This window comes from Amycolatopsis kentuckyensis, assembly GCF_002155975.1.
Lineage (GTDB): Bacteria > Actinomycetota > Actinomycetes > Mycobacteriales > Pseudonocardiaceae > Amycolatopsis > Amycolatopsis kentuckyensis.
Genome location: NZ_MUMI01000099.1, coordinates 1 through 57,671 on the forward strand (window position 1 = coordinate 1; position 57,671 = coordinate 57,671).

Annotated in this window: 20 protein-coding genes (1 of these 20 running past the window's edge); 2 read left to right on the forward strand and 18 right to left on the reverse strand. The window is 74.0% G+C overall.

Going from position 1 to position 57,671, the window contains the following annotated elements; all coding sequences use genetic code 11:
• Window positions 1–167: 167 nt before the first annotated feature.
• The 3 genes from CCN39_RS11215 to CCN39_RS11225 all read right to left on the reverse strand — a co-directional run bounded on the left by CCN39_RS11215 (window position 168) and on the right by CCN39_RS11225 (window position 2,939).
• A complete protein-coding gene (locus CCN39_RS11215) occupies window positions 168–986 on the reverse strand; it encodes an SAM-dependent methyltransferase (RefSeq protein ID WP_086841030.1) in 819 nt (272 codons plus the stop codon).
• Window positions 987–1,024: 38 nt separating this feature from the next.
• Complete coding sequence (locus CCN39_RS11220) at window positions 1,025–2,206, reverse strand: cytochrome P450 (RefSeq protein ID WP_086841032.1); 1,182 nt, start codon at window positions 2,204–2,206, stop codon at window positions 1,025–1,027.
• Window positions 2,207–2,351: 145 nt separating this feature from the next.
• Window positions 2,352–2,939 (reverse strand): TetR/AcrR family transcriptional regulator, encoded by a 588-nt coding sequence (locus CCN39_RS11225; RefSeq protein WP_086841034.1) that lies wholly within the window; start codon window positions 2,937–2,939, stop codon window positions 2,352–2,354.
• Window positions 2,940–3,031: 92 nt separating this feature from the next.
• Here CCN39_RS11225 and CCN39_RS11230 point away from each other — a divergent pair, with 92 nt between their 5' ends.
• Both CCN39_RS11230 and CCN39_RS11235 read left to right on the forward strand, forming a co-directional pair.
• On the forward strand, window positions 3,032–4,501 hold the full coding sequence (locus CCN39_RS11230) for an MDR family MFS transporter (protein ID WP_208630210.1): 1,470 nt from the start codon (window positions 3,032–3,034) through the stop codon (window positions 4,499–4,501).
• 191 nt (window positions 4,502–4,692) lie between these two features.
• On the forward strand, window positions 4,693–5,904 hold the full coding sequence (locus CCN39_RS11235) for a cytochrome P450 (protein WP_086841036.1): 1,212 nt from the start codon (window positions 4,693–4,695) through the stop codon (window positions 5,902–5,904).
• Window positions 5,905–5,945: 41 nt separating this feature from the next.
• Here the strand turns inward: CCN39_RS11235 and CCN39_RS11240 are convergent, their stop codons facing one another.
• The 15 genes from CCN39_RS11240 to CCN39_RS11310 all read right to left on the reverse strand — a co-directional run.
• On the reverse strand, window positions 5,946–7,169 hold the full coding sequence (locus CCN39_RS11240) for a cytochrome P450 (RefSeq protein WP_086841038.1): 1,224 nt from the start codon (window positions 7,167–7,169) through the stop codon (window positions 5,946–5,948).
• Complete coding sequence (gene rifN, locus CCN39_RS11245) at window positions 7,162–8,106, reverse strand: kanosamine kinase (protein ID WP_086841040.1); 945 nt, start codon at window positions 8,104–8,106, stop codon at window positions 7,162–7,164. The genes CCN39_RS11240 and rifN overlap by 8 nt, the downstream gene beginning before the upstream one ends.
• Before the next feature lie 5 nt (window positions 8,107–8,111).
• Window positions 8,112–8,810, reverse strand: a complete 699-nt coding sequence (locus tag CCN39_RS11250; RefSeq protein WP_086841042.1) for an HAD-IA family hydrolase — start codon at window positions 8,808–8,810, stop codon at window positions 8,112–8,114.
• A 12-nt stretch (window positions 8,811–8,822) separates the two neighbouring features.
• The gene (locus CCN39_RS11255; protein ID WP_086841045.1) at window positions 8,823–9,893 is read right to left on the reverse strand and encodes a Gfo/Idh/MocA family protein; all 1,071 of its coding nucleotides are present in this window, start codon (window positions 9,891–9,893) and stop codon (window positions 8,823–8,825) included.
• Entirely contained in the window at window positions 9,890–11,056 is a 1,167-nt protein-coding gene (rifK, locus tag CCN39_RS11260; protein WP_086841047.1) for a 3-amino-5-hydroxybenzoate synthase, read from the reverse strand. The genes CCN39_RS11255 and rifK overlap by 4 nt, the downstream gene beginning before the upstream one ends.
• Window positions 11,057–11,194: 138 nt before the next feature.
• Window positions 11,195–11,986 carry a shikimate dehydrogenase family protein gene (locus tag CCN39_RS11265; protein ID WP_086841049.1) on the reverse strand — a complete coding sequence of 264 codons (792 nt, stop codon included), beginning with the start codon at window positions 11,984–11,986 and terminating at the stop codon, window positions 11,195–11,197.
• 19 nt (window positions 11,987–12,005) lie between these two features.
• The gene (locus CCN39_RS11270) at window positions 12,006–13,313 is read right to left on the reverse strand and encodes a 3-deoxy-7-phosphoheptulonate synthase (RefSeq protein ID WP_086841051.1); all 1,308 of its coding nucleotides are present in this window, start codon (window positions 13,311–13,313) and stop codon (window positions 12,006–12,008) included.
• Entirely contained in the window at window positions 13,310–14,365 is a 1,056-nt protein-coding gene (locus CCN39_RS11275) for a 3-dehydroquinate synthase family protein (RefSeq protein ID WP_086841053.1), read from the reverse strand. The genes CCN39_RS11270 and CCN39_RS11275 overlap by 4 nt, the downstream gene beginning before the upstream one ends.
• Complete coding sequence (locus CCN39_RS11280; protein ID WP_086841055.1) at window positions 14,362–14,550, reverse strand: hypothetical protein; 189 nt, start codon at window positions 14,548–14,550, stop codon at window positions 14,362–14,364. The genes CCN39_RS11275 and CCN39_RS11280 overlap by 4 nt, the downstream gene beginning before the upstream one ends.
• A 19-nt stretch (window positions 14,551–14,569) precedes the next feature.
• On the reverse strand, window positions 14,570–15,352 hold the full coding sequence (locus CCN39_RS11285; protein WP_086841057.1) for an arylamine N-acetyltransferase: 783 nt from the start codon (window positions 15,350–15,352) through the stop codon (window positions 14,570–14,572).
• Window positions 15,353–15,362: 10 nt separating this feature from the next.
• Window positions 15,363–25,595: a type I polyketide synthase gene (locus CCN39_RS11290; protein WP_086841059.1), complete on the reverse strand. Its 10,233-nt coding sequence runs from the start codon at window positions 25,593–25,595 to the stop codon at window positions 15,363–15,365.
• 48 nt (window positions 25,596–25,643) lie between these two features.
• On the reverse strand, window positions 25,644–30,767 hold the full coding sequence (locus tag CCN39_RS11295) for a type I polyketide synthase (RefSeq protein WP_086841061.1): 5,124 nt from the start codon (window positions 30,765–30,767) through the stop codon (window positions 25,644–25,646).
• 35 nt (window positions 30,768–30,802) lie between these two features.
• The gene (locus CCN39_RS11300) at window positions 30,803–36,085 is read right to left on the reverse strand and encodes a type I polyketide synthase (protein WP_086841063.1); all 5,283 of its coding nucleotides are present in this window, start codon (window positions 36,083–36,085) and stop codon (window positions 30,803–30,805) included.
• 10 nt (window positions 36,086–36,095) lie between these two features.
• Window positions 36,096–51,218, reverse strand: a complete 15,123-nt coding sequence (locus CCN39_RS11305) for a type I polyketide synthase (RefSeq protein WP_086841069.1) — start codon at window positions 51,216–51,218, stop codon at window positions 36,096–36,098.
• A gap of 33 nt (window positions 51,219–51,251) precedes the next feature.
• The coding region annotated (locus CCN39_RS11310; protein WP_143264011.1) for a type I polyketide synthase crosses the window boundary (this coding region is incomplete at its 5' end): on the reverse strand, window positions 51,252–57,671 show 6,420 of its 6,825 nt. 405 nt of the annotated region lie beyond the right edge of the window.

The window sequence follows — 57,671 nt, forward strand, 5'->3', positions numbered from 1 at the left end:
GCCGGCAGCCCGACTGCGCGGAGGGACCCACGCGTGGTCCGACCGTCTCTGCCTGCATTCATTGTCTCGGCTTCTCCTGCCTTGGTGCGGTTTTCTTGTGTGGTGGGGAAAGGACGACGAACGCTAGCAGAGGAAGCCGGGCGCCCACCGGGAAATTCCGGAATCACTCACGCTTTTCGGGCGGTCAGCAGGACGTACCCCACCGCCGGTTCGTCGGCGAACTGGCGGAACCGCGAGAGCGTGGTTTCGAACTGCTGCACGCCGATGTGCCGCAAAGCCTGCTCCCGCAGCGCCTCGAACCGTTCCGCCGCCTTGCCCCACGAGGGCCGGGTGTGGTCGCTGACGTCCTCGACGGCCTCCGGTTCCAGCCCGGCCTCCCGGAGGCGGGCGCGGTATTCGTCGAGTCCGACGAGCTTCAGCGCGCCCATCTTGACCAGGTCCACGCTGGAGGCGTCGGCCGTTTTCCCGCCGCTGCGCAGCATGAAGTCGCCGATGGCGATCCGGCCGCCCGGCCGCAGCACCCGGGCCGCCTGCGCGACCACGTGCCACCGGTCCGGCATGTGGTGCAACGATTCCAGCGCCCAGACGACGTCGAACGACTCGTCCGGGAACGGCAGCTCCATCGCGTCGGCGAGCTCGAACGACAGCCGTCCGGTCAGCCCGGCGGCGGCCGCGCGGGCGTTCGCCCGCTCGATCTGCCCCGCGGCGATGGAGATCCCCACGCCGGTGATGTCGTGCGCCGCGGCCAGCCGGATGGCCGGTTCGCCGATGCCGCAACCGATGTCGAGCAGCCGGTCGCCCGGCTCGATGGTCAGCAGCCCGGCCAGCTTGCCGGTCAGCCGGGCGGTGGCGTCCTCGAGCGTCGTGTCGCCGGCGGGATCGTCCCAGTACCCGTGGTGCAGGTTGTCGCCCCAGAGCTGATCGAGCAGCTCCGCGAAACTGTCGTAGGCCTCGCCGACCTTGAACGGCGCCGGATTCGTCGTCACCTGTGCTCCTCAGCAGAAGTTCTTCGGGCGGGTCGCGCTCAGCCGGGGAACCCGGTCAGCAGCGGGAGTTTGTCGATCCCGGTCATGATCGGGATGGTCTTGAACACCGGCCGGTCCTGCGGATCGGTGCTCAGCCGCGGGAAGCGGTCCAGCAGGGTGTTCAGCGCGACGCGGCCTTCGAGCCGCGCCAGGGGTGCGCCCATGCAGAAGTGGACCCCGCGCCCGAAGGACAGGTGGTTGTTGGGGTCGCGGCCCGGGTCGAAGGTGTCGGGGTCGGGGAACGCGGTCTCGTCCCGGTTGGCCGCCGCGAGCCACACCATCAGCAGCTCGTCGGCGGGGATCCGCTGCCCGCTCAACACCACTTCCTCGTTGGTGAGCCGGGAAACGGCGGCGAACGGCGGGAGCAGCCGCAGGGACTCCTCGATCACCGGCGGCACCAGCGAGCGGTCCGCGCGCACCCGGTCCTGCCACTCCGGGTAGGTGTCCAGGCAGAGCACCGCGTTGCCCAGCAGCATGGTGGTGGTGATGTGCCCGGTGAGCAGCAGCACGAAGCCGAAGTTCACCACTTCGGCGTCGCTGAGGCGTTCCCCGTCGACCTCGGCTTCGACGAGCTTGGAGAGCAGGTCGGCACCGGGGTTCGAGCGGCGCTGCGCGACGTGCTCGGCGATGTAGCGGAGGACTTCCTCGGCGCCGTCCATGACGACCTTCTCGTCGCCGTCGGCCTCGATGAAGATCTCTTCGCGGCCGCGGAACATCATGTCCACCCACTGCTTGAACAGCGGGTGGTCCTCGGCGGGCACCCCGAGCAGTTCGGCGATGACGATGACCGGCAGCGGGTAGGCCAGCTGCTCGACCAGCTCGAACCGGTCGCGCTCGCCGACGTCGGCGAGCAGTTCCTTCGTCAGCTCGGTGATCCTCGGTTCGAGCCCCGCCACCACCTTCGGGGTGAAGACCCGGCTCACGATCTTGCGCAGCTTGGCGTGCGGCACGCCGTCCATGCGCAGCAGGTTGCCCTCGTTGACCCGGTCGTCGATCGGGATCTTGCGCTGGACCGCGGAAGAGAAGGTCGCCGGCTCGTTGAGGATCCGCAGCGCGTCGGCGTGGCCGTGGACGTTCCACACCTTGGTGGCCGGGTCGAAGGTGACCGGTTCGGCCGGCGTTCCCCCGTGCAGCCAGAACAGCGACTGCGGGGCTCCCCAGGTGTCGGCGACAGCGACCATGACGTTCCCTTCGGTGGAACGGATCTTCGGTGGTGGCCGGCGGTCGCGGGACGCGGCCGGCCGGTGACGGCACCCCAGCCTGCCCGCCCACCCGGGGCCGGGACATCCTCAGTCCTGGTGGAATCGGTGCGCCGCACGACGGCCGTCACCCCGCGCCGGCCGGGCGGAGCAGCGGCAGGACGATCGTGTCGAGGATTTCCTCGAGAGCCTCGACGGGCACGGTCTTGAGCGTGGTGAGCAGTTCCAGCTGCAGCAGGGTGAACGGCAGCGCCCGGACCCGGGCGGAGAGCCGGGCGAGGTCGACTTCGCCCCGCGCCGCGGCACGCTCGTACACGACGTCCAGCGCGTGCGGCCGGTCGTGCCCGATGACCCCGCGCAGCGCCGTGGGATCGGTGCCGGTCTCCTCGAAGTACCCGGCCAGGTGGACGCTCATCACGGTGACGAACTCGGCCCGGGTCCGGCTGATCTCCGACATCAGGGCCAGCAGGTCGCCGCGCAGGGAGCCGGTGTCCTCGGGCGCCTGGACGCGGTTGCGCTGCAGGGCGTGCACGATCGTCGCGCGCAGCAGCTCGGACCGGTCGGCCCAGCGGCGGTACAGCACCGGGCGGCTGGTCCCGGCGCGCGCGGCGACGGCGTCCATGGTGAAGCGCGCGTAGCCGCCCTCCTCCAGCTCCTGCCAGGAGGCGTCCAGCAGCGCCTGCTCCAGGACCGCGCCCCGTCGCCGCTCACCCATGCCCGCCTCCTTCAAGAAACACTTGCGCATCTTATTCACACCAGCTTACGATGAGGCAAATAAGAAACACAGACGTATCTTAGGAGGTGTCCGTGTCTTCGTCCAGCGAATCCGATCCCCCCGCGCCGGCCGGTACCGACCGCGTCGATCCCGCGGTGTGGCGGCTGGCGTTCACGATCATCGTCGGTGCGCTGGCGGCGATGTTCGACACCACGATCGTCAGCGTGGCCATCAACGACCTGGCCGCCGAACTGCACGCCCCGCTCGCCACGATCCAGTGGGTGAGCACCGGCTACCTGCTGGCCATGTTCGCCACCATCCCGATCGTCCGGTGGGCCCAGGCCGCGCTCGGCGGGAAGCGGCTGTGGCTCGGCTCGCTCGGGCTCTTCCTGACCGGCTCGGTGCTCTGCGCGGTGGCGTGGGACGCCACCAGCCTCATCGTGTTCCGGGCCGTCCAGGGCGTCAGCGGCGGCCTGATGATGCCGCTGATGATGACCCTGATCATGCAGGCCGCGAAGGGCCGCCACACCGGCCGCGTCATGGCGACCATCTCCCTGCCGATCGCGCTCGGCCCGATTCTCGGGCCGGTGCTGGGCGGCCTCCTGCTGGCCACCGGCGACTGGCGGCTGCTGTTCCTGGTCAACATCCCGTTCTGCGTCGTCGGCCTCTGGCTGGCGTACCGGAACCTGCCCGACGACCGGCCCGCCGGCGACCGCGGCCGCCTCGACGTCGTCGGGCTGCTCCTGCTGTCCCCGGGCGCCGCCGCCGTCGTCTTCGGCCTGTCCCGGACCGGCGGCGCCGGCTTCGGCAGCGCCGAAGTGCTGGTCCCGCTCCTGACCGGGCTCGTGCTGGTCGCCGGCTTCGTCGCCTGGGCCCTGCCGCGGGGCGCCGGGGCGCTGGTGAACGTCCGGCTGTTCGGCCACCGTTCGGTCGCCTCGTCGTCGGTGCTGTACTTCCTGAGCGGCGCGACCCTGTACGGCGCGATGCTGCTGCTCCCGCTGTTCTGGCAGCAGGCCCGGGGCGTGGACGCGCTCGGCGCGGGACTGCTGCTCATCCCGCAGGGCGTCGGCACGCTGCTGTCCCGGTGGGTCGCCGGTCGCTACACCGACAAGATCGGTCCCCGCACGGTCGCGCTCTTCGGGTTCGCCGCCGTGGTCCTGACCACCGTGCCGTTCGCGTTCGTCACCGCCGGCACCCCCGACCTGCTGCTGATGGCCCTGCTGCTGGTGCGCGGCCTCGGCATGGGCGTCGCGACGATCCCGCTCGGCAGCTCCGCCTACATCGGGCTCGACCACGCCGAGATCCCCAACGCCACCATCCTCGTGCTGATCGTCCAGCAGATCGGCGGGTCGCTGGGGATCGCGGTCCTGGCGATGATCCTGCAGCACGCCTCGGCCGGCGTGACGACGCCGGACGCGCTCATCCACGCCTACGGCACCACCTTCTGGTGGTCGATCGGCTTCACCGCGCTGGCGGTGCCGCTGTGCCTGTTCCTCCCGGGCCGTCCCAAGCCCGCGCCCGCGCCCGGCAAGGCGGAAGCCGGCGTGGCCGCCGAAGCCTGAGCCGTCAATCTCCCCCGTTGACAGCTCAGTCGAGAGGCCTCTTCAGTCCGGCCGGCCGGACTGAAGAGGCCCTCGTTTCTTGCGGCGGAAGTCCTATCAGGATGGGGGATCCTCGGCCGGGCGCGCATTCCTATCGTTCTCCGGCGGAGCCGGTTCCGGTGACGCGGCTCCTTCCTCGAGGAGAAGCCCTGATGACCGAACCCGTTGCCTTCCCGCAGAACCGGACGTGCCCCCACCGGCCGGCGCCGGGCTACCGGCTGCTGGCCGACCGGCGTCCGCTTTCGCGGATCACCCTCTACGACGGCCGCGAAGCCTGGGCCGTCACCGGGTACGCGCTGACCCGCGAGCTGCTGGCCGATCCCCGGATTTCCAGCGACCACAGCGATCCCGCGTGGCCGGTGGCCAATGCCGCGGCGGCCGCGGCCCGGAATTTCGGCCCGGACCAGAAGAAGGTCATCGGCCGGCTCACCGCGCTCGTCGGCGTCGACGACCCCGAGCACCGTGCCCGGCGCGAAGTGGCGGAAGCGGGCTTCACGCCCGGGCTGATCGACGCCCTGCGGCCGAAGATCCAGGAAGCCGTCGACCGGCAGCTGGCCGAGCTGGTCGCCCACGGTGCGCCCGCGGACCTGGTCTCGGCGTTCGCCTCGCCCGCGGCTTTGCGGTCGCTGTACGAAGCTCTGGGCATTCCGCGCGAAGACCAGGAGTACTTCAAGCAGAAGACGGGCCAGCTGTTCGGCCCGGCCGCGACCACGGCCTACGACGAGCTCGTGGCGTACGTGGCCAAGCTGGTCGGGCAGCCCTCCGGCGAGAGCCTGCTCGACGCCTACCGCACCGTCGTCACGGACCGCGGCACCCCGGCGGACGCGGTGCCCGCGGAGGTCCTCCAGCTGCTGCTGATCATGCTGGTGAGCGGCCACCACACGACGTCGAGCTCGATCGCGATCGGCGCGAGCGCGCTGCTGCACCACCCCGAGCGGCTCGCCGAGCTGCGCGCCGACCCGTCGCTGCTGCCCGCGGCGGTCGACGAGCTGAGCCGGCTGGTGGCGGTCACCGACGGCATCCAGCGGGTCGCCGCGGCCGACATCGAGGTCGACGGAACCACCATCGCCAAGGGTGACGGCGTCTTCTTCGTGCTGTCCCTGATCAACCGGGACGAGGAGCACTACCGGCAGCCGGAAGTCCTGGACTGGCACCGCCCCGACCCGGGCGACCACCTCGGCTACGGCTCGGGCCCCCACGAGTGCGTGGGCATGGACCTGGCGCGCGCGATCATGGAGATCGCCTTCGGCACGCTGCTGGAGCGCCTGCCGGACCTGCGCCTCGCCGTGCCGGCGGACGAAATCCCGGTCCAGCCCGGGGAATCCTTCACGGGCCTGGTCGAGCTCCCGGTCACCTGGTCGTGAGCGGTGAGGCGGGTTCCGGCCCGCCTCACCGCTCATGACGGCTACCAGGTGACCGGCAGGCTGAACACTCCGGTGATCGTCGAGGTCACCTTGAACGGCACCGCCTCGACGTCGACGGCCAGCTGCAGCGTCGGCATCCGGCGGAACAAGGTGCTGAACACGATCTCCAGCTCCACCCGGGCCAGGTTCTGGCCCAGGCACTGGTGGATCCCGTGGCCGAACGTGATGTGGTGGCGGTCGCCGCGGTGGGCGTCGAACGTGTCCGCGTCGGCGAACCGGGCCTCGTCGCGGTTGCTGGAACCCAGCGCCAGCACCACGCCGTCGCCCGCCTTGATCGTCACGCCGCCGATCTCGATGTCCTCCTTGGCCACCCGGACCATCACGTCGAAGATCGGGTAGTAGCGCAGGATCTCCTCGACCGTCGAGACGATCAGGCCCGGGTCGGCCTGCAGGGCGGCGATGACCTCCGGGCGCTGCAGCAGGCCGATGGTGCCGAGGGCGATCGCGTTGATCGTGGTCTCGTGCCCGCCGATGAGCAGGTTCTGCGCCATGCCGACCAGCAGGTCGTGGGTGTACACCCCGGTCCCCCGGTTGCGGACGATCAGCCGGCCGAGCACGTCGTCGCTCGGCCGCAGCTCCTTCTCCGTGACCAGCTCGTCCAGGAACTTGTTCAGGTCTTCGGCCGCCGCCAGCTGCTGCTGCGGGGTGCTGCCCGGCAGCTGCAGGACCAGGGTGCGGTCCTGGAAGAACTCCCGGCTCTCCAGCGGGACGCCGAGCAGCTCGCAGATCATCCGGGACGGCACCTGCGTCGCCAGGTCGCCGACCAGGTCGGCCGGCGGGCCCGCGGCGAGCATCGCGTCGATCCGCTCGTCCACGATCTGCTGGATGACCGGCCGCAGCGTGTTGATCCGGCGGAGGGTGAACTCGTTGGCCAGCATCTGCCGGGGCGCGGTGTGCTCCGGCAGGTCCAGCGCGAGCAGCGACTTGGCCTGGGCGCTGAACCCCTTGCGCAGCACCTGCTGCACCGGCCGGCGCAGCGGGAAGTTCGGGTGGCTGCGGTCGGCGCTCATCCGTTCGTCGACCAGCAGCGCCCGGACGTCGGCGTGCCTGGTGACCAGCCAGGCCTCCTGCTCGGTCGGCAGCGAGACCTTGATGATCGGGTCCTCGGCGCGCAGCCGGCGGTACTCGGCGGCCGGTTCCGGCGGGGACAGGCGCTCCAGCGGGAAGGCCACCGGGCAGCGGGCGTCGACGGTCGTTTCAGTCATGCGTACTCCATTGTGTGACGTTCTCCCTCTCGCCGGATCCGCCGGCGATCAGGCGGGCGAGTGCCACCGCGCCGCGCAGGGAGGACAGGCCGCCCAGCGCGGCCGGTGCCAGCGGCAGCGGGGACAGACCGGGGCGGGCCAGGGCGTCGAGGTGCCCGGCGACCAGCCCGGTGAGTTCGGGGATCCCGGCCGCGAAGCCGCCGCCGAGCAGCGCGCGTTCCGGGTGGACGAGCTCCTGGACACTCGTCACCGCGGCGGCCAGGGCCCGGGCCGTGGTGTCGATCGCCTCGATCGCCCACGGCTCTTCGCCGCGCACCGCCTCGCGCAGGTCGTCGAACGTGACGTCCGCTCCGCGCAACGATCCCGCGCGGCGGAGGGTCGCCGGCCCGGAGGCGAGCGCCTGGAGGCAGCCGCGGCGGCCGCAGACACACCGCGTGCCCGCCAGTTCGACGAGCACGTGCCCGATCTCGAACGAACCGCGGCCGAGCCCGGGGCACGGCACGCCGTCGAGGACGAGGCCGCCGCCGATGCCGGTGCCGACCCCGAGGTACAGCAGGTTTTCGCAGCCCGACGCCTGTGCTTCGGCGAGCGCGCCGAGGTCGCCGTCGTCCGCCCAGGCGACGGCCGCTCCGGGGAACAGCTCGCGCAGCACCGCCTTCAGGTCCACGCCGGTCCACTCCGGACGGCTGGGCCAGGTGACGACCCGGCCGTCCGGCCCGACCGTGCCCGGCATCGCGACGCCGACCGCCGCCGGTGGCCCGCCGAGCCGGTCGCGCAGCCCGGCCACGTGCGTGGCCAGCTGCGCGAGGTCCGCCTCGGCGCTGTGCCGCGGGCCCCAGCCGAACGACGTCTCCTCGACGCACGCGGTGCCGCTTTCGACGCGGAACGCGACCTTGGTGCCTCCGACGTCGATGCCGAGGTGGTGCCGGTTCTCCACGTCGGTCAGCGGCCGGGCACCGACGGGCAGAGCGCGAGCAGGTCGGCCGGCTGCCGCAGCACCACGTCGGGCCCCGCGGCGAGCAGCTCGCCGATGTCGTCCGGGGGCGCCCACAGCGCCGCGGCCGAAGCGACACCGGCGCCGCGCGCGCTGGCCAGGTCGGTGGGCGCGTCGCCGATCATGATGGCCCGCTCGGGCGGGACGTCCATCAGGTTCAGCGCGTGCCGCACGATGTCGGGGGCCGGCTTGGGCCGGGCGACCTCGTCCGAGCCGATGACGTGCTCGAAGAACGGCAGCAGGCCGAGGTCGTCCAGGAGGGACCGCGCCCGCGGCCCGCTCTTGCCGGTGGCGATGGCCAGCCGCAGGCCGCGCGCCCGCAGCGTCACCAGCAGCTCGGTGACCCCGGGGAAGACCTGGACCTCGCCGGCGAGGCGGTAGCTCTCGCGGACGAAGGGTTCCTCCATCTCCAGCGGCAGGTCCATGATCCGCATGATGTCCGGGAAGTAGCGGCCGAGGTGGCGCCGGTACTCCTCGAAGGGGGCGGGCCCGTCACCGACGACTTCGGCGTAGGCGATGGCGAAGGCCTCGCTCATCACCGCGAAGCTGTCGACGACGACGCCGTCGAGGTCGAAGATGACCGCGTGCCGGACCGGAACCGAGGGATCGGCCCCGGTGTCCGGCCGGTCGACGATCGGGAAAGTCATGGAGCGCCCTCTCTACTGGTACGCCGGGACCGCGCCACGCGCCGAGCCCGCGGAGGCGTAGAAGTTTTCGATCATCGAGACGATCGGCCGCGCTTCGGCGACGGCCCGGCCACGGCTGCCGGGGTCGGCCAGCATCGCGGCGAGGTCGCTCACCTGGCGGGTGTATTCGACGCCGATGCGTTCGAGCGGCACGGGAAGCTGGGTGGTGGTGCCCTCGCGGGTCACCGTCAGCACCGGTTCCGGCTCGCGGTTGGGGCTGAAGCCGAAGGTGCACCGCAGGTCCGCGGTGCCGGCACTGCCCTCGACGTGGATCACCGAGACGTCCCGCGCCTGGTGCGAGGCCCAGCTCGCCCGCAGGGAGACCGAGACGCCGTCGTCGCGGACCAGGAAGCCGCGCGCGGTGTCCTCGACGTCCGCGGCGTCGGCGCCGAGCTGGTCCTGCCGCCACGCGGCACGCCAGGCGCCCGCGTTGACGAAGTCGTCCGACGTCACGCCGATGACCTGGGTGAAGGCGGCCGGGCCGAGCAGGAACGCGAGCGTGTCGAGCAGGTGCCAGCCGAGGTCGTACAGCGCTCCCCCGCCGGCCTTTTCGCGCTGGGTGAACCAGCCGCCCGCGCGCGGCACGCCCCGCGCCCGGATCCAGCCCATCGCGACGTGCCGGATGTCGCCCAGGTCCGGGAGGACGTCCCGCAGCGCCCCGACGTCACCGCGGTAGCGGGCGGCGCTGCCGGCCAGCAGCATGCCGCCGCTGCGTTCGGCCGCCGCGAGGACGTCGATCTCGGCCGAGGTCAGGCACACCGGCTTCTCGAGGAAGACGGAGATCCCGGTGGCGAGCAGCGCGCCCGCCACCTCGGTGTGCAGGTAGTTGGGCACCGCGACGACGGCGAGGTCGACCTCGCGCGCGGTCAGCGCGGAAACCGCGGCGTGCGTGGGGATGCCGGTCGCCTTCGTGAACGCCTGCCGGGACGCCGGGTCGGCGTCCACCGCGGCGACCACCTCGAAGTCCGCGTGCTCGCGCAGCAGGGGCAGCCACAGTTCCCGCCCGGCCCAGCCGAGCCCGACCACCGCGGCCCGCACACTCATGCCCGGGCCACTTCGTCGGCGATGATCTCCGCGGTGGCGTGCAGCGCCGCCTCGTCGGCCAGCAGGACCCGGTGGTGCAGCCAGACGCAGTCCCGGCTGATCGCGTCGGTGTGCGGGCAGCGTTCCGCGATCGCGTCCACGCTCTCGTCGGGGGCGCCGAGCTCCCAGAACGCGTCGGTGCGGTAGATCGCGCGGAACGCCGCGAAGGCGGGCAGGCCGGCTTCGACGAGCCTGTCGACCAGCGCGTTGCGCCGCTCCTCGGTGAGCCCGGGGACGCGGAACATGGCCATGTAGTGGGAATTGCGGTCGGCGCGCACGTCGCCGCCCTGGGGCACGACGCCGTCGATCTCGCCGAGCAGCCGGGACAGCAGCGCCCAGCGCTCGTCGCGCACGGCGATCTGCTCGTCGAGGCGGGCCAGCTGCGCGCGCAGCACGGACGCGGAGAACTCGTTGAGCCGCATGTTGGAGCCGGCGATCTTGTGCAGGTACCGGCGGTCTTCGCGGGGACGGCCGCAGCTGTGCCGGAGGAACGCCGTCTCGTACTTTTCGGTCTCGCCCTCGGGGAAGACCACCGCGCCGCCTTCGCCGGCCGTCATCAGCTTGCCGTTCTGGAAGCTGAAGGTGGCGATGCTGTCCAGCTCGCCGACGCGCTTGCCCTGCCAGCGCGCGCCGTGCGCGTGCGCGGCGTCCTGCAGCAGCGCGACGCCGGTGTCGGCGGAGATCTTCGCCAGCGCGTCCATGTCGGCGATCAGCCCGGCCATGTGCACCGGCATGATCACCTTGGTGCGCGGGGTGACGGCGGCCGCGACCGCCTCCGGGTCGAGGTTGTAGGTGGCCGCGTCGACGTCGACCGGGACGGTGACCGCGCCGAGCCGCTGGGCCGCCTGGGACGAGGAGATGAAGGTGAAGGCGGGCACGATGACCTCGGTGCCCGGGCCGACGCCCATGATCTGCAGGGCGAGTTCCAGTGCGTGGGTGCCGTTCGTGACCGCCAGCGCGTGCGCGGCGCCGTGGTGGGCGGCGAACTCGCGCTCGAAGGAGTTCACCTCGTCCCCGCCCATGCGCCACCACTGACCCTGTTCGAGCGCGCGGACCAGGCCGTTCCGCTCGGCGTCGTCGTACTGCGGCCACGCGGGGAATTCCGGTGCCTTTCGCGCGTTCATGGTTCTCCGAATCTCCGCTGGGGTTCGAATGGCAGAAAAAGCCCGTGCCGTGTCCGGAATGCTGCGAAATATCAGCGTCATCACCAGGCTAGGTCGGCCCCGGCCGGCTCACATCCCCCGGCTTGGTAGTGCCGATCTTCAGCCCAGGCCGAAGAAAGCGCGGTAGGAGTCCAGCTGCCCGCCGAGCATGTGGATTCCATAGTGGACGTCGTGACCGAGAGCGGCCGCTTCGCGGAGAAGGCGCGTTTCGTGGGGTTTCATGATGATGTCGGCGACCACGCAACCCGGGGCCAGCTCGGCCGGCCGGAACGGCAGCGGGTCGTCGGGGCGCAGCCCCAACGGGGTGGCGTTCACGACGATCTCGGCGCCCGCGGTGTCCGGTTCGGCCGAAACCGAGGTCAGGCCGGGCCAGTGCGCGTCCAGCCGTGCTTGCAACGCCGTCAGTTTCGCGGTGTCCGGATCGCACACGGCGAGCCGATCGGCGCCCGCGGCCAGCAGCGCGGCCGCGATCGCGCTGCCCGCACCGCCCGCGCCGACGAGGGCCACCGGCCGGGCCTTCGGGTCGTGACCGGCTTCGACGAGCCCGGTCACGAAGCCGGTGCCGTCGAAGTTCTCGGCGTACCACCGGCCGTCGGCTTCCCGGCGCAAGGCGTTGGCACTGCCGGTGATCTCCACCATCGGGCTGCGCCGGTCGGCGAGCCCGGCCACGGCCACCTTGTGCGGCACGGTGACGAAGATGCCGTCGAGGTTGGCGACGCACTGCAGCCCGGCGACGATCCGCGCGAGGTCCGGCGCCGGCGCGTGCACCGGGACGAGCACCGCGTCGACGTCCAGGTCCGCGAAGAGCGGGTTCATCAGCCCGGGCGACTGGACCTGGGCGACCGGATCGCCCAGCACGACGTACAGGCGGGTGGTGCCGCTGATGGTCATCTCGGCCTTCCCGCTGCGGCTAGCGCAGCATCTTCGCGATCGCGTGGGCGAGTTCGACCGACTGGTCGGCGTTGAGCCGCGGGTCGCAGGCGGTCAGGTAGCGGTCCGGCAGGTCGGCCTCGGCGATCCCCGCGGCCCCGCCGAGGCATTCCGTCACGTCGTCGCCGGTGACCTCGACGTGGATGCCGCCCGGGTGGGTGCCGAGCTGCCGGTGCACGGCGAAGAAGCCGGCGAGCTCGTCGGCGACGTGGCCGAAGTGCCGGGTCTTGTAGCCGTTGCCCGACGTGCGGGTGTTGCCGTGCATCGGGTCGCACTGCCAGATCACCTCGTGCCCGGAGGCGGCGACCTTCTCCACGATCGGCGGGAGGAGCTCGCGGACGTGGGCGTGTCCCATCCGGCTGACCAGCGTCAGCCGGCCCGGCGTGCGGTGCGGGTCGAGCCGCCGCACGTATTCGACGACCTCCTCCGGGGTGCAGCTCGGCCCCAGCTTCAGGCCGATCGGGTTGGCCAGCAGCTCGGCGAACGCGATGTGGGCGCCGTCGAGCTGCCGGGTGCGCTCGCCGATCCACAGGAAGTGCGCCAGCCCGCTGGACAACCGCGGTTCCGGGCCGCCGGAATCCGCCCACAGCACGGCCCGCTCGTAGTCGAGCAGGAGCAGCTCGTGGCTGACGTAGATCTCGGTCGGGCGGACCGGCCGGGCGGCCTCGGCGAACCGCGGTTCACCCCGGTGCGGCGCACCGGCGAGGGCCGGCAGGGGTTCTTCGATGCCCTCGGCGCAGAGCTTGCGGACGAGGTCCATCGCGCTGGCGGAGTGGGCGTAGGCCATCAGCATCCGGTGCGGGTCGGGCGTCCGGGCGGCGGCCGTGCACTCCGGGGAGTTCACGATGTCGCCCCGGTACACCGGCAGGCCCAGCGCATCGACGGTCTGCGACCGCGGCTTGGCGAACTGCCCGGCCATCCGGGCGATCTTGACCACCGGCAGGCCGGCCGCCTCGGCCAGCACTTCGCCCATCCGCGCCAGCACGCCCAGGTTGGCCCGCAGGTGCGGCTCGGTGTTGCCGGCGAACGTCTCCGCGCAGTCCCCGCCCTGCAGCAGGAACGCCTCACCGCGGGCGACGGACGCGAGCCGGGCGCTCAGCCGCGCCGTCTCCTCCGGCGCCACGATCGGCTCGGCGTTGTGCAGCAGCTCGACCACCGCCTCCGCCCGGCCGGCGTCCGGCCAGCTCGGCTGCTGCGCGGCCGGCCGGGCCAGCGCCGCGCTCAGCCGGCCGGCCAGCACCCGGTCGAGCGCCCGGCCGTGGGCGGCGAGGTCCGGCAGCCGCTTCACGTCGCCGCCGCTTCCGTCGCCCCCACCAGGTTTTCCAGGCGGTCGCGGGGCATCCCGGCCAGGACGTCCGCGACCACCTCCGGCGGCACGTCGCTCACCAGCTCCGCGCCCCGCGGCCCGGTCAGCACGAAAGCGAGCCCGGTGATCGCCTTCTTGTCGCGGTGCATCTGGCGCACGAGCACCGCCGGGTCGACGTCCTCGGGCAGCGCGGCAGGCAGGCCGTAGTGGCGGACGACGTCGAGGTGTTCGTCCACTCCGGACTCGTCGATGCGGCCCAGCGCGCCCGCCAGCCGGCCCGCGAAGACCGTGCCGATGGCCACCGCCTCGCCGTGGCGCAGCGCGAAATCCGTCGCGATCTCCAGCGCGTGCCCCAGCGTGTGGCCGTAGTTGAGCAGGTGCCGCAGCCCGGTGTCGCGCTCGTCCTGCGCGACGATGCCCGCCTTCAGCGTGACGCTGGCGGCGATCTGCTCCGGCAGCGGCAGCCCCCGCAGGCCGGGCGCGCCGATGAAGTGGCAGCGCGCGATCTCGCCGAGGCCGTTCAGCAGTTCCCGCCGCGGCAGGGTGGTCAGGTAGTCGGTGTCGCACAGCACCGCGCTCGGCTGCCAGTAGGCGCCGACGAGGTTCTTGCCGTCCGGCAGGTTCACCGCGGTCTTCCCGCCGACGCTGGCGTCGACCTGCGCGAGCAGGGACGTCGGCAGGTGGACCACGGCGACGCCGCGGTGGTACAGCGCGGCCGCGAGCCCGACGACGTCCGTGGTCGTGCCGCCGCCGCAGGAGACGACGACGTCGGACCGGGTGAGCCCGAACCGCGCGAACTCACCGCACAGTTCTTCCACTGTGGACAGCCGTTTGCCCGGCTCGCCGTCCCGCGCCGGCAGCAGCAGTGTCTCGACGCCGGTGTCCGGCACCCAGTCCGCCGGGCGGGCCGAGACGACCACGGCCCGCCGGGCGCCGAGCCGCCGGACGACCTCGGCCAGCGAGTGCCGCACCCCGGGGCCGACGAGCACGTCGTAGGACCGTTCTTCCAGGCGTACCGGAATCGTCGTCGTCACGGCGACGGCTCCCGCGGCTCCGGCAGCGTCAGGTAGGGCAGGTCGGCGATCCGGGACACCGGCTCGCTGCCGTGGTGGAGGTATTCGCCGCCGTAGAAGAAGTTCAGGTAGGGGACGTAGTGCTGCTGGTACGCGGTCCGGCACAAGCCGGCGAACCTCGCCAGCAGGCCCTCTTTTTCCCTCATGGTGGTGCCTTTCCCCAGTTCAGCCGAGGTCGCCGGACAGCACGCGGGCCACCAGCGTCCGGTGTTCTTCGTCGTCGGTGATCGTGCGGACCTGCTCGCGGCCGTTCTCGACGGTCAGGTAGCGGCGTTGCCGCAGGAAGACCTGGCCGTTCCCGAACGCCCGGCCGCACAGGGTTTCCTGCGTGTCGGTGCGGGTGGTGTCCCCCACCAGTGCCCGGAAGTTGTCCTCCAGTTCCTTCCAGTCGCTCCACTCCCGCGGTTGGGTCGTGAAGGTGTAGACGACGCTCCAGCGGGTGACCGCGCCCCGGCGTTGCAGCGCGTACCCGGATTCCTGCTCCACCAGCCGGAACTGGCTCCCGTACTGGGTCTGCACCGCGGGTGACACCGGCAGCGGCTCGACGTAGGTGGGGCCGGGGTAGCCGACGTCCACGAGCCAGTCGCCGCCGTCCAGGGTGACCAGGTTGAACATGTGCTCGACGTCGGTCGCGAAGGTCTCCCGGCCTTCGGCGGTGCTGCCCGCCAGCGGCGTGACGTCGTAGCCCAGTTCGGTCAGGAGCCGGTGGAACAGCCGGTTGAGGTGGTAGCAGGCGCCGCCCCGGCCTTCGGCGATGCTGGTCACGAAGACGTCGTCCTCGTCGAGGTCGACGACGTTCACCGCGTCCCGGAGTGTGTAGGCGAGGCTGTTGTACGGGATCGCCATCAGGTGGCTCTTCTGCAGCTTCGCGAGCGTCTCGAGGTCCACGCCGGTTTCCCCGGCGCAGCCGATCCGCTGGAGGTAGGTCTCCACGTCGAACACGTCCATCCACCTTCTTTCAGAGCAGCTCGGTCAGGTGCGCGGCGAGCAGGGCCGGCGTCGGGTGGTCGAAGACGACGCTGGGCGCGATCTTCCGTTCGGTGCGGGCGCGCAGCCGGTTGCGGAGTTCGATCGCGGTGAGCGAGTCGAAGCCGATCTCGAACAGGCCCTGGTCCGGGTCGACCTGGTGGGCGGCGCGGTAGCCCAGCACCGCGGCCACCTGGGCGCGCACGAGTTCGAGCAGGACCTTCGCCCGCTCGGCCGGCTCGAGCCCGGCCAGCCGGCCGGCCCAGTTCTCGTCCACTGTGGACGCCGTACGGGCCTGCTGCCGGGCCACGCGGACCAGGCCGCGCAGCAGGTGCGGCACTTCGCTGCCGCCCGCCGCTTCGGCGCGCAGGCCGCGCAGGTCGAGCTGCGCGGGCACCAGCTGCGCCTGGCCCGCCCCGATGGCGGCGTCGAAGAGGTCCATGCCGTCCGCGGGTTTCATGGCGACCAGGCCGCCGCGCCGGGTCATCCGGGCCCGGCCGGCTTCGTCGGTCCCGGCCGCCATGCCGCCGGTGGTCTGGTCCCACAGGCCCCACGCCAGCGACTGGCCGGGCAGGCCGGCCGCGCGCCGGTGGGCCATCAGCCCGTCCAGGTACGCGTTGGCCGCGGCGTAGCTGCCGCTGCCGGCCCCCATGAACACGGCGGACACCGAGGAGTAGACGACGAACGCGTCGAGTTCCAGGTCACGCGTCAGCTCGTCGAGGTGGTGGACCGCATCGACCTTCGGCCCGAACACCTCGGCCAGCCGGTCCGGGGTCACCGTCCCGATCACCCCGGCGTCCGAGACGCCGGCCGTGTGCACCACGGCGGTCGGCCGGTGCTCGGCCAGCAGCGCGGCCACCTGGTCCCGGTCGGCGACGTCGCAGGCGGCGACCGCAACGTCGGCGCCCAGTGCGGTGAGGTCGGTGACCAGGTCCTTCGCGCCCTCGGCGTCCAGGCCGCGCCGGCTGGCGAGCACCAGCTGCCGGACGCCGTGCCGCTCGACCAGGTGCCGGGCGGCCAGGCCGCCGAGCGACCCGGTGCCACCGGTGATCAGCACCGGCCCGCGGGTCGTGAACCCGGCGGGCGAGTCCGGCCGGGCCACGCGGGCGAGCCGGGGGATGGCCGCCGTCGTGCCGCGGACCGCGACCTGCGGCTCGCCGTCGGCCAGCACCGAAGCCAGCAGCGGCGGCACGTCGGCTCCGGGTTCGACGTCCAGCAGGACGATCCGGTCCGGGTTCTCCGCCTGGGCGGCGCGGACCAGTCCCCACACCGCGGCCGCGGCGGGGTCGGTCACCACGCCGTCGCCGGCGGGCACCGCGCCGCGGGTCACGATCGCGAGCTTCGTCGCTTCCAGCCCGCCACCGGCCAGCCAGCACTGGACGACGTCCAGCACCCGGACGGTGAGCGCCAGCACCGGATCCGGGCCGGCGACCGCCTCCATGACGGCCACCGCCGGTGCCTCGGCCACGCCGGTGAGCACGTCGTCGGCGAGCGTCGCCACCTCTTCCGCGGTGGCGACCGGAACCCACGACGGCACCGGTCCCGAGGTGTCCACGGAGGACAACGGCGTCCAGTCCACCCGGTACAGCGATCCGGCGCCCGCCGGGCCCGCCGCCGTCGTCAGCTGGTCGTTCGACACCGGACGGCCGACCAGGGAATCCAGCGTCACGACCAGGCCGCCGGTTTCGTCCACGGCTTCCAGGGACAGGCTGTCCCGCTCGGGCTTGGCGACGCGCACCCGCAGCACGGAGGCGCCGGCGGCGTGCAGCCGCAGCCCGTTCCAGGCGAACGGCAGCCGCACCTCGTCGCCGTAGGACTCGGTGTCCGCCGCGGCGCTGACCATCGTCGAGTGCAGGGCCGCGTCCAGCAGCGCCGGGTGGATGCCGAACCGGCCGGCCTCCGCGTCTTCGGGCAGCGCGATCTCGGCGAAGGTCTCGGTGTCGTCCCCGCTGCCACGCCGCCACACCGCCCGCACGGCCCGGAAGGTGGGCCCGTAGCCGTAGCCGACGTCCGCGAGCACGTCGTAGCCACCGGTGATGTCGATGGGCTTCGCCTCGGGCGGCGGCCAGGCGGCGAAGTCGAAGGTGGCGGTTCCGCGCGGCCGGTCGTCGGGGTTGAGCACGCCGGTGGCGTGCCGGATCCAGCTGTCGGCGTCTTCGCGCAGGGAGTAGACGTCCACCGTGCGCGAGCCGTCCGCGCCGGGGCCGCCGAGCGCGACCTGCACGCGGACCCCGCCGCGGCGGGGCACCACGAGCGGTGCCTCGATCACCAGCTCGTCGAGCACCGGGCAGCCGGCTTCGTCGCCGGCCCGCACGGCCAGCTCGACCAGTCCGGTGCCGGGCACGATCACGACGTCCCGGACCGCGTGGTCGGCCAGCCAGGGGTGCGTCTTCAGCGACAGCCGTGAGGTGAAGACGAGGCCGTCGGACTGCGGCAGCTCGACGACCGCGCCCAGCAGCGGGTGGTCGGCTCCGGCCAGGCCGAGCGAGACGGCGTCGGTGGCCGGCTCGGCGGCGCGCAGCCAGTAGTGCTCGTGGTCGAAGGCGTAGGCCGGGAGGTCCGCCCGGGCGGGCGGCACGAGCGACGTCCAGTCGACGTCGACACCGCGGACGAACAGTTCGGCCATCGACGTCAGCAGCCGGCGGCGGCCGCCGTCGTCGCGCCGCAGCGTCCCGGTGACGACGTCGTCGGTGAGCTCGGTGATCGGCTGGACCAGCACCGGGTGGGCGCTGACCTCGACGAACACGCCGTGGCCCTGCTCGATCAGGGCGGCCACGGCCGGGCCGAACCGGACCTGGCCGCGCAGGTTCCGGTACCAGTAGCCGCCGTCGACGACCCCGTCGCCGGTGATCCACTCGCCGGTGAGGGTGGAGAGGAACGGCACCAGCGGCGCCCGCGCGTCGATCCCGGAGAGGGCTTCGGCCAGGGTCTCCTCGATGTCCTCGACGTGCCGGGTGTGCGAGGCGTAGTCCACCGCGATCTGCCGGACGCGGACGCCTTGGCCGGTCAGCGTTTCGAGGGCTTCGGCGAGGGCTTCGGCGTCCCCGGCGACCACCACCGACGTGGGGCTGTTGACCGCGGCCACCTCGACCCGGTCCGCCCACGGCGCAAGGCGCGTGACGGCGTCTTCTTCGCTGAGGGCGACCGACGCCATACCGCCGCGGCCGGAGAGTTTCGCGGCGATGGCCTGGCTGCGCAGCGCGACCACCTTCGCCGCGTCTTCGAGCGACAGGGCGCCCGACACGCACGCGGCGGCGATCTCGCCCTGGGAGTGGGCGACCACCGCGTCGGGCACCACCCCGGCCGCCGACCACACCGCGGCCAGGCCGACCATCATCGCGAAACTCGCGGGCTGGAGCACGTCCACCCGGTAGAGCAGCCCGGGGCCTTCGCCACGCAGGACGTCGAGCAGCGACCAGTCGACCCACGGCTCCAGCGCGGCCGCGCACTCGGCGATCCGCTCGGCGAACACCGGCGAGGAGTCGAGGAGCTCGCGGCCCATGCCCGCCCACTGCGTCCCCTGGCCCGGGAACACCCAGACGAGCTTGCCCGGGAGGCCGGACGCGGGCACCCGGCCGGTGACCAGGCCCGGTGCGTCCTCGCCCCGGGCGAGGGCCGCCAGTCCGGTGCGGGCCTCGTCGGCGGACTCCGCCACCACGACCGCGCGCTCGCCGAACCGGGCGCGGCCCGGCAGGGCACCAGCGACGGCGGAAAGGGGCTCGTTCTCCAGGAACGCGGCCAGCCGGCGTGCCTGACCGGCCAGGGAACCGGCGCTGCGGGCCGAAACCACCAGCGGCACCACCCCGCCGTCGTGCGGTCCGGCGACCGGCTCGGGCCCGGCCGGTGCCTCTTCGATGATCAGGTGGGCGTTCGTGCCGCTGATCCCGAACGAGGACACCCCGGCCCGGCGGGGCCGGCCGGTCCGCGGCCACGCACGCGCCTCGGTCAGCAGCGAGACCGCGCCCGCGGACCAGTCGACCTGGCTGGTGGGCCGGTCGACGTGCAGGGTGGGCGGCATGACGCCGTACCGCAGCGCCTGCACCATCTTGATCACGCCCGCGACACCGGCGGCCGACTGCGTGTGCCCGAAGTTCGACTTCACCGACCCCAGCCACAACGGCGTTTCCGGGTCCCGGTCCTTGCCGTAGGTGGCCAGCAGGGCCTGCGCCTCGATCGGGTCGCCCAGCGCCGTCCCGGTGCCGTGGCCCTCCACGACGTCCACATCGGACGGTGCCAGCCCGGCGCCGGCGAGGGCCCGGCGGATCACCCGCTGCTGCGACGGCCCGTTGGGGGCGGTCAGGCCGTTGGACGCGCCGTCGGAGTTGACCGCGCTGCCGCGCAGCACGGCCAGGACCCGGTGGCCGCGTTCGCGGGCCACCGAAAGCCGTTCCAGCACGACGATCCCGACGCCCTCGGCCCAGCCGGTGCCGTCCGCGCCGTCCGCGTAGGCCTTGCACCGGCCGTCGCCGGCCAGGCCGCGCTGCTTCGAGAACTCGACGAACGTGCCGGGCGTCCCCATCACCGTGACGCCGCCGGCCAGGGCCATCGAGCATTCGCCCTGCCGCAGGGACTGCCCGGCCAGGTGCATCGCGACCAGCGACGACGAGCACGCCGTGTCGATCGTGACCGCCGGTCCTTCGAACCCGAAGACGTAGGACACCCGGCCCGACACGACGCTCGAAGCGCCCGCGGTGCTCGCGTAGCCCTCCACGTCGGCCGCGTCCGCGCCCATCCCGTAGCCCTGGTTGGACACGCCGGCGAACACGCCGACGTCGGCGCCCTTCAGGGAGCTCGGGTCGACGCCGGCCCCCTCCAACGCCTCCCAGGACGCTTCCAGCAGCAACCGCTGCTGCGGGTCCATGGCCAGCGCCTCGCGCGGCGAAATCCCGAAGAAGCCCGCGTCGAAGAGGCCGGCGCCGTCGAGGAACCCGCCCTGGCTGGTGTACGTCGTGCCGGAGCTGTCGGGGTCGTCGTCGAACAGGTTCTCCAGGTCCCAGCCGCGGTCTTCGGGGAAGGGGGACAGTCCTTCGAGACCGTCGCGCACCAGGCGCCACAGGCCTTCGGGGTCGGTGACCCCGCCCGGCAGCCGGCACGCCATGCCGACGATGGCGATCGGCTCGCCGGCGTCCGCGGCGGTCGCGGCGACCGCCGGGGTGGCCGCCACGGTGCCGCCGAGTTCGTCCCGCAGGTAGCGGGCCAGCGCGACCGGGGTCGGGTAGTCGAAGACCAGCGTGGCGGGCAGCTTCAGGCCGCTCGCCTCGCGCAGCCGGTTCCGCAGTTCCACCGACGTCAGCGAGTCGAACCCGGTGTCCTTGAACGCGGTGTCCGCGCGGACGGCCTCCGGTCCGGCGTGCCCGAGCACGAGGGCGACCTGCGCGCGGACGACGTCGAGCAGCAGCGCCTCCTGCTCCGCGGGGGCGAGCCCGGCGAGCCGGCCGGCCAGTCCCTTGTCCACAGTGGATGCCGGACGTGCCTGCTGCCTGCCCGGGCGGACCAGGCCGCGCAGCAGGTGCGGCACCGTCCCGGCGGCCCGCGTCTTGCGCAGGTCCAGCTTGACCGGGACGACGAGCCCGGCCGGCGCCGCGTCGAACAGCTCCATGCCTTCGGCGGGCGAGATGGCGAGGACTCCGCCGCGACTCGCCCGCGCCTGGTCGGCGTCGCCGAGGTGAGCGGTCATCCCGTCGGTCTGTTCCCACAGGCCCCAGGCCAGCGACGTGCCGGGCAGGCCCGCGGCCCGGCGGTTCGCGACCACGGCGTCCAGGTAGGCGTTGGCGGCGGCGTAGTTGCCCTGCCCGGCGGAGCCGAAGACCCCGGAGGCGGAGGAGAACACGACGAACGCGCGAAGATCCAGTTCCCGGGTCAGCTCGTCGAGGTGGCGGACCGCATCGACCTTCGGCGCGAAGACCTTGGCCAGCCGCTCCCGCGTCAGTGACTCGAAGACGCCGTCGTCGAGAACACCGGCCGTGTGCACGACGGCGGTCGGCCGGTGCTCGGCCAGCAACGCGGCCACCTGGTCCCGATCGGCCAGGTCGCAGGCGACCACGGAAACCTCGGCGCCCTGGGCGGTGAGGTCCGCGGTCAGTTCGGCCATGCCGTCGGCGTCGGGGCCGCGGCGGCTGACGAGCACCAGCCGCCGGACGCCGTGCCGGGCGACCAGGTGCCGGGCGGTGAGCACGCCCAGCGAGCCGGCGCCCGAGATCAGGACCGTTCCCGAACCGGACACGGCCGGGGCTTCCGCGGCCTCGGCGCGGGCGAGCCGCGGGGCCGTCAGCGTCGTGCCCCGGACGGCTACCTGGGGCTCGCCGGTGGCCAGCACCCGGCCCAGCGGCACTTCACCGTCGGTGTCCAGCAGCACGATCCGGTCCGGGTTTTCCGCCTGCGCGGCCCGGATCAGGCCCCACACGGCGGCACCGGCCGGGTCGGTCACCTCGTGGACGGCGCCGCGGGTCACCACGACCAGGCGAGCGTCGTCGGCTGCGTCGGCGAGCCAGCTCTGCACGGCCTCCAGGACCCGGCCGGTCAGATCCAGGGGATCCTCGCCGACGGCTTCGAGCACCTCGACGTGGTCCGCCGGAACGTCTCCGGCCGAGGGAATCTCGGTCCACTCCACGCGGAACAGCGCGTCACGGTTCGCCGCCGCACCGAGCTGTTCGGCCGACACCGGCCGGGAGACCAGCGAATCCGCCGTCACGACGAGACCACCGGCCTCGTCCGCGGCCTCGACCGACAGGGCGTCCGGGCCGCTCGGGGCGAGCCGGACGCGCAGCGCCGACGCCCCGGCGGCGTGCAGGGCCAGGCCGTTCCAGGCGAACGGCAGCACCGGGCGGCCGGGCTCTTCCGTCGTGGCGGCACCGGCCATGCCCGCGTGCAGGGCCGCGTCCAGCAGGCCGGGGTGGATGCCGAAGCGGGCCGCGTCCGCGCGGTCGTCCTCGGCCAGGGCGACCTCGGCGAACACCTCGTCGCCGCGCCGCCAGACCGCCCGCAGACCGCGGAAGGACGGCCCGTACGCGTACCCGCGCTCGACGAGACCGTCGTAGAAGTCCTCGACGTCGACGCGCTCGACGCCGGGCGGCGGCCAGGCGGTGAAGTCGAACGGTTCGGCCGCCGAGCGCGTCGCCGCCAGGAACCCGGTCGCGTGCCGGGCCCAGACCTCCGCACCGGCGTCCTCGCGCAGGGAGTAGACCTCGACCGTGCGCGAACCGGTCTCCCCCGGCGCGCCCACGACGACCTGGATCCGGACCCCGCCGTGGTCGGGGACGACCAGCGGGGCCTCGATGACGAGTTCCTCGAGCACCGGGCAGCCGGCCTCGTCCCCGGCCCGGACGGCCAGCTCGACGAGGCCGGTGCCGGCGACGAGCACCACCCCGCCGATGACGTGGTCGGCCAGCCAGGGGTGCGACTTCAGCGACAGCCGCGCGGTGCAGACCAGGCCGTCCGACTGCGGCAGCCGCACGACCGCGCCGAGCAGCGGGTGGTCGGCCGCGACCTGCCCGAGCGAGGCCGCGTCCGTGGCCCGCGCGATCGGGTGCAGCCAGTAGTTCCGCTGGTCGAAGGCGTACTTCGGCAGGTCGACGAACCCGGTCACCGGCGGCAGCAGCGCGGACCAGTCGACGGTGGCCCCGCGGACGAACAGCTCGGCGACTGCGGCCAGCAGGGCGGTGTCCTCCGGCCGGTCGTCCCGCAGCGCCGCGACGCAGGTGACGTCGGCCGACTCCTCGACGAGGGCGGTCAGTGCCGCCCCCGGCCCGAGTTCGACGAACCGCGTGGCGCCGGACTCCGCCGCGGCCGCGACCCCCTCGGCGAACCGCACCGGCCGCCGCACGTGCTCGGCCCAGTAGCCCGGCTCGGTGAGTTCGCCGGGCGCGGCGAGCCGGCCGGTCACGTTGGAGACCACCGGGATCTCCGGCTCGTGCCAGGTCACGCCGGCCAGCTCGGCGGCGAACTCGGCGAGCATCGGCTCCATCCGCGCGGAGTGGAACGCGTGCGAAACCTTGAGCTGCTTGGTCTTGTGCCCGCGCTCGCGCATCCGGGCGGCGGCCGCGAGGACGGCGTCTTCGTCGCCGGAGAGGACCACGGCCGACGGGCCGTTGACGGCGGCGAGTTCGACGCCCTCGCCGAGCAGTTCGGCGATCTCGGCTTCGGACGCGGCGACGGCGACCATCGCCCCGCCCGGCGCCAGTGCCTGCATCAGCCGCCCGCGGGCCGCGACGATCCGGGCCGCGTCCGGCAGCGAGAACACGCCCGCGGCATACGCGGCGGTGATCTCCCCGATGGAGTGGCCGAGCACGACGTCCGGCCGGACGCCCCAGGACTCCGTGAGCCGGAACAGCGCGCTCTCCACCGCGAACAGCCCGGCCTGCGTGAACATCGTCTGGTCCAGCAAGCCGGTGCCGGCCGGCACCTCGCCCAGCACGACGTCCCGCACGCGGTGCCCGGCCCGGCCGGCCAGGCAGGTGTCCAGCTGCGCGCAGGCCTCGTCGAACGCCGCCGCGAAGACCGGGTACCGGTCGTACAGCTCGCGGCCCATCCCGAGCCGCTGCGAACCCTGGCCGGGGAAGACGTAAGCGACCTTGCCCGGCGTGCCGGACCCGGTCACCACGCCGGGTGCGCGTTCGCCGCGGGCCAGCGCCCGCAGTCCGGCCACGGCTTCCTCGTCCGTTCCCGCGACGACGACCGCGCGGTCGCCCAGCAGCGCCCGGCTCGACAGCAGCCCGCTCGCCAGCCGGGCCCGGGACGCGCCCCCGGACTCCAGGACCTCCGCGAGGCGACCGGCCTGGGCCGCCAGGGACGTCGGGCTGCCCGCCGAGACGACCAGCGGCACCGGACCCTCGACCAGGGGCTCGTCCGGGACGGCCGCCGGCTCCGGCGCCTCCTCCAGGATCAGGTGCGCGTTCGTGCCGCTGATCCCGAACGCGGACACCCCGGCCCGGCGGGGCCGGTCTTCGCGCGGCCACTCGCGGGCGTCGGTCAGCAGTTCCACCGCGCCGGCCGACCAGTCGACCTCCGGCGTCGGCTCGGCCACGTGCAGGGTCGGCGGCATGGCGCCGTGCCGCAGCGCCTGCACCATCTTGATCACGCCCGCGACACCGGCGGCCGCCTGCGTGTGCCCGAAGTTCGACTTGATCGAGCCCAGCCACAACGGCCGCTCGCGACCCTGGCCGTAGGTCGCCAGCAACGCCTGCGCTTCGATCGGGTCGCCCAGCGCGGTCCCGGTGCCGTGCGCCTCGACGATGTCCACATCGGACGCGACCAGCCCGGCCCCGGCCAGTGCCTTGCGGATCACGCGTTGCTGCGAAGGCCCGTTCGGGGCGGTCAGGCCGTTGGACGCGCCGTCCTGGTTGACCGCGCTGCCGCGGATCACCGCCAGGATCCGGTGCCCGCGTTCCTGCGCGACCGAAAGCCGTTCGAGGACGAGCACCCCGGCGCCCTCGGCCCAGCCGGTGCCGTCCGCGGTCGAGGAGAAGGCCTTGGACCGGCCGTCGGCGGCCAGCACCCGCTGCCGGGAGAAGGCCACGAACGTGCCCGGCGTCGGCATCACGGTCGCACCTCCGGCCAGGGCCATCGAGCACTCGCCCGCGCGCAGCGCCTGGGCGGCGAGGTGGATGGCCACCAGCGACGACGAGCACGCCGTGTCGATGGTGACGGCCGGTCCTTCGAGCCCGAAGACGTAGGACACCCGGCCCGAAGCGACGCTCGACGCCGCCCCGATGCCCGCGAAGGCCTCCAGGTCCGGCGTGATCGCCCCGGCGCCGTAGCCCTGGGTGAAGACGCCGGAGAACACACCGACGTCGCTGCCCTTCAGCGAAAGCGGATCGACCCCGGCGTCTTCCAGTGCTTCCCACGACGTCTCCAGCAGCACCCGCTGCTGCGGGTCCATGACGAGGGCTTCCCGGGGCGAGACGCCGAACAGGCCCGCGTCGAACTGCCCGGCGCCGCGCAGGAAGCCGCCCTGGCTGGTGTACGACGTCCCGGGGTTGTCCGGGTCCGGGTCGAACAGGCCGTCCAGTTCCCAGCCCCGGTCGTCCGGGAAGCCGGAGAGGGCGTCGACGCCGCCGGCCACGAGCCGCCACAGGTCTTCGGGCGAGGACACGCCACCGGGGAACCGGCAGGCCATGCCGACGACGGCGAGCGGCTCGTCGGCGTGCCGGGCCCCCTGCTTGCGCAGGCTGTGCAGCTCCGCCGTGACGCGCTTGAGGTACTTGAGGAGTTTCTCGTCCGTGGCCATTCCTGTGTCCTCACAAAGGTTTGCTGGAGCGTGGGTCTCGAACCGGGATCAGGTGAGGCCCAGCTCCTCGTCGATGAAGTCGAGGACTTCGTCGGCGGACGCGGCTTCGAGCCGGTCCGCCAGCGTTTCGCCGTCCGGGTCGTCGCCCACCCCGTTGCACCGGGCCACCAGGCCCTGCAGCCGGAGGGTGAGACCGGTTTTCGTGGATTCGTCGAGGACCAGCCCGCCGAGCAGCGCCTCGACGTCTTCGAGCCGGGCGTGCACCACCGAAAGCGCGTCGTCGCCGGCGCCGAGCTCGTCGCGCAGGTGCCGGGCGAGGACCAGCGGGGTCGGGTAGTCGAAGGCGAGCGTCGCGGGCAGCTTCAGCCCGGTGCTCTCCCGCAGCCGGTTGCGCAGGTCGACCGAGGTGAGCGAGTCGAAGCCGGCGTCCTTGAACGCGGTGTCGGCGCGGACGGCGTCCGGCCCGGCGTGCCCGAGGACCGCCGCGACCTGGTTGCGCACCAGGTCGACGAGCAGGGCCTCCTGCTCGGGCGCGGCCAGTCCGGCCAGCTTCCGCGGCAGGTCGTTGTCCACTGTGGACGCAGCTTGCGCCTGCCGCCGCCCGGTGCGGACGAGGCCGCGCAGCAGGTGCGGCACGGCGCCACCGGCCCGCACCTCCCGCAGGTCGAGCTTGACCGGCACGAGCAACGCGGGCTGCGCGCCCAGCGCCGCGTCGAACAGGGCCATGCCCTCCTCGGCGGTGATCGGCCGCACGCCGCCGCGGCTCATCCGGGCCTGGTCGGCGCCACCGAGGTGCGCGGTCATGCCGGTGGCCCGCTCCCACAGGCCCCACGCCAGCGACAGGCCGGGCAGGCCCGCCGCCCGGCGGCTCGCCATCGCCGCGTCCAGGAACGCGTTCGCCGCGGCGTAGTTGCCCTGGCCGGGCGAGCCGAAGACGCCGGAGCCGGAGGAGAACACGACGAACCTGTCGAGGTCCCGGTCGCGGGTGAGCTCGTCGAGGTGGCGGACGGCGTCGACCTTGGGCGCGAACACCTTCGCCAGCCGCTCTCGGGTCAGCGTCCCGATGACGCCGTCGTCCAGGACGCCCGCGGTGTGGATGACGCTCGCCGGGCGGTGTTCGTCGAGCAGGGCGGCCACCTGGTCGCGGTCGGCCAGGTCGCAGGCGACGACGGACACGTCCGCACCCTCGCCCGTCAGGTCGGTGACCAGGTCTTTCGCGCCGTCGGCGGCCAGGCCGCGCCGGCTGGCCAGGACGAGGTTCCGCACGCCGTGGTGGGTGACCAGGTGCCGGGCGACGATCTCCCCGAGCACCCCGGCGCCGGAGACGAGGACCGTCCCTTGCAGACCGGACACCGGCGCCGCGTCGGCGCGAGCCAGGCGCGGCACGAAGAGTGCGCTGCCACGCACAGCCACCTGCGGCTCCCCGCCGGCCAGCACCGCACCCAGCGGGACCTCGCCGTCGGTGTCGAGCAGGACGATCCGGTCCGGGTTCTCCGCCTGCGCGGACCGGACCAGGCCCCAGACCGCGGCCGCGGCCGGGTCGGTCAGCGGGTCGTCTCCGGCGGGCACCGCGCCGCGCGTGACGACGACCAGCTTTTCCGCTTCCGCCTCGGTCAGCCAGGTCCGGAGCTTCTCCAAGACCCGGGAGGTCGCCGCCAGCGGGGAGTCGCCGCCGGGCACTTCCAGCACTTCGACGTCGTCCGCGGCCGCTGCCCCGCTCTCGGGCAGCTCGATCCAGTTCACCTGGAACAGCGAGTCCTTCGTGGTGGTGCGCGGCTGCTCGATGGTCACCGGCCGCAGCGTCACCTCCTTGGCCGTGACGACCAGGTGGCCGGCGCCGTCGGCCGCTTCGAGGGACCCGCCGGGCACCAGCCGGACCCGCAGCGTCGACGCCCCCGCGGCGTGCAGTGTCAGGCCACGCCATTCCATGGGCTGCGTCAGTCCGTCTTCGCCGGGCAGGGCCGCGGCCAAGAGCGCGGGGTGGATCCCGAACGCACCGGTGTCCGCGTCGTCGGGCAGGGAGACTTCGGCGAAGATCTCGTCGCCGTGCTGCCGCGCGCTCGGAGGCGGCCAAGTCGTGAAGTCGAACCCGCTGCCTTCGTACGGGGTCGCCGACAGCGTGCCGGTGGCGTGCCGGGTCCACTCGTCGGTGGCGTCGTCCGGCTGGGCGTGCACTTCCAGGGTCCGGGTGCCGTCTTCGGCCGGCCCGGACACGCTGACCTGCACCCGGATCGCACCCCGGTCGGGCACGACCGGCGGCGTCTCGATGACGAGTTCGTCGAGCACCGGCGTGCCGGCCTCGTCGCCGGCCCGGATGGCCAGCTCGGCCAGTGCCGCGCCGGGCACGACGACCACGTCGTCCAGGGTGTGGCCGGCCAGCCACGGCTGCGCCTTCAGCGACCACTCGGTGGTGAAGACCAGGCCACCGGTCTGGGGCAGCCGGACCACCGGGCCGATCGCGTCGGCCGCCGTCTCGACGTACCGCAGCCAGTAGTGCTGGTGGTCGAAGGCGTACGTCGGCAGATCCACCCGGGCGGGGGGCACCAGCGTCGCCCAGTCCACGTCGACGCCGTGGACGAACAGCTCGGCCATCGACGTCAGCAGCCGGCGCAGGCCACCGTCGTCGCGCCGGAGCGAGCCGGTGACGACCGCGTCGTCGGCGATCTCGCTGATCGCCTGCACGAGCACGGGATGCGCGCTGACCTCGACGAACACGCCGTGGCCCTGGCGGACGAGCTCCGCCACCGCCGGGCCGAAGCCGACCTGGTTGCGCAGGTTCCGGTACCAATAACCGCCGTCGAAGACCCCGGCGCCGGTGATCCAGTCACCGGTCAGGGTCGAGAAGAACGGCAGGGTCGGCGCCTGGGCCTCGATCCCGGCCAGTGCCTCGGCGAGGGGCTCCTGGATGTCTTCGACGTGCCGGGTGTGCGAGGCGTAGTCCACCGCGACCCGCCGGACCCGGACGTCCTGCCCCGCCAGCGCTTCGAGGACCTGGTCGAGGGCTTCGGCGTTGCCGGCGACCACCACCGACGACGGGCTGTTGACCGCGGCCACCTCGACCCGGTCGGCCCACGGCGCCAGCCGCGCGATCGCGTCTTCCTCGCTCAACGCGACCGAAGCCATGCCCCCGCGACCGGCCAGCTTCGCCGCGATGGCCTGGCTGCGCAGGGCGACCACCTTCGCCGCGTCCTGCAACGACAACGCGCCCGACACGCACGCCGCCGCGATCTCGCCCTGCGAGTGGCCCACCACCGCGTCCGGCCGCACACCGACGGACTCCCACACCGCGGCCAGCCCCACCATCACCGCGAAGCAGGCGGGCTGCAGCACGTCGACCCGATCCAGGTCGCCCCCGCCGCGGAGGACCTCCGGCAGCGACCAGTCGACCCACGGTTCGAGGGCGGCCGCGCACTCGGCGATCCGCTCGGCGAACACCGGGGACGCTTCGAGGAGCTCCCGGCCCATGCCGACCCACTGCGAGCCCTGACCCGGGAAGACCCACACCACCTTGCCGGGCGAACCCACCCGGCCGGTGACAGCGGCCGCCTCTTCCCCGCGAGCCAACGCTTCCAGGCCCGCCACGGCCTCGTCCCGGGTGCCCGCCACCACGACGGCCCGGTCGTCGAACCGGGACCGGCCGGCGATCAGCGCCCCGGCGACCTCGGACAAGGGCGCGTCGGATGCGCGGAGGAACGCGGCGAGCCGCTCGGCCTGACCGGCCAGGGCACCACGAGCCGACACCACCAAGGGCACCACACCCGCGGAGGGCGTCGCGGCGAGAGGCGTCTCCTCCTCGGGCGCTTCCTCCAGGATGAGGTGCGCGTTGGTCCCGCTGATCCCGAACGAGGACACCCCGGCCCGGCGCGGGCGGCCGTCGCGCGGCCACTCCCGTGCCTCGGTCAGCAGCGAGACCGCGCCGGCCGACCAGTCGACCTCGGTGGACGGCTGGTCGACGTGCAGCGTCGGGGGCAGTACGCCGTGGCGCAGCGCCTGCACCATCTTGATCACGCTGGCCACGCCCGCGGCGGCCTGCGTGTGCCCGATGTTCGACTTGATCGACCCGAGCCACAACGGCGTCTCGCGGTCCTTGCCGTAGGTGGCCAGCAGCGCCTGCGCCTCGATCGGGTCACCGAGGGTCGTGCCGGTGCCGTGGCCCTCGACGGCGTCCACATCGGACGGTGCCAGCCCGGCCTCGGCCAGCGCGGCGCGGATCACCCGCTGCTGCGACGGGCCGTTGGGCGCGGTCAGGCCGTTCGAAGCGCCGTCCTGGTTCACCGCGATGCCGCGCAGGACCGCCAGCACCTGGTGCCCGCGCTCGCGGGCAACCGACAGCCGCTCCAGCACGACCACGCCGACGCCCTCGGCCAGCCCCATCCCGTCGGCGCTGTCGGCGAACGCCTTGCAGCGCCCGTCCAGCGCGAGCCCGCGCTGCCGGGAGAAGGACACGAAGGAGCCGGGCTGGGCCATCACCATCGCGCCCCCGGCCAAGGCCATCGAGCACTCGCCCCGCCGCAGCGCCTGCGCCGCGAGGTGCATCGCCACCAGCGACGACGAGCACCCGGTGTCGACGGTGACCGCCGGGCCCTCGAAGCCGAGGACGTACGACACGCGGCCGGACGCGATGCACGGCGCCGCGCCGGTGCCGACGAAGCCCTCCAGCTCCGGCGCGACCACGCCGCCGCCGGCGCCGTAGCCCATGCTGGCGACCCCGGTGAACACGCCGACGTCGCTGCCCTTCAGCGAGAGCGGGTCGGTGCCGGTGCGCTCGATGGCTTCCCAGGAGGTTTCCAGCAGCAGCCGCTGCTGCGGGTCCATCGCGACGGCCTCGCGCGGCGAGATGCCGAAGAACCCCGCGTCGAAGAGGCCCGCGTCGTGGAGGAAGCCGCCCTGGTCCGTGTACGTCGTGCCCGGGCGGTCGGGGTCCGGGTCGACGAGCCCGTCGACGTCCCAGCCGCGGTCGCCGGGGAACGCGGAGACGGCGTCGGTCCCCTCGGCCACCAGCCGCCACAGGTCTTCGGGCGAGGACACCCCGCCCGGGTAGCGGCACGCCATGGCGACGATGGCGATCGGCTCCCGCGCCTGCTCCTCGACCTCGCGCAGCCGCGTGCGGGCGTCGCGGGCGTCGGCGATCGCCCGCTTGAGGTAGTCGCGGAGTTGTCCCTCGTCAGCCACTGAACTCAACCCCTAGAAGTTTCATGTGTGCGGTTTCAGTCGAGCCCGTCGACGAGGGCGAAGAGCTCCTCGTCGCTGGCCGTGTCGAGATCGTCGGCCGGGTCCGGCCGGGCGTCGGCCGCCTCGGCGGTCTTGAGCAGTTCCCGCAGCCGCGCGGTGATCCGGTCGCCGTCCGGGCCGTCGGACGCGGCCGTGATGGCCGCCTCCAGCCCGGCGAGCCCGGCCAGCACCGTGTCCGCGGGGGACGCCTCCTCGACGGCGAGTTCCGTCCGCAGGTGCCGGGCCAGGACCAGCGGGTTCGGGTGGTCGAAGACCAGCGTCGCGGGCAGTTTCAGGCCGGTCGCCTCGCGCAGCCGGTTGCGCAGCTCCACCGACGTCAGCGAGTCGAACCCGGCGTCCTTGAACGCCGCGTCCGCGCGGACGCGGGAGCTGTCGGCGTGCCCGAGCACCACGGCGACCTGGCCGCGGACGAGGTCGAGCAGCAGCGCTTCCTGTTCGGCGACGGTCAGCCCGGCCAGCTTGCGGGCCAGGCCGCCGTCGTCGCCGGACGCCGTGCGCGCCGCCTGCCTGCCCGCCCGGACCAGCCCGCGCAGCAGGTGCGGCACCGTGCCGCCGGCGGCCGCGTCGGCCCGCACCTCGCGCAGGTCGAGTTCGATCGGCACCAGCAGTGCCTCCCCGGCCGCGAGGGCGGCGTCGAAGAGTTCCATGCCTTCGGCGGACCCGAGCGCCCGGACGCCGCCGCGGCCTTCGCGCCGGCTCATCCGGGCGAGGGTGAGGTCGTCGATGGTGTCCGCCATGCCGGTGAGCTGTTCCCACGGACCCCAGGCCAGCGAAAGGCCGGGCAGGCCGGCCGCGCGGCGGGCGGCCATCAGGCCGTCGAGGAAGGCGTTCGCCGCCGCGTACCCGCCGCTGCCCGCGCCCATGAAGATCGAGGACGCGGACGAGTAGGCGATGAACGCGTCGAGGTCCAGGTCGCGCGTGAGCTCGTCGAGGTGCCGGGCGGCGTCGACCTTGGGCGCGAACACCTTGGCCAGCCGCTCCCGGTTCAGCGCCCCGGTGACACCGGCGTCGAACACGCCCGCCGTGTGCACCACCGCGGTCACCGGGTGTGCCTCGAGCAGTGCGGCCACCTGGTCCCGGTCGGAGACGTCGCAGGCCACCACGGACACCGACGCGCCCTGCCCGGTCAGTTCGGTGACGAGGGCTTCGACGCCCTCGGCGTCCCGGCCGCGCCGGCTGGCCAGGACCAGTCGCCGGACGCCGTGCCGGGTGACCAGGGCACGGGCCGCCAGCGCACCCAGCGTCCCGCCGCCGGAGACGAGGACCGTCCCGTCCGGACGGAAGGTCAGCGGTGTCTCCGCCGGTTCGGTGACGCGGGTGAGCCGGGGCACCGAGAACGTCTTGCCGCGCAGCGCCAGCTGCGGTTCGCCGGTCGCCAGCACGGCTTCCGGTGACACGTCGCCGTCGGTGTCGAGCAGCACGATCCGGTCGGGGTTCTCCGACTGGGCGGCCCGGACCAGGCCCCACACCGCGGACCCGGCCGGGTCGGTCACGTCGCGGACGGCGCCCCGGGTCACCACGACCAGCCGGGCGTCTTCCGCCGCGTCGGCGAGGAACGCCTGCACGGCTTCGAGCACCCGGCCGGCCAGCTCCAGGGGCTCCTCACCGGAAGCATCGAGCACCTCGATGTCACCTACCGGCGCCGCACTGTCCACAATGGGCAGTTCGGGCCAGTCGACCCGGTACAGCGAGCTGGTGCGCGCGGTGTCGAGCTGGTCGAGGGCGACCTCGCGCAGGATCAGCGAGTCCATGGTCAGCACGGGAGTGCCGGTCTCGTCGGCGGCTTCGACGGTCAGCGCGTCCGGCCCGCCGGGGGCGATCCGGACCCGCAGGCCCGCGGCGCCCACCGCGTGCAGGGCCAGCCGGTTCCACGAGAACGGCATCACGGGCTTCCCGGGCTGTCCGGACGCGGCCGCGGCGATCGTCCCGGTCTGCAGGGCCGCGTCGAGCAACGCGGGGTGCAGGCCGAACCGGGCGGCGTCTTCCCGCCGGTCGCCGGGCAGGGCGACCTCGGCGAACACTTCGGTGTTCGCCCCGCTGCCGCGCTGCCACACCGCCCACACGCCCTGGAACAGCGGCCCGTACGCGTATCCGCGCTCGGCGAGGTCGGCGTAGAAGTCGCCGATCTCGACGCGCTGCCCGTCCGGCGGCGGCCACGCGGTGAAGTCGAAGCCGGCGCCGCCGGCCGGGGTCGCCGAAACCGTGCCGGTCGCGTGCCGGGTCCACCCGTCCTCGCGCTGGGAGTGGACGTCCACCGTGCGCGCGCCGTTCTGGTCCGGGCCGCTCACCGTGACCTGGACGTTCACCCCGCCCTGCGCGGGCACGACCAGCGGCGCTTCCGTCACGAGTTCGTCGAGGACCGGGCAGCCGGCTTCGTCGCCGGCCCGCACCGCCAGCTCGACCAGCCCGGTGCCGGGGAAGAGCACCACGCCGCCGATGGTGTGGTCGGCGAGCCACGGGTGCGTCCGCAGCGACAGCCGTGAGGTGAACACGAGGCCGTCCGACTGCGGGAGCTGCACGACCGCGCCGAGCAGCGGGTGCCCGGCCTCGGCTTGGCCGAGCGAGACGGCGTCCGCCTGCGCGGCCGGCCGGAGCCAGAAGTGCTGCCGGTCGAAGGCGTACGTCGGCAGGTCAGCGCGTGCGGGCGGCACGAGCGTGGCCCAGTCGACGCGGACGCCGCGGACGAACACCTCGGCCATCGACGTCAGGAGCCGCCGCAGGCCGCCGTCCTCGCGCCGCAACGTCCCGGTGACGACCGCGTCGGTGAGCTCGCTGATCGGCTGCACCAGCACCGGGTGGGCGCTGACCTCGACGAACACGCCGTGGCCCTGCTCGATCAGCGCGGCCACGGCCGGGCCGAAGCCGACCTGGTTGCGCAGGTTCCGGTACCAGTAACCACCGTCCAGGACCTCGGCGTCCCGCACCCACTCGCCGGTGACGGTCGAGAAGAACGGCACGACCGGCGCCTGCGCGGTGATCCCGGCCAGGGTCTCGGCGAGGGTGTCGCGGATGTCCTCGACGTGCCGGGTGTGCGAGGCGTAGTCGACGGCGACCTGCCGGACGCGGACGCCGTCCCCGGCCAGCACCTCCAGGGCTTCGTTCAGGGCCTGGGCGTCGCCGGCGATCACCACCGAGGCGGGGCCGTTGACCGCGGCGACCTCGATCCGGCCGTCCCACAGCGCCAGCCGCGCGTTCGCCTCGTCTTCGCTCAGCGCGACCGACGCCATCCCGCCGCGGCCGGACAGCCGCGCCGCGATCGCCTGGCTGCGCAGGGCAACGACCTTCGCGGCGTCGTCGAGGGTGAGCGCCCCGGACACGCAGGCCGCGGCGATCTCGCCCTGCGAGTGCCCGACGACGGCGTCCGGCCGGACCCCCACGGATTCCCAGACGGCGGCCAGCCCGACCATCACCGCGAAGCACGCGGGCTGCAGCACGTCGACGCGGTCCAGGTCGCCTTCGCCCCGGAGGACGGCCAGCAGGGACCAGTCGGTCCACTGGTCCAGTGCGGCCGCGCACTCCTTGATCCGCTCGGCGAACACCGGCGAGGAGTCCAGGAGCTCGCGGCCCATGCCGGCCCACTGCGTTCCCTGCCCCGGGAACACCCAGACGACCTTGCCCGGCTGGCCCGCGGTCCCGGTCACGACGCCGGGCGCGGCCTCCCCGCGGGCCAGCGCACCGAGCCCCGCGCGGGCTTCCTCGTCCGAACCGGCCACGACCACCGCGCGTTCCTCGAGCACCGCGCGCCCGGACACCAGCGCCCCGGCGAGGTTCGCCGTCGGCACCGCCACCCCGGCCAGCCGTTCGGCCTGCCCGGCCAGGGAGCCGGTGCTGCGCGCCGAAACCACCAGCGGCACGACGGCCGCGGAAACCGGCGCGGCCGCGGCCGGCTCCTCGGGCGCCTCCTCGATGATCAGGTGCACGTTCGTGCCGCTGACGCCGAAGGAGGACACCCCGGCGCGGCGCGGCCGGTCGCCGCGCGGCCACTCGCGGCTCTCCGTCAGCAGTTCCACCGCGCCTTCGGACCAGTCCACCTGCGAGCTGGGCTCGTCGACGTGCAGGGTCGGCGGCATGACGCCGTGCCGCAGCGCCTGGACGACCTTGATCACGCTGGCCACGCCCGCGGCGGCCTGGGTGTGGCCGATGTTCGACTTCAGCGAGCCGAGCCACAACGGCGTCTCCCGCTCCTGCCCGTAGGTGGCCAGCAGCGCTTGCGCCTCGATGGGATCGCCCAGGCTGGTGCCGGTGCCGTGGGCCTCGACGAGGTCCACATCGGACGGTCCGAGGCCGGCGTTCGCCAGTGCCGCGCGGATGACGCGCTGCTGCGAAGGGCCGTTCGGGGCGGTGAGGCCGTTGGACGCGCCGTCCTGGTTCACCGCGCTGCCCCGCAGCACGGCGAGGACGTGGTGCCCGCGCCGGCGCGCGACCGACAGCCGCTCCAGCACGACCACGCTGATGCCCTCGGCGAGCACCATGCCGTCGGCGCCGGAGGCGAACGCCTTGCAGCGGCCGTCGGTGGCCAGTCCCCGTTGCCGGGAGAAGACGACGAAGGAGTCGGGGCCCGACATCACCATCGCGCCGCCGGCCAGTGCCATCGAGCAGTCGCCCTGGCGGAGGGCCTGCGCGGCCAGGTGCATGGCCACCAGCGACGACGAGCAGGCGGTGTCGATGGTGACCGCCGGGCCTTCGAACCCGAAGACGTAGGACACCCGGCCCGACGCCACGCTCGACGCCAGCCCGGTGCCCGCGAAGCTCTGCATCTCCGGGCCGGTCAGGCCGCCGCCGTAGCCCGAGCCGCCGGCGCCGGTGAAGACGCCGACGTCGGTGCCCTTCAACGAGGTCGGGTCGAGGCCGACGCCTTCGAGGGCTTCCCAGGACGTCTCCAGCAGCAGCCGCTGTTGCGGGTCCATGGCGAGGGCCTCGCGCGGCGAAATCCCGAAGAAGCCCGGGTCGAACAGGGCGGCGTCGTGGAGGAAGCCGCCCCGGTCGGTGTAGGACGTCCCCGCGTGGTCCGGGTCCGCGTCGAACAGGGTGTCCAGGTCCCAGCCGCGGTCGGTGGGGAACCCCGACACGGCGTCGCCGCCTTCGGCCACCAGCCGCCACAGGTCGTCCGGCCCCGCGACGCCCCCGGGCAGCCGGCACGCCATGCCGACGATCGCGATCGGCTCGCTGGCGGCGTTGACCCGCTTCTTCAGCGTGCCGACCTCTTCGAGGGACTTCCGCAGCGCCTCGACGACCTTTTCATACGACGCACTCACCACTTGCTCCCCATCACTCGTCGCCGAAAGCCAGTTGCACGAGGTCGTCGACGCCGAGGTCGGCGATCGACGGCTCCTCGCCCGCGATCGACGCGAGCGCGTGCCGCAGCCGGTCGTCATCCCCGTTGCGCCCGTTCCCGTTGCTCTCCGGCACCATCCGTGCGCTGAGGTAACGGGCGACGGCCAGCGGGTTCGGGTAGTCGAAGACCAGCGTGGCGGGCAGCTTCAGCCCGGTCGCCTCGCGCAGCCGGTTCCGCAGTTCCACCGACGTCAGCGAATCGAACCCGGTGTCCTTGAACGCCGTGTCCGCGCGCACCGCGTCCGGCCCGTCGTAGCCGAGCACGACCGCGACCTGCCCGCGCACCAGGTCGACCAGCGCCGCTTCCCGCTCGACCGCGGGCAGCCCGGCCAGTCCGCGGTCCACAGTGGACACCGACCGGGCCTGGGTCCGGCTCGGCCGGACGAGACCGCGGAACAGGACCGGGACCGTGCTCGCCCGCATCGCGGCGAGGTCGAGCTTGATCGGCACGAGCAGCGACTCGGCCGTTCGCAGCCCGAGGTCGAACAGCTCCAGGCCCTCGGCGCGGGTCAGTTCCAGGACGCCGTTGCGGCTCGCCCGCGCGTGGTCGACGTCGCTGAGGTGGGCGGCCATGCCGCTGCTGCGTTCCCAGAGGCCCCAGGCCAGGGACAAGCCCGGCAGGCCAGCGGCCCGGCGACTCGCCATCGCCGCGTCCAGGAAGGCGTTGGCCGCCGCGTACGGGCCTTGGCCGCCACCGCCCATCACGCCGGCAACGGACGAGAACACGACGAACGCGCCGAGGTCCCGGTCGCGGGTGAGCTCATCGAGGTGAACGGCGGCGGTGACCTTGGCCGCGTAGACGTTCGCCAGCCGGGCGGGGGTCAGCGCCTCGATCACGCCGTCCTCGAAGACGCCGGCGGTGTGCACCACCCCGGTCAGGTCGGGCAGGTCCGCGAGGAGGGCGGCCACCTGGTCCCGGTCGGAGACGTCACAGGCCACGAAGGACACGTCCGCGCCTTCGCCGGTCAGCTCGGTGATCAGGTCCTGGGCGCCGTCGGCGTCCCGGCCCTGCCGGCTCGCCAGCACCACCCGGCGCACGCCGTGCCGGGTGACCAGGTGCCGGGCGACCAGCGCGCCCAGCGATCCCGCGCCCGAGACCAGGACCGTCCCGTCGGGGTCGAACGCGGCTGGCGTGTCCGAAATCCGGGTGGCGCGGGCGAGCCGGGGCACGTGGAAGGTCGTCCCGCGCACCGCGAGCTGCGGCTCACCGGAGGCCAGCACCGCACCCAGCGGGACTTCGCCGTCGGTGTCCAGCAGGACGATCCGGTCCGGGTGCTCCGCCTGGGCGGACCGGACCAGGCCCCACACCGCGGCGGCGGCCGGGTCGGTCAGCGTGTGGTCGCCGCCGGCGGGCACCGCGCCGCGGGTCGTCACGACCAGCCGGGCTTCCTCGAACGCGGGCGCGGCCAGCCACGCCTGCACGATCTCGAGCACCCGGGACGTCACGGCCAAGGCGTCCGCACCGGCGGCTTCGAGCACCACCACCGGTGGCGCGTCCGCCTTCTCCGCCAGGGCGGTCACGTCGTCGGCGGTGTCCACCGGCATCCACGGCGGCAGCTCCGCATTCGGCACGGCAGGCAGCTCGGTCCAGTCGACGCGGAACATCGCGTCGTGGCCCGCGTCGGCCGCGGCGCCCAGCCGCTCGGCCGAGACCGGCCGGGAGACCAGCGATTCCATGGTCAGGACCAGGCCACCGGTCTCGTCGGCGGCTTCGACGGACAGCGCGTCCGGGCCGCTCGGCGTGAGCCGGACCCGCAGGGCCGAAGCGCCCGCGGCGTGCAGGACCAGGCCGTTCCAGGCGAAGGCGAGCACCGGCTCGCCGGGCTCGCCGCCGACGGTCGCGGCCTGCAGGGCGGCGTCGAGCAGCGCCGGGTGGACGCCGAACCGGCCCGCGTCCTTGCGCAGGTCCTCGGGCAGGGCGACCTCGGCGAAGACGTCGTCGTCACGCCGCCACACCGCCCGCAGTCCCTGGAACGCCGGCCCGTACCCGTAACCACGGCCGGCCAGGTCCGCGTAGAAGGTCTCGACGTCGATGCGCTCGGCGTCCGCGGGCGGCCAGGCGTGGAAGTCGAAGGCCGGGTCCTGGGCGGGGGCCGTCGACAGGACGCCGGTGGCGTGCCGTGTCCAGCTGCCCGTGCCGCCGTCGCGCTGCGAGTAGACGTCCACTGTGCGCGAGCCGGTCTCGTCCGGGCCGCTCAGCGCGACCTGGACCCGGACCCCGCCCTGGGCGGGCACCACCAGCGGCGCCTCGATGATCAGCTCGTCGAGCGCGGTGCACCCGGCTTCGTCACCGGCCCGCACGGCCAGTTCGGCCAGCCCGGAACCGGGGAGGATCACCACGCCGCCGACCGCGTGGTCGGCGAGCCAGGGGTGCGTCCGCACCGACAGCCGCGAGGTGAAGACCAGGCCGTCGGACTGCGGCAGCTCGACGACCGCGCCCAGCAGCGGGTGGTCGGCGGCCGCCTGGCCCAGCGAGGCCGCGTCGGTCGCGGTCTCGGCGGGCCGGAGCCAGTAGTGCCGGTGGTCGAAGGCGTACTTGGGCAGGTCGACCCGGCCCGTCCGCGGCAGGACCGCGGTCCAGTCGAGCGCGACACCCCGCACGAACAGCTCGGCCATCGAGGTCAGCAGGCGGCGCAGGCCACCGTCCTCGCGCCGCAGCGAGCCGGTGACGACCGCGTCGTCGCTGATTTCGCTGAGCGGCTGGACCAGCACCGGGTGCGCGCTGACCTCGACGAACACGCCGTGGCCCTGGCGGACGAGCTCCGCCACCGCCGGGCCGAAGCCGACCTGGTTGCGCAGGTTCCGGTACCAGTAACCGCCGTCGAAGACCCCGGCGCCGGTGATCCAGTCACCGGTGAGAGTCGAGAAGAACGGCACCTTCGGGGCGTGCGCTTCGAGGCCGGCCAGTGCCTCGGCGAGCAGGTCCTCGATGGCTTCGACCTGGTTGGTGTGGGATCCGTAGTCCACGGCGACCCGCCGGACGCGGACTCCCTGTCCGGACAACGCCGCGACGACCTCGTCGAGGGCCTGGGCTTCCCCGGCGATCACCACGGAGGTGGGGCTGTTGACCGCGGCCACCTGGACCCGGTCGGCCCACGGCGCCAGCCACGCGGTCGCGTCTTCTTCGCTCAACGCGACCGAGGCCATGCCGCCGCGGCCGGCCAGCCGGGTGGCGATCGCCTGGCTGCGCACCGCGACCACCTTCGCCGCGTCCTGCAGCGACAACGCACCCGAGACGCACGCCGCCGCGATCTCGCCCTGGGAGTGCCCCACGACGGCGTCCGGCCGCACGCCGACGGACTGCCACACCGCGGCGAGGCCGACCATCACCGCGAAGCTCGCGGGCTGCACGACGTCGACGCGATCCAGGAGGTCGGATTCCCCGCGCAGCACGTCGAGCAGCGACCAATCGACCCACGGTGCCAGCGCGGCCGCGCACTCGGCCACCCGCTCGGCGAACACCGGGGACGCTTCGAGGAGCTCCCGGCCCATGCCGACCCACTGCGAGCCCTGACCCGGGAAGACCCAGACGAGCTTGCCCGGCGCTCCGGCCCGGCCGGTGACCACCGCGGCCGTGTCTTCCCCGCGGGCCAGCGCTTCCAGGCCCGTCGCGGCTTCTTCGCGAGAGCCCGCGACGACGACCGCGCGCTCGGTCAGCGCGGCCCGGTTCGTCACCAGCGCCCGGGCGACGCCCGCCAGCGGCGCGGCCTCCACGGCTTCGGCGAGCCGGCCGGCCTGCGCGGCCAGGGAAGCCGTGCTGCGGGCGGAAACCACGACCGGCACCACCGGAACCTCGGGTGTGGGCACCGGCTCTTCGGCGGGCGCCTCCTCCAGGATCAGGTGCGCGTTCGTGCCGCTGACGCCGAACGCGGACACCCCGGCCCGGCGCGGGCGGCCGGTGCGCGGCCACTCGCGCGCCTCCGTCAGCAGTTCGACCGCCCCGGCGGACCAGTCCACTTCGGGAGTCGGCTGGTCGACGTGCAGCGTCGGGGGCAGCACTTCGTGCCGGAGCGCCTGGACCATCTTGATCACGCCCGCGACACCCGCGGCGGCTTGGGCGTGCCCGATGTTCGACTTCAGGGAGCCGAGCCACAACGGCGTCTCGCGGTCCTTGCCGTAGGTGGCGAGCAAGGCCTGCGCCTCGATCGGGTCACCCAGGGTGGTCCCGGTGCCGTGCGCCTCGACGGCGTCCACATCGGACGGTGCCAGCCCGGCGCTCAGCAGCGCCCGGCGGATCACCCGCTGCTGCGAGGGCCCGTTCGGCGCGGTGAGGCCGTTGGAGGCGCCGTCCTGGTTGACCGCGCTGCCGCGCAGCACGGCCAGGATCCGGTGGCCGCGTTCGCGGGCCACCGACAGCCGTTCGAGGACGAGCACGCCGACACCCTCGGCCCAGCCGGTGCCGTCGGCCGCGGCGGCGAAGGCCTTGCAGCGCCCGTCGACAGCGAGTCCCCGCTGCCGGGAGAACTCCACGAACGCGCCGGGGTTCGCCATCACCGTCGCGCCGCCGGCCAGGGCCATCGAGCATTCGCCCTGCCGCAGGGACTGCGCGGCGAGGTGCATCGCGACCAGCGAAGACGAGCACGCCGAGTCGATCGTCACCGCCGGGCCTTCGAAGCCGAACACGTACGACACGCGGCCGGACGCCACGCTCGACGACCCGCCGGTGCCGGCGAAGCCCTCCAGCTCCGGGGTGACGACGCTGTCCCCGGGCGCGACATAGCCCTGGCCGAACATGCCGGTGAACACGCCGACGTCGTTGCCCTTCAGCGAAAGCGGGTCGACGCCGGCGTCTTCCATCGCCTCCCAGGAGGCCTCCAGCAGCAGCCGCTGCTGGGGGTCCATGGCGACGGCCTCACGCGGCGAGATCCCGAAGAACCCCGCGTCGAAGAGCCCGGCTTCGTGCAGGAAGCCGCCGTGCCGGGTGTAGGTCTTGCCCGGGCGGGCCGGGTCCGGGTCGTAGATGCTTTCCAGGTCCCAGCCGCGGTCGGTCGGGAAGCCCGAGACCGCGTCCCGGCCCTCGGCGACCAGCCGCCAGAGGTCCTCGGGGCCGGCGACCCCGCCCGGCAGGCGGCAGGCCATGCCGACGATGGCGATCGGCTCGTCGAGGTCGGCCTTCGCGGCCGCCGTGGCGACCGGCGTCTCCGCCGCGCCGCCGAGCTCCTCGCGCAGGTGCCGGGCGAGGGCCTGGGGGTTCGGGTAGTCGAAGACCAGCGTCGCGGGCAGCTTCAGCCCGGTGGCGGTCCGCATCCGGTTGCGCAGCTCGACCGCGGTCAGCGAGTCGAACCCGGCGTCCTTGAACGCGGTGTCCACGCGGACGGCACTGGCGTCGGCGTGCCCGAGCACGGCCGCCACCTGCGCCCGGACCAGGTCCAGGAGCAGGGTGAGCTGGTCCGCGGGCGCGAGCCCGGCCAGCCGTCCGGCCAGCCCGTTGTCCGCGGTGGACGCGGTGCGGGCCCGCTGCCGTCCCACGCGGACCAGGCCACGCAGCATGGGCGGCACGGTTCCGCCCGCGCGGAGGTCCAGCTTCGCGGGCACCAGCAGCGACTCGCTCGAGCCGAGGGCGGCGTCGAACAGGTCCATGCCCTCGGCCTGCGTCATGATCTGCAGGCCGCCGCGGCGGCTCATCCGGGCCCGGGTGGCCTCGTCGGTGTTGGCGGCCATGCCGGTGCTCTGGTCCCACAGGCCCCACGCCAGCGACAAGCCCGGCAGGCCGGCCGCCCGGCGATTCGCCATCAGGCCGTCCAGGAAGGCGTTCGCGGCGGCGTAGCTGCCGCTGCCCGCGCCCATGAACACGGCGGAAACCGAGGAGTAGACGACGAAAGCGTCGAGGTCCCGGTCGCGGGTGAGCTCGTCGAGGTGCCGCACCGCATCGACCTTGGGCGCGAACACCCTGGCCAGCCGCTCGCGGTCGAGCGTCCCGATGACGCCCGCGTCGAGGACACCGGCGGTGTGCACCACGGCGGTGGGCCGGTGCTCGTCGAGCAGCGCGGCCACCTGAGCGCGGTCGGAGACGTCACACGCCACCACCGACACTTCCGCGTCCAGCTCGGCGACCAGGTCGGCCAGGCCGTCGGCGGCCGGTCCTCGACGACTCGCCAGCACCAGCTTCCGCACGCCGTGGCGCTCCACCAGGCGCCGGGCCACCAGGCCGCCGAGCGCGCCGGCGCCCGAGATCAGGACCGTCCCGTCCGGGCGGAACACCGGCTCCCCGCTCCGCTCCGCGCGGGCGAGGCGGGGCACGAAGTACTTCCCGCCGCGCACCGCGAGCTGCGGCTCGTCACCCGCCAGGGCCGGGATCTCCCCGTCGGTGTCGATCAGGAAGATGCGGTCCGGGTTCTCCGCCTGCGCGGCCCGGACCAGGCCCCACACGGCCGCCCCGGCGGGGTCGGTCACCGCACCGTCGCCGGCGGGCACCGCGCCGCGGGTCACCACGACCAGCCGGGCGTCGTCGGCCGCGTCGGCGAGGAACCCCTGCACGGCTTCCAGCACGCGGCTGGTCAGTTCGAGAGGCTCCTCTCCGAAGGCTTCGAGCACTTCGACCGGCTCCGCCGGTGTCGCACTGTCCGCAAGGGACACTTCGGTCCAGTCGACCCGGTACAGCGATCCGGCGCGGGCCTGCCCGGCCGAGAGTTCCCGGCCCACCACCGGGCCGGCGGTGACGACCAGGCCACCCGTTTCGTCGGCCGCTTCGAGGGAGACGCCGGGCACCAGCCGGACCCGCAGCGCCGAGGCGCCCGCGGCGTGCAGGACCAGGCCGTGCCACTCCGCCGGCTGCTCGCCGTCCGCGAGGACCGGGCGCACGGCCGCGTCCAGCAGCGCCGGGTGGATGCCGAACGCGGCGGCGTCCAGTTCCTCGGGCAGCGCGACCTCGGCGAAGATCTCCTCGCCGCGCCGCCAGCCGCCGTCGGCCTCCTGGGCGCCGGCGGGCGGCCACACGGTGAAGTCGAAGGGCTCGTGCGCCGGAGCCGTCGCCGACAAGTGCCCGGTGGCGTTCCGGGTCCAGTCTTCGTCGCCTTCGCGCTGCGAATACACCTCGACCACGCGCTCGCCGCTCACGGTGACCTGCATCCGCAAGCCGCCGCTTTCGGGCAGGACCAGCGGAGATTCGACGGTCAGGTCGTCGAGGACCGGGCACCCGGCTTCGTCACCGGCCCGCACGGCCAGCTCCACCAGAGCGGCACTCGGGACGCCGTCGGCCAGCCACGGGTGCGTCCGCACCGACAGGCGCGAGGTGAACACGAGACCGTCGGACTGCGGCAGCGGCAGGACCGCCCCCAGCAGCGGGTGGTCGGCGCCGGCCAGGCCCAGGGAAGGCGCGTCGGCCGCGGCGGGCGGGCTGAGCCAGAAGTGCTGGTGGTCGAAGGCGTACGTCGGCAGCTCGACGCGCGCGGGCGGCGCCATGGTGGCCCAGTCGACCGGGACACCCTGGACGAACAGCTCGGCCATCGAGGTCAGCAGCCGCCGCACCCCGCCGTCGTCGCGCCGCAGGGTCCCGGTGACGACCGCGTCGGCGAGCTCGCTGATCGGCTGGACCAGGACGGGGTGGGCACTGACCTCGACGAACACACCGTGCCCCTGCCCCAGCAGCGTCTCCACCGCCGGGCCGAACCGGACCTGGTTGCGCAGGTTCCGGTACCAGTACCCGCCGTCCACGACCCCGGCTTCGGTGATCCACTCACCCGTGACCGTCGAGAGGAACGGCACCACCGGCGCCTGCGCCTCGATCCCGGCCAAGGTCTCGGCGAGGGTGCCCTCGATGTCTTCCACGTGCCGGGTGTGGGACGCGTAGTCCACCGCCACCCGCCGGCCACCGATGACTGCCACGGCTTCCGTGAGCGCTTCGGCATCACCCGCGATCACGACCGAGGCCGGGCCGTTGACCGCGGCGATCTCGACGCGCCCCTCCCACGGCGCCAGCCGGGAGGCCACCTCGTCGTGGCTCAGCTGGACCGACGCCATCCCGCCGCGGCCGGACAGCTCCGCCGCGATCGCCTGGCTCCGCAACGCCACCACCTTCGCGGCGTCCTCAAGGGACAGTGCACCCGACACGCAGGCCGCGGCGATCTCACCCTGGGAGTGCCCCAGGACCGCATCGGGCACGACACCGACCGAGGCCCAGACGGCGGCGAGACCGACCATCACGGCGAAACTCGCGGGCTGCAGCACGTCGACCCGGTCCAGATCGCCCTCGCCGCGGAGAACGTCGAGCAGCGACCAGTCGACCCACGGCTCCAGCGCGGCGGCGCATTCGGTGATCCGCTCGGCGAACACCGGGGACGCTTCCAGGAGCTCCCGGCCCATGCCCGCCCACTGCGTCCCCTGGCCGGGGAACACCCAGACCGTCTTGCCGGGCATCCCGGCAATGCCGGTCACCAGGCCGGCCGCGCTTTCGCCGCGGGCCAGCGCGGTCAGCCCGTTCCGGGCCTCCTCCGCCGAGCCCGCCACGACGACGGCCCGGTCGGTCAGCGTCGCCCGGGTCGACAGCAGGGCTCCCGCCACGCGGGTCAGCGAGACGTCTCCGTCGAGGAACGCCGCGAGCCGCCCGGCCTGGCCGGCCAGGGAACCGGCGCTGCGCGCGGACACCACGACCGGCACCACGGCGTCGGGCACGGCCGCCTCGGGCGTGTCGTCGGCGGGCGCTTCTTCGAGGATGAGGTGCGCGTTGGTGCCGCTGATGCCGAACGACGAGACGCCGGCCCGGCGCGGGTGGCCGTTGCGGGCCCACTCGCGGCCCTCGGTCAGCAGCTCGACCGCGCCCGCGGACCAGTCCACCTGCTTGGTGGGTTCCTGCACGTGGAGGGTCGGCGGCAGCGTGTCGTGCCGCAGCGCCTGGACCATCTTGATGACGGCCGCGACCCCCGCGGCCGCCTGCGTGTGGCCGATGTTCGACTTCAGCGAGCCGAGCCACAACGGCGTCTCGCGGTTCTTGCCGTAGGTGGCCAGCAGCGCCTGGGCCTCGATCGGGTCGCCCAGCGCGGTGCCGGTGCCGTGCGCCTCGACGACGTCCACTTCGGACGGTTGCAGTCCGGCGCCGGCCAGCGCGCTGCGGATCACCCGCTGCTGCGACGGCCCGTTCGGGGCGGTGAGGCCGTTGGAGGCGCCGTCCTGGTTGACCGCGCTGCCGCGGAGCACGGCGAGGACCCGGTGACCGCGCTCGCGGGCCACCGAAAGCCGTTCGAGGACGACGATGCCGACCCCCTCGGACAGGACGGTGCCGTCCGCGCCGTCGGCGAACGCCTTGACCCGGCCGTCCTCGGCCATGCCGCGCTGCCGCGACATGCCGATGACCCCGATCGGCGAGCCCATCACGGCGACCCCACCGGCCAGGGCCATCGTGCACTCGCCCTGCCGGAGTGCCTGGGCCGCGAGGTGGATCGCGACCAGCGACGACGAGCACGCGGTGTCCACGGTGACCGCGGGGCCCTCGAACCCGAAGGTGTAGGACACGCGGCCCGAGGCGACGCTGCCCGCGGTGGCGGTGGTGACGAAGCCTTCAAGTTCCGCGGGCATGTTGGTCAGGGACTCGAGGTAGTCGTGGATGGAGACGCCGGAGAAGACACCGACGGCGTCGCCGCGGGCCTTGGTCGGGTCGATGCCCGCGCGTTCGAGGGCTTCCCAGGAGGCTTCGAGCAGCAGCCGCTGCTGCGGGTCCATGGCCAGGGCTTCCCGCGGCGAGATGCCGAAGAAGCCGGGGTCGAACAGCGCGGCCTCGTGCAGGAAGCCGCCCTGCCGGATGTAGGCCGTGCCCGGGCGCTCGGGGTCCGAGTCGAACAGGCCCTCCAGGTCCCAGCCGCGGTCTTCGGGGAAGGCCGACATGCCGTCGCGGCCTTCGGCGACCATCCGCCACAGGTCGTCGGGGCTCATGACGCCGCCCGGCAGGCGGCAGGCCATGCCGACGATGGCGATCGGCTCGCCCGCGTCCACGGGGGCCGCCGTCACCGTCGCGGGCGCGCCCGCGACGGTCTCCCCCAGCTCCTCACGCAGGTGCCGGGCGAGCGCCACCGGCGTCGGGTAGTCGAAGACGAGCGTGGCGGGCAGCTTGACACTCGTCGCCGCGCTCAGCCGGTTCCGCAGCTCGACCGCGGTCAGCGAGTCGAAGCCGAGGTCGCTGAACCCCCGCGTGCCCTGGGCCAGCTCGGGGGCGTTGAAGCCGAGCACCGCGGCCGCTTCGGCCTGCACGATGCCCAGCAGCACCGTTTCCTGCTCCTCGGCGGGCAGCCCGGCGAGCTTGGCGACCAGGCCGCCACCACCGCTCGCGGCGGCCGTCCGCGTCACCCGGCGGCTCGCGCGGACCAGGCCGCGCAGCAGGTGCGGGACCTCGCCGCCGGCCGTGGCCTGGCTGCGCAGCGTCCGCAGGTCGAGCTTGATCGGCACGAGCAGCGCCTGCTCGGCGGCCAGGCCGATGTCGAAGATGTCGAGGGCCTCGGCGGGCGTCATGGCCAGCACGCCGCCGCGGCTCATCCGGGCCTGGTCGGTGGCGCTGAGGTGGGCGGTCAGGCCGTCGGCCTGCTCCCACAGGCCCCACGCCAGCGACACGCCGGGCCGGCCCGCCGCGCGGCGCACCGCCATCAGGCCGTCGAGGAAGGCGTTGGCCGCCGCGTAGTTGCCCTGGCCGGCCGAGCCCATCAGCGCGGCCGCGGACGAGAACACGACGAATGCGTCGAGCTCGCTGTCCCGGGTCAGTTCGTCGAGGTGGCGGACCGCGTCGACCTTGGGGGCGAACACCCCGGCCAGCCGCTCCCGGGTCAGCGCCCCGAGCACGCCGTCGTCGAGCAGGCCCGCCAGGTGCACGATGCCGGTCGGGCGGTGCTCGGCCAGCAGCGCGGCGACCTGGTCGCGGTCGGAGACGTCGCACGCCACCACGGACACCGTCGCGCCGTGCCCGGTCAGTTCGGTGACGAGGTCTTCGGCGGCCACCCCGCGACGACTCGCGAGCACCAGGCGCCGGACGCCGTGCCGGGCGACCAGGTGCCGGGCGACCAGGCCACCCAGGGAGCCGGTGCCGCCGGTGAGCAGGACCGTCCCTTCCGGACCGAACACCGCGGGCGCCGCCGGCACCTCACCGGTGGCGCGGGCCAGCCGCGGGACGAAGAACGCGTTGCCGCGCACGGCGATCTGCGGTTCACCGCTGCCCAGCACGGCACCCAGCGGGACGTCACCGTCGGTGTCGACCAGGACGATCCGGCCCGGGTTCTCCGCCTGGGCGGCCCGCACCAGACCCCACACGGCGGCACCGGCCGGGTCGGTCACCTCGCGCACGGCGCCGCGGGTCACCACGACCAGCCGGGCTTCCTCGGCCGCGCGTTCGAGCCACGCCTGCACGGCTTCCAGGACGCGGCTGGTCAGGTCCAGGGGCTCCCCGCCGGCGGCTTCGAGCACCTCGACGTGGTCAGTGGAGACGCTCTCGGTCGCGGGCAGCTCGACCCAGTCCACCTGGAACAGCGAGTCGCGCTCTTCGCCCGCCGCCGTCTCCAGCTGCGCGGCCGAGACCTCGCGGGACACCAGCGAATCCATGGTGACGACCAGGCCACCGGTTTCGTCGGCGGCCTGGAACGTCAGCGCGTCCGGGCCGCCCGGCGCGACCCGCACCCGCAGCGCCGAAGCACCCACGGCGTGCAGGACCAGGCCGTTCCACGCGAACGGCAGCACGTTGCGGTCGTCGTCGGGGTTGGCGAAGGCGTTCGTGTGCAGGGCCGCGTCGAGCAGCGCGGGGTGGAGGCCGAACTTGCCGGCGTCCTCGCGGTGGTCGTCGGGCAGGGCGACCTCGGCGAAGACCTCTTCACCGCGCCGCCACACCGCCCGCATGCCCTGGAAGGCGCCGCTGTAGGCGTACCCGCGCTCGGTCAGGTCGGTGTAGAAGTTCTCGACGTCGATCGGCTGCGCCCCGGCGGGCGGCCAGGCGGCGAAGTCGAAGCGGTCCGGTTCCCGGGACGTCGACGCGCCGAGGAGACCGGTCGCGTGCCGGGTCCATTCGTCGCCGTCTTCTCGCATGGAGAAGACGTCCACCGCGCGCGAGCCGGTTTCGTTCGGCCCGCTCACCGCGACCTGCACGCGGACCCCGCCGCGCTCGCCCAGCACCAGCGGCGCCTCGATGACGAGCTCTTCCAGGACGCCGAAGCCGAGCTCGTCCCCGGCGCGCAGGGCGAGGTCGACGTAGACCGTGCCCGGGATGAGCACGACCCCGCCGATCGCGTGCCCGGCCAGCCAGGGGTGCGTCTTCAGCGACAGCCGCGAGGTGAAGACGAGGCCGTCGGACTGCGGCAGCGGGACGACCGCGCCGAGCAGCGGGTGGTCGGCGCCGACGAGGCCCAGCGACACCGCGTCCGTCGCCGACCCGCCCATCCGCAGCCAGTAGTGCTGGTGGTCGAAGGCGTACGTCGGCAGCTCGGCGCGCCGGAACGGCGGCAGCACGCCGGTCCAGTCCACGGTCACGCCGCGCACGAACAGCTCGGCCGCCGAGGCCAGCAGGCGCCGGAGGCCGCCCTCCTCGCGCCGCAGCGTCCCGGTCACCACGGCTTCGGTGCCGTCGACGAGTTCGTTGATCGGCTGGACGAGCACGGGGTGCGCGCTGACCTCGACGAACACCCGGTGGCCCTGCTCGACCAAGTCGGCCACGGCCGGGCCGAACCGGACCTGGCGACGCAGGTTGCGGTACCAGTAGCCGCCGTCGAGGACGCCGGCATCTGCCACCCACTCGCCGGTGACGGTCGAGTAGAACGGCACCTCGGGCGCCTGCGCGCGGATCCCGCCGAGCATCTCGGCCAGTGCGTCACGCGCGGCTTCGACGTGCCGGGTGTGGGACGCGTAGTCCACCGCGACCCGCCGGATCCGGACGCCTTGGTCGTCGAGCGCGTCGAGAGCTTCGTCCAGGGCTTCGGCGTCCCCGGCGATGACCACGGACGCCGGCCCGTTGACGGCCGCCACTTCCACGCGGCCCGCCCACGCCTCGATCCGCGCGGTCGCGTCTTCTTCGCTCAGCGCGACCGAGGCCATCCCGCCGCGGCCGGCCAGCGAGGCGGCGATCGCCTGGCTGCGCAACGCCACCACCTTCGCGGCGTCCTCCAGCGTCAACGCTCCAGACACGCACGCGGCCGCGATCTCGCCCTGCGAGTGCCCCACCACGGCCTCGGGTTCGACGCCGAGGGAAGCCCACACCGCCGCGAGCCCGACCATCACGGCGAAGCTCGCCGGCTGCACGACGTCGACCCGGTGCAGCAGGTCGGCGTCGCCGCGCAGGACGTCGGTCAGCGACCAGTCGACCCACCGCCCGAGCGCGGTCTCGCACTCGGCGATCCGCGCCGCGAAGACCGGCGAGGCGGCCAGGAGTTCCCGGCCCATGCCCGTCCACTGCGTGCCCTGGCCGGGGAACACCCAGACGACCTTGCCCGGCGCACCCGAGCCGCGGCCGGTGAGCAGGCCGGGGGCGCTCTCGCCGTGGGCCAGCGCCCGCAGCCCGGTCACGGCTTCTTCGGGCGAACCGGCCACGACGACAGCGCGTTCGCTGAGCGTCGCGCGGCCGGACACCAGCGTCCCGGCCATGTCCGCCAGGGAGATGTCGCCGACCTCCGCCAGCCGACCGGCCTGGGCGGCCAGCGAAGCCGCGGTGGCCGCCGACACGACCAGCGGCACCACCCCCGCGGGGGCGGGCGCTTCGACCGCCGGCTCGTCGGCGGGCGCTTCTTCGAGGATCATGTGCGCGTTGGTGCCGCTGGCGCCGAACGCGGAGATCGCGCCGCGGCGCGGGTGGCCGTTGCGCGGCCATTCGCGGCCCTCGGTCAGCAGCTGGATCGAGCCCGCCGACCAGTCGACCTGGGGGGTCGGCGCGTCGACGTGCCGGGTCGCCGGGAGCTGCCCGTGCCGCAGCGACTGGACCATCTTGATCACGCCGGCCACGCCGGAGGCGGCCTGCGTGTGCCCGACGATCGACTTCACCGAGCCGAGCAGCAGCGGCTGCTGCGGGTCGCGGCCCTGGCCGTAGGTGGCCAGCAGGGCCTGCACCTCGATCGGGTCGCCGAGGACCGTGCCGGTGCCGTGCCCCTCCACGGTGTCCACATCGGACGGTGACAGTCCGGCGGCGGCGAGGGCCTTGCGGATGACCCGCTGCTGCGCGGGGCCGTTGGGCGCGGTCAGGCCGTTCGACGCGCCGTCCTGGTTGACCGCGCTGCCGCGGATGACGGCGAGGACCTGGTGCCCGCGTTCGCGCGCCACCGACAGCCGCTCCAGCAGCAGGACGCCGACGCCCTCGGCCCAGCCGGAGCCGTCGGCGGCCGCGGCGTAGGACTTGCAGCGCCCGTCGAAGGCCAGGGCCCGCTGCCGCGCGAAGCCGACGAACCCGCCCGGCGTCGCCATCACGGTCGAGCCGCCGGCCAGGGCCATCGAGCACTCACCACGGCGAAGTGCCTGTGCGGCGAGGTGAATCGCCACGAGCGAGGACGAGCACATGGTGTCGACGGTGACGGCGGGGCCTTCGAGGCCGAGCGTGTAGGCGACCCGGCCGGAGGCGACGCCACCCGCGGTGCCGAGGGCGCGCTCCAGGCTCATGAAGCCCTCGAACCCGCTGAGGTCCGGGGCGTAGTCCTGGTGGACGACCCCGGCGTACACGCCGATGTCGCTGCCCCGCACCGAATGCGGGTCGATCCCGGCCCGCTCCAGGGTCTCCCAGGACACTTCCAGCAGCTGCCGCTGCTGCGGGTCCATGGCGAGCGCCTCGCGCGGCGAGATACCGAAGAACCCGGCGTCGAACTGGGCCGCGTCGCGCAGGAAGGCGCCCTCCCGCACGTACGTCGTGCCGGGGTTGTCGGGGTCCGGGTGGTAGAGGCCCTCGACGTCCCAGCCGCGGTCCTCGGGGAAGCCGGTGTAGACGTCGGCGCCTTCGGACACCACGCGCCAGAAGTCCTCCGGGCCGCGGATCCCGCCGGCGTAGCGGCAGGCCATGGAGACGATCGCGATGGGCTCCGCCGCGGCCGCGGCGAGCGCGGCGTTCTCCTGCTGGAGGCGGACGTTCTCCTTCAGCGAAGCGCGCAGTGCGTCAACGATCTGCTCGTTCGGCGCGGACATGTTCTTCCTCCACGATTCGTTCGCCATCGGCGGTCAGCTCGTCTGCCCGAGGGCCCGTTGCACGAGACCGGAGATGTCCAGTGCGTCGATCAGTTCTGCGTCGCCGGCGGCCGGTTCGGGGACCGCCGGCTCCGGGCCCGCGCCCGCGTCGGTGTCGGTGTCGGCCAGGCCGAGCAGGGCTTCCAGGACGCCCGCCTCCTTGAACCGGGCGAACGGCACGGCCGCGAGGACCCGCCGGAGGTCGTCTTCCCGTCCGGCCAGGCCGTCGTCGGCCTCCCGGAGGAGTTCGACGCGCAGGTAGCCGACCAGCGCCTCCGGGGTGGGGTAGTCGAAGATCAGCGTCGCCGGCAGCCGCAGCCCGGTGGCCGCGTGCAGGCTGTTGCGGAGGTTCACCGCGGCCAGGGAGTCGAAGCCGACCTCCTGGAACGCCTGCCGCGGCCCGATGCCTTCGGCGCCGCTGTGGCCGAGGACCGTCGAGGCGTGCCCGCGGACCAGCTTCAGCAGGATGCGGTTCTGCTCGGCGTCCGGGACCGCCCGCAGGGAGTCCGCGAGCGAGGCCGCCGTGTCGCCGTCTTCGCCGTCGTCCTGCGTCGCCTGGAGGATCGCCTTGGCCTCGGGCAGGTCGGCGAACAGCGGGCTGGGCCGCACCGACGTGAACGCGGGGATGAAGGCACCCCAGTCCATGTCGGCCACCGCCACGGCCTTCTCGTTGCCGGCGACCGCCTGCACCATCGCGGTCACCGCCAGCGGCGGCGCCATCGGGATGACCCCGCGGCGGCGCAGCTGGGCGAGGGCGGCCTCGTCCATGCCGATGCCGATCTGGTCCAGGGCGCCCCAGGCGATCGAGGTCGCCTTGAGGCCGCGGGCCCGGCGCCATTCGACCAGGGCGTCGAGGACGGCGTTCGCCGCACCCGCCGGGCCCTGGCCACCGCCGCCCCAGATGCCGGCGATGGAGGAGAACACGACGAAGGCGTCGAGCGGGGTGTCCTCGAACAGCTGGTCCAGCCACACCGCGGTGGTCACCTTCGCGGTGAACACCTCGTCGAGGTCGGCCCGCCCGGTGTCGTCGACGGAGCTGGTCTGCGCGATGTCCGCGGCGTGCACGACGGCGGTGACCTCCGAGTCCGCCACCAGCCGCGCGATCGCGTCCCGGTCGGTGTCGGCGCAGAACTCGACCGTGGTGCCGAACCCGGCCAGCTCGGCCCGCAGTTCTTCGCCGCCGCCGGTGCCGGTGACGATGAGGCGTTCGGCGCCGGACTGCGCGAGCCAGACCGAGGCGTGCCGGCCGAGCCCTTCGGCGCCGCCGGTGACCAGGACCGTGCCCCGCGGTTCCCACTTGCCCGTCGCGGACTCCGGCACCGGCTTGCGCACCAGCCGCCTGCGGTAGACGCCCGACCGCCGGAGCGCGAGCTGGTCCTCCCCGCCGGCGCCGTTGAGCACGCCGAGCAGGGCCTGGGCCGTGCGCGCGTCGATCGCCGCCGGCAGGTCGATCAGGCCGCCCCACCGGTCGAGGCGCTCCAGCGCGACGGCGCGGCCGAGTCCCCACACGGCCGCCTGGGCCGGTGCGGTGACGGCGTCCTGGATGCCGATGTTCACCGCGCCGGAGGTGAGGCACCACAGCGGCGCGGCCGTGTTGGTGTCGCCGAGGGCCTGGACCAGCGCGAGCGTCGAAGCGGTGACCTCGGTCGCGTCCGCGGGCCCGCCGTCGAGGGCGAGCAGGGACAGCACGCCGGTGAGGTCGTTCTCCGCCAGGACACCCCGCAGCCGCTCGGCGAGCTGTCCCCGCGAAAGGTCCTCGATCTCCAGCCGGACGACGTCGAGTCCCTGGCCGGTCAGCTCGTTCAGGAGCGCGTCGGTGGTGCCGGCCGGGACGACGGCCAGCCAGCGCCCACCCGGCACGCCGGTGGCTTCGCGCTCCAGGGGCTGCCAGGTGACCTGGTAGCGCAGCTTCTCCGCGGTCGAGCGTTCGCGGCGCCGGTCCCGCCACCCGGCCAGCACGGGGACCACGGTGCTGAGCGCCCCGCGCTGTTCGGGCACCAGGTCGAGGAGCTCGGCCAGGCTGTCCACATCGGACTGTTCGATCGCGGTCCAGAACTCGGCGTCCGCGCCCTCGCCGGTCTCGGTCCCGGCGGTTTCGGCGTCGTGCAGCCAGAAGTGGCGGCGGTCGAAGGCGTAGGTCGGCAGGTCGACCCAGCCGGCCGCGGGCAGCGTCGCGGCCCAGTCCACGGCCACGCCGCGGACGTGCAGTTCGGCCGCCGAGGCCAGCAGGCGCCGGAGGCCGCCGTCGTCGCGCCGCAGCGAGCCGGTCACCACGGCGTCGTCGCTGATCTCGCTCAGGGGCTGGACCAGCACCGGGTGGGCGCTGATCTCGACGAACACGCTGTGTCCCTGCCCGGCCAGGTCCGCGACCGACGGGCCGAACCGCACCTGCTGCCGCAGGTTCCGGTACCAGTAGCCGCCGTCGACGACGCCCTGCTCGATCCACGCGCCGAGGACGGTGGAGTAGAACGGGATCACCGGCGCCTGCGCGTCGATCCCGGCCAGGGTCTCGGCCAGGGTGCCGGCGATGTCCTCGACGTGCCGGCTGTGCGAGGCGTAGTCCACCGCGACCCGCCGCACCCGGACACCGTCTCCGGACAGGGCTTCCAGGGCCTCGTCCAGGGCCTGCGCGTCACCGGCGACGACGACCGAGGACGGGCTGTTGATCGCCGCCACCTCGACCTGGGCCGCCCACGGCGCCAGCCGCGCGACCGCGTCTTCTTCGCTCAACGCGACCGACGCCATGCCGCCGCGTCCGGCCAGTTCCGCGGCGATGGCCTGGCTGCGCAACGCGACCACCTTCGCCGCGTCGTCCAGCGACAACGCCCCGGACACGCACGCGGCGGCGATCTCGCCCTGGGAGTGGCCCAGCACCGCGTCCGGGCGCACGCCCAGGGAAGACCACACCGCGGCGAGGCCGACCATCATCGCGAAGCTCGCGGGCTGGACGACGTCGACGCGGTCCAGGAGGTCGGCGTCGCCGCGGAGCACGTCGAGCAGCGACCAGTCGGTCCACTGCTCCAGCGCGGAGGCGCACTCCTTGATCCGCTCGGCGAACACCGGCGACGCGTCCAGGAGCTCCCGGCCCATCCCGAGCCACTGCGAGCCCTGGCCGGGGAACACCCACACGACCTTGCCCGGCTTGCCCGCGGTCCCGGTCACGACGCCGGGCGCGTTCTCGCCGCGGGCCAGCGCCAGCAACCCGGCCTGGGCCTCGCCGGCCGAGCCCGCGATGACGACCGCGCGCTCGTTCAGCGTCGCGCGACCCGACACCAAGGCACCGGCCACACCGGACAGGGACGCGCTTTCGAGGAACGCCGCCAGCCGGCCGGCCTGCCCGGCCAGGGAGGCGGTGCTGCGCGCGGACACCACCAGCGGCACCACGGGTGCCGCCTCGTCCGCCGCGGGTTCGTCGGCGGGGCCTTCCTCGATGATCAGGTGCGCGTTCGTGCCGCTGGCCCCGAAGGAGGACACGCCCGCCCGCCGCGGCCGGCCGTTCCGCGGCCACTCGCGGGCCTCGGTCAGCACCTCGATCGCGCCCGCGGACCAGTCGACCTGGCTCGTGCGCTCGTCGACGTGCAGCGTGGCCGGCATGACGCCGTGGCGCATGGCCATGACCATCTTGATCACGCCCACCACCCCCGCGGCGGCCTGCGTGTGCCCGATGTTCGACTTCAGCGAACCGAGCCAGAGCGGCTGGTCCCGGTCCTGCCCGTAGGTGGCGAGCAGCGCTTGGACCTCGATCGGGTCGCCCAGCGCCGTCCCGGTGCCGTGGCCCTCCACGACGTCCACATCGGACGGTGCCAGCCCGGCGCTCGCCAGCGCGCCGCGGATCACCCGCTGCTGCGACGGCCCGTTCGGGGCGGTCAAGCCGTTCGAAGCGCCGTCCTGGTTCACCGCGCTGCCGCGCAGCACAGCCAGGATCCGGTGGCCGCGTTCCCGCGCCACCGAAAGCCGTTCGAGGACGACCACGCCGACGCCCTCGGCCCAGCCCGTGCCGTCCGCGCCGTCCGCGTACGCCTTGCACCGGCCATCGGCGGACAGGCCGCGCTGGCGGGAGAACTCCAGGAAGGCGTCCGGGCTGGCCATCACGGTCGCGCCGCCGGCCAGGGCCATCGAGCACTCGCCCTGCCGCAGCGCCTGCGCCGCCAGGTGGATCGCGACCAGCGACGACGAACACGCCGTGTCCACGGTGACCGCCGGTCCCTCGAAGCCGAAGACGTAGGCCACCCGGCCGGACGCGACGCTCGAAGCCGTGCCGGTCATCGTGTAGCCCTGGACGTCCTCCGGCACTTCGCGCAGCCGTGTCACGTAGTCGTGGTGGACGATCCCGGTGAAGACACCCACGTCGCTGCCGCGCGCGGAGAGCGGGTCGACGCCCGCGCGTTCGAGGGCCTCCCACGACGTCTCCAGCAGCAGCCGCTGTTGCGGGTCCATGGCCAGGGCTTCGCGGGGCGAGATCCCGAAGAGCCCGGCATCGAACTGGGCCGCGTCGTGCAGGAAGCCGCCCGAGCGGGTGTAGCTGGTCCCGGCGTGGGCGGGGTCCGGGTGGTAGAGGCCGTCCAGGTCCCAGCCGCGGTCGACAGGGAAGCCGGAGACCGCGTCCCGGCCTTCCGCGACGAGGTTCCACAGCTCTTCGGGGCTGTCCGCGCCGCCCGGCAGCCGGGTGCTCATGCCGACGATCGCGATCGGCTCGTCGGAGACGTCCCGCGGCACCGGGGCGGCCACCGCCGGGCGCTCACCGAGGAGTTCGGCGCGCAGGTGGTCGGCGAGGACGGCCGGGTTCGGGTAGTCGAAGATCAGCGTGCTGGGCAGGTCGACGCCGGTGAAGTCGCGCAGGCGGTTGCGCAGCTTGATCGCGCTGAGCGAGTCGAACCCGTGGTCCTTGAAGGACCGGTCGAGGTCGAAACCGTCCGCGTCCCGGTGCCCGAGCACCACCGCGGCGCTCTCCCGGACCAGGTCGAGGACGTCCGCCACCGGCCGGACGGCGATCGGCTCCGCCACGGGCGGGAGGTCCGCCGGTTCGTCGGTGTCGACCCAGAAGCGCTGGTGCTGGAACGCGTAGGTCGGCAGGGCGGTCCCGACCGCCGTCCCCGGCCGGTCGATGACCGCCGTCCAGTCGACGGCCACGCCGCGGACGTGCAGTTCGGCCAGCGCGGTCAGGACGCCGGGGACCTCGGCGCCGTTCTTGCGCAGCGTGGCGACGCAGCTCTGCTCCGGGCCGCCGAGCGTGCCGAGCGCCATGGCGGCGAGGGCACCGCCCGGGCCGAGCTCGAGGTACGTCGTCGCGCCCTGCCCGCTCAGTTCGGTGACGGCGGCGCTGAACCGCACGGCGTCGCGCACCTGGCCGACCCAGTAGTCCGGGGTGTCGAGTGCCGCGATTTCCCCGGTGAGCGTCGAGACGACGGGCAGTGAGCCGGGCCGGTAGGTCAGGCGTTCCGCGACCGCGCGGAAGTCGTCGAGCATCGGTTCCATCAGCGGCGAGTGGAAGGCGTGGCTGACGGTCAGCCGCTTCGTCTTGCGGCCGCGGTCCGCCAGTTCGGCCGCGGCGGCGAGCACGGCGTCTTCGGCGCCGGAGAGCACCACCGAGTCCGGGCCGTTGATCGCGGCGACGCAGACGGCGGCGCCGAGCCGGGGCGCGACCTCGTCCTCGGTCGCCTGGACGGCGACCATCGCGCCCCCCTCGGGCAGGGCCTGCATCAGCCGGCCGCGCGCGGCGACCAGTTCGCCCGCCTCGGCCAGGTCCAGGACCCCGGAGACGTGCGCGGCGGCGAGCTCGCCGATGGAGTGGCCGGCGAGGAGGTCCGGCCGCACGCCCCAGGACTCGAAGAGCCGGAACAACGCGGTCTCCACGGCGAACAGCGCGCCCTGGGTGTACATGGTCTGGTCGAGCAACGCGCTGTCGCCGAACACGACCTCGTGCAGCGGACGTCCGCCCAGGTGCGCGTCCACGGCGGCGCACGCGGCCTCGAAGGCGTCGCGGAAGACGGGGAAGGTTTCGGCGAGTTCGCGGCCCATGCCGGCCCACTGGCTGCCCTGACCGGTGAACAGGACGGCCAGCTTGCCGTCGACCGGCCTCCCGGTCACCACACCGGGGCCGAAGGTGGTCAGGTCGCTGCGGAGCTGTCCGGAGTCGGAGGCCAGGACGACGGCCCGGTGGTCGAGCTGGGCCCGGGTCGTGGCCAGGGCGTGGGCGACGCCGGGGACGTGCACGTCGGCGCCGAGGAAGTCGGCGAGCCGCGCGGCCTGCCCGCGCAGCCCGGCCGCCGACCGCGCGGAGAGGAGCACCGGCACCAGGTACTCGGCCGGCTCCGGTGCCGCGGTCCCGGCCGGTTCCGGAACCTCTTCGAGGACGACGTGCGCGTTCGTGCCGCCGATGCCGAACGAGGACACGCCCGCCCGGCGCGGGTGGCC

Excerpts from the sequence above, each read along its gene's own strand:
- CCN39_RS11220 (WP_086841032.1), bottom strand. The coding sequence starts at position 2,206 with ATGGTCGCTGTCGCCGACACCTGGGGAGCCCCGCAGTCGCTGTTCTGG.
- CCN39_RS11225 (WP_086841034.1), bottom strand. The coding sequence starts at position 2,939 with ATGGGTGAGCGGCGACGGGGCGCGGTCCTGGAGCAGGCGCTGCTGGAC.
- CCN39_RS11235 (WP_086841036.1), top strand. The coding sequence starts at position 4,693 with ATGACCGAACCCGTTGCCTTCCCGCAGAACCGGACGTGCCCCCACCGG.
- CCN39_RS11240 (WP_086841038.1), bottom strand. The coding sequence starts at position 7,169 with ATGACTGAAACGACCGTCGACGCCCGCTGCCCGGTGGCCTTCCCGCTG.
- CCN39_RS11250 (WP_086841042.1), bottom strand. The coding sequence starts at position 8,810 with ATGACTTTCCCGATCGTCGACCGGCCGGACACCGGGGCCGATCCCTCG.
- CCN39_RS11255 (WP_086841045.1), bottom strand. The coding sequence starts at position 9,893 with ATGAGTGTGCGGGCCGCGGTGGTCGGGCTCGGCTGGGCCGGGCGGGAA.
- rifK (WP_086841047.1), bottom strand. The coding sequence starts at position 11,056 with ATGAACGCGCGAAAGGCACCGGAATTCCCCGCGTGGCCGCAGTACGAC.
- CCN39_RS11265 (WP_086841049.1), bottom strand. The coding sequence starts at position 11,986 with ATGACCATCAGCGGCACCACCCGCCTGTACGTCGTGCTGGGCGATCCG.
- CCN39_RS11280 (WP_086841055.1), bottom strand. The coding sequence starts at position 14,550 with ATGAGGGAAAAAGAGGGCCTGCTGGCGAGGTTCGCCGGCTTGTGCCGG.
- CCN39_RS11285 (WP_086841057.1), bottom strand. The coding sequence starts at position 15,352 with ATGGACGTGTTCGACGTGGAGACCTACCTCCAGCGGATCGGCTGCGCC.
- CCN39_RS11290 (WP_086841059.1), bottom strand. The coding sequence starts at position 25,595 with ATGGCCACGGACGAGAAACTCCTCAAGTACCTCAAGCGCGTCACGGCG.
- CCN39_RS11305 (WP_086841069.1), bottom strand. The coding sequence starts at position 51,218 with ATGTCCGCGCCGAACGAGCAGATCGTTGACGCACTGCGCGCTTCGCTG.